This is a genomic window from Mesorhizobium sp. M0715 (assembly GCF_040320355.1).
In the GTDB taxonomy this organism is placed as follows: domain Bacteria; phylum Pseudomonadota; class Alphaproteobacteria; order Rhizobiales; family Rhizobiaceae; genus Mesorhizobium.
Map to the genome: position 1 here is coordinate 56,566 of NZ_JAMYPL010000006.1, position 57,671 is coordinate 114,236.

The window sequence follows — 57,671 nt, forward strand, 5'->3', positions numbered from 1 at the left end:
GCTTCCCGACCCGCCCTACCCACCACCAGGCGCAACGCTGCGATCCTGGAAGGTCGAGGTCGGTTTCGTCTGCCACCATGTGAAATTCGGCGGCGACGCCGCCGGCGTCTTCGCCTGGCCGGAAGAGCCGACCGACTGGGCGCTCAGAACCATGCAGTTCCTGCTGATGGCCGACACGATGGCGATGCGCGGCGATGGCCCCGACTGGGCCAACGACTGCGACGTGTTGTCGGTCAAGGTGACGGAGACCGATGCTGCTCCCGACTATCCGCTGGATTGAGTAAAGCTGAACCGCCCAACCCTGCAAAGGAGAGAGTGATGACAGGCCGGACAGCTCGCTGCACCTGCGGCCAATTGCAGATCCGATGCCCGCAAGAGTCGGCCAAGGTCTCGCTTTGCCATTGCCTGGACTGTCAGCGACGGACCGGCAGTCCGTTCGGGATCGCCGCCTTCTTCGATGCCGCCGCGATCGAGATCAGCGGCTCATTCCAGACATACCAACGTGATTCCGACAGCGGCTTTCCCGTCACCTTCCATTTCTGCGGAACGTGCGGCTCGACGGTTTTCTGGTATCCATCGCGGAGACCCGCAGCGGTGGCCGTTGCCGTCGGCTGTTTCGGCGACCCGTCATTCCCGGAGCCGACACAGTCTGTCTACGGCAAGAGTCGCCACGGCTGGGTCGCGGTGCCGGCCTGAAGGCAAGCCCACCCGCTATTCCGCCGCGACCCCCTTCACCTCGAGATAGCTCTCCATCGAATCGTCCAGTGCCTGCAGCCAGGGCGTATGATGCAGTGGCGCCATGGTGCCGGTCATCAGCGAGCGATAGGCGTGGTCGCGGAAGCTCATGATGTCTTCGCCCTTGTGGTGCTCCCACTCCATGAAGGTCTGGTTGACCGCCTCGACGTCGAAACCGGGATAGTCGGTCTGATCCATCAATTCCTTGGTGTAGTCGCCCTGGAACCAGATCATCTGCTCGGCGTCTTCGAGCGTTTCCTCACGCGCGCGCCACTTCGCGCCGTGCTCGGTCATCGCCTCGGCGGACGGCAGCTTGATGCGGCCCATGATGACGTCGCGCGCGAACCAGGCCTGCGCGTCGAACATGTTGAAGGTGTAGAACTGGTCCTGCATGCCTATGAAGGACAGTTTCGGGTTCTTCTCCCAGACGACGCCCTCATAGAGCCCGTCCGGCCACATGCGGTTGGCGGTCTTCAGCTTCAGTTCTTCGGTGAGGAACGGGAAGGAGTGCAAATAGCCGGTGCACAGGATGATGGCATCGACATCCCTAGTGGTGCCATCCTTGAAATGCGCGGTCTTGCCCACAACCTTCTGCAGCAGCGGCACCTCTTTCCAATTGTCCGGCCATTTGAAGCCCATCGGCTTCGAGCGGTAGCTGGAGGTGATGGATTTGGCGCCGTATTTGTAGCACTGCGAGCCGATGTCCTCGGCCGAATAGGAGCGGCCGATGATCAGGATATCCTTGCCCTTGAACTCCATCGCGTCGCGAAAATCATGGCTGTGCAGGATGCGGCCGTTGAAGGTGGAAAAGCCTTCGAAATAGGGCACGTTGGGCACCGAGAAATGCCCGGAAGCGACGACGACATTGTCGAACTCTTCGGAGTAGGTGACATCGTTGGTGCGGTCATGCGCGGTGACGGTGAATTTCTTCGTCTCGTCGGAAAACGTCACCATGCGCACCGGGCTGTTAAAGCGCACCCATTTGCGCAGGCCGGATTTTTCGACGCGGCCCTTGATGTAGTCCCACAGCACCGCGCGCGGCGGATAGGAGCCGATCGGCCGGCCGAAATGCTCCTCAAATGTGTAGTCAGCAAATTCCAGGCATTCCTTCGGTCCGTTCGACCAGAGGTAGCGGTACATCGAGCCGTGCACCGGGTCACCATGTTCGTCGAGACCTGTACGCCAGGTGTAATTCCACAGGCCGCCCCAGTCGGACTGCTTTTCGAAGCAGACGATCTCTGGAATATCGGCGCCCTTGTCGGCCGCCGATTTGAAGGCCCTGAGCTGTGCCAGGCCGGATGGTCCGGCTCCGATGACGGCAACGCGACTTTTCATTGCAGGCCTCCCGATCTGAATTCGACTTTTGTTTTGGCGCAACTCCGGACGGAAAACCGTTTCACACTTTTCCTGGAATTGCTCTTACGAAACAAATTTCACTCACAGGACAGTAATTGGCCCTTTCGTGCTGTCAACAGCCCGGTGTTGAAACAAGGTTCCGCGCGGGCGGATTTCCGCAAAAAACCGATTGTGGCCAAACGCCGGATCGTGCGCGGGCGCCTTCAGGCGACTTGCCGTCGCGGTTGCGCTGCTGTATCGGCACCTGACATGTTCACCTAGAGTGAAATAAATCTCAGGAGTGCCGGGGGCGACATGGCGAAGAAAACTTCCGATTCCAAGGCTGGTCCTGCAGCCGCAAAGGCCAAGCCGCTGCCAAAGGTCTCGGCCGACGGCAAAACCATCCGCGCGCCGCTGACGCAGAACCCGCATGCCATTCGCGACACCCGCGAAAAAGTGCTGGAGGTGGCGATCGGCCGCGAGGTGCGGGCCTTCCGCAAGAAGCTCGGTATCACCGTCGCCGATCTGGCGGTCGCCACCGACATTTCGCTGGGCATGCTGTCGAAGATCGAGAACGGCATCACCTCGCCGTCGCTGACCACTTTGCAGGCGCTGTCGCGCGCGCTCGGCGTCCCCGTCACAGCCTTCTTCCGCCGCTTCGAGGAAGAGCGCAGCGCCGTCTTCGTCAAGGCCGGCCAAGGCCTCGATGTCGAGCGCCGCGGCACCCGCGCCGGCCACCAGTACAATCTGCTCGGTCATATCGGCTCCAACACCAGCGGCGTCGTCGTCGAACCCTATCTGATCACGCTGACCGAGGATTCCGACGTGTTCCCCACCTTCCAGCATGAGGGCATGGAGTTCCTCTACATGCTCGAAGGCGAGGTCGTTTACCGGCACGGCAGCAACCTCTACCCGATGAAGCCCGGCGACAGCCTGTTCTTCGACGCCGATGCGCCGCACGGACCCGAGCAACTGACGAAGCTGCCGATGCGGTATTTGTCGATTATTTGCTATCCGCAGAGCGCGGGGTGAGACGCTTGGGTTCCTCGCCCCCACGACAGTGGGGGAGAGGAACCCAGGTCTTGAGAGGGCCGGCGCAAACAGGCGCGGGCGCTTCAATCCGGCCCAAACCCCGGTGATGTCGCACTGCCATCATCCAGCTTCGACAGCCACTCGACCAGCGTCGGGCGGAAGCGCGTCAGGCCCTTGTAGTTGGCGAGTTCGTCGGGCAGGTCGCGGATGACGCGGTGCAGGCGCCGGGCCCATTTCGGCTGCGTCACCAACTCGTCCATCTTGATCAGATAGCAACGGATCGGGAAGACGATGCCGTTCGAGCGCGGCAAGCGCCAAAAACTCTGCAGCTCGACCCGCAGATGCACCTTGTCGCCGACATTCTCCGGCGTCACCGTGGTGCGGTCCGGACCCCATTTGTGGTAGTTTTCGGGGCTGGTGTCGAGGCGCGGATTGATCGTCATCGTCCAGTTCAGGCGCCGCGCCGGCTTGCCTTGCTGGATGTTGGTGAGGAATTTCAGCGCCCTGACGAAAATCCCCTTCTCATGCGCCAGCGGCACCGGCGCGTGCCACTCGAAGAAGTTCATGCCGATGTCGAAATCGAGCGACCAGTCGGCCTGGGTGGTGACCATGCCGGCATCCATCCACAGATTGCCGTCGCGCTGGTCGAGGATGCAGAAATCGCCCTGGCTCTGCCGCGTGATGTACTCCATCGGCCCGTAAGGCAGCGTCGAGGTGTCGCCGAAGGTAAAGGTGTCGTCGATGCCGAGCGGCCGGTTGATCCAGCGCCAGCGGTCGCCGTCGCGGGTCAGCGTGAAATGCTCGGGATAACCCAGCGCCTGCTGTTCCATCAAAAGCTCGAGCAGGTCCCAGCCGGCCAGCGTCATATGCGGCAGCGACTGGCAGCGCAGCGGATCCTCGGCCAGCACCAGAGCGCGGTCCTGCATCTCGGCGACATAGTGCTCGTCGACGTCGATCAGGTTCTCCAGCACGCTGCCCCTGGGCCCGACGACATGCGGCTCGATGTTGACCGCATACATGTAGGCGTCTTCGTGGAATGGGAACGGGAAGCGCCTGATGTGCTCAGGGCTGTTCTTGAAGGTGAAGTCGTCGCGGAACGTTTCCTTGCGAAAGGTAATGCCCATGATCTTCTCCTACCGTTCCAGGACCAGCGACCGGCCTTCGAAGCGCGACACGCACGGCATGATCTTCTTGCCCGAACGGTGCTCTTCCTCGCTCAGCCAGTGGTCGTTGTGGATGAACCTGCCGTCGCAAGAGACGACGTTGGTCTCGCACTGGCCGCAGACGCCGCCGCGGCAGAGATAGGGCGGATCGACGCCGGCCGCCTCGATCGCCTCGAGCAGGCTCTGCTGTTCGTCGACGCGGATCGCCTTGCCGCTGACGGCAAGCGTCACGTCGAACGCCAGTCCGGGTTGAGGTGCCGCGAAATGCTCGAAATGCACGGTTTCCGCCGGCCAGCCGAGGCTTGCCGCACGATCGCGCACCCAGTTGATCATCCCGGCCGGACCGCAGACATAGAGATGCGTGCCGAGCGGCTGCGTCGACAGCAACCGGTCGAGTTCGATGCGCTCCTCAAGGTCGTCATGATAGAGCCTGACCCGGCGGTCGTAGCGCTCGCGCAGCACATCGGCATAGGTACCGAGCGATGCGGTGCGGCAGGTGTAGTGCAGTTCGAAATTGCCGCCTTCCGCCGCAAGCTGAGCGGTCTGCGCCATGAACGGCGTGATGCCGATGCCGCCGGCCAGCATCAGATGCTTTTTGGCGCGCAGGTCGAGCGAGAACAGGTTGACGGGGTAGCTGACCACCATCTCCATGCCGGGCTTGACGCTCCGGTGCATGAACAGCGAGCCGCCACGGCCGACATCGTCGCGGCGTACCGAGATCGTGTATTCGCGCGTGTCGAGCGGCGAGCCCATCAGCGAATAGGGATTGAGCCTGGTGCGTTCGCCGTCGCGCATCTCGACCACGACATGGGCGCCGCCGGAAAAGTCGGCAAAAGCTGCCCGTCGCGCCGGCGAAAATGGAAGCGGGTGACGAGGTCGTTGACCGGGACGACGTCGCTGACAACGACATCGAGTTTTGTTGTTCCGGTGCTCATCGAAAAATCTCCTCCATCGGAGGAATCTCCGAGCGATCTTCCGCATTGATGCAGACGCCCTGGAAGGCTGCGATGCGCCTGGAATAATGGTCGCGCACCAGAAGCAGCAGGCCGCAATGCGCGCAGGTCGCCGGCTGCGTCGTCACATTCTCCGTGATGCCCTTGCAATGGACGCATTGCATGCGGCGCGCCAGCGAGCCGCGGTGCTCGGTCTGGATCGAGGTGTGGTCGATGCCGGCTTCAAGCGCCACCTGCATTGCCTGGCCGATCAGGCCCTCGGTGCCCGAGAGATAGAGGCGCAGGCCCATATGCGCGTTGGCCAGTGTCTGCCGGAGCCGTGGCAGCAGGCTGGCAAAGGACGGCGCCTGGTGGAACTGTGCCGGCTTCAACGCTTCGAGCGCGACGGTGTGTTTGCCGTCCGGCCCAGGAATGAAGACGATTTCGGCGTCGTCGAAAAACGCGGGGGGCGCCCTCACGGCCATCTCCGCTATTGCCAGCGCCCCTTCCGCGTCCGCGATGAAAAGATGATGCTTGCCGGGTTGCGGAGACAAATTTCCGTAAACCGGCCGGCTGATGATGCTTTTGGCTGCCATTTATGCCTTCGTGCCTCGAACCCCTCGCCGTTGACTATGCCTCAACCTTTCGCGGTGCGCTTGGTCTTCTTGGGATCGTCGAATGGCAGTGGCTGCCCCGTCGCCTTGATGGCACCGCTCTTGTTGCGGATTTCGAGCTTGGTGTCCTTGACCGCGCAGTCGACGTCGAGCCGGGCGATGCCCATCGATTTCTCGACCAGCGGCGAATACATGGCGCAGGTCACCACGCCGACCTTTTTGCCGTCGCGATAGACCGGCGCGCCTTCATCGGCCGGCTCCTTACCGTCGAGCAGGACGCCATAGATCTTGAAGCGCTCCTTGCCCTTCAGACGATAGTGCTCCTCGGCACCGCGAAAGCCGGTCTTGCCAGGGCTGACGGTGAAGTCGAGGCCGAGTTCCCAAAGCGTGTCGCCTGGGCCTTCGTTCTCAAACGGATATTTTTGGGAGTTGTCATAGGGGTAGAAGAGCAGATAACTTTCGACGCGCAGCATGTCGAGCGTGGTGAAGCGGCACGGAATGATGCCGGCGCTCTTGCCCTCGTCGAGGATCCTGTCCCAGATCGTGCCGGCATCCTGGCCGCGGCAGAAGATCTCGTAGCCGCGCTCGCCGGTATAGCCGGTGCGCGAGATCATCACCGGAAGACCGAACAGCTGCGTCTGCATGTGATGGAAATAGTTGAGGTCGCGAATACCCGGCACGTGCTTGGCCAGATAGTCGACCGCTGTCGGACCCTGCAGCGACAGATCGTGCAGATTGTCGTCGAAGCGCAGCGAGACGTCGCGTCCTACCGAAGCACGCTGCAACTCCTCATGGCCGGTGCCCGAACCATGCACGACCATCCATGCATTGGGGCCGGTGCGGTAGAGGATGCAATCGTCGGTGAATTTCCCCGCCTCGTTCAGCATGCAGGCATAGGCCGACTTGCCGGGATAGATCTTTTCGACATCGCGCGTCGTCGCCAGGTCGATCAGGTGTGAGGCATGCGGCCCGGTGATATGGACTTTCTTGAGGCCGGAGACATCCATCAGACCAGCCTTGGTGCGGATGGCGATGTACTCCTCGTCGGCATCCTTGTCGTAGGTCCAGGCGGTTCCCATGCCGCTCCAGTCTTCGAGCTTCGAACCGAGCGCGCGATGGCGATCCGCCAGGGTCGAAAATCTCCAGGATGCCGTCATCCGCTCGTCCTCCGTTTCGATAATGCTCTGCTGTTCCCTGCCCCCTGCGCAGCGGCGGGAGCTTTGGCCGAATATTGATCGCAAACCTCCGGGCGCCGCAATACCCATAAGCAATTAATTTCATTCTCAGGCAAAATCCGTTGCGCCAAGCAAACGGTTAACCCCGCGTAAATCGCGCTTGACAATTGCGGGATTCAGACAGAACTTATGAAAAAAATTTCACTCTGTTGAAAGAGGACGGCGGACGGGAGATTCGGAACCGGACGGCGGAAAAGGGGAGAAACCGATGTCAGACATGCAGCAGCGCATCGAAGCGCTGTACCGTTCCGACCTGCGCGGAGCCGCGCTCCTGATCGTCTGCCTGTGGGCGACGATCCTCTTCGTCCTCCTCATGACATGGCCCTACATCCCGCACAGCGGCATCAAGGCCGTCGTCGCGATCGCCGCCGCCGCCGTGCTGATCTTCAACACCGCGGCCATCCTGGCGATGGTCAAGCACTACAAGGAAGACAAGGAATTCATTTACGGGCTCGACATCAAGAACGCCGACGCGTTCAGCAACCGCAAGTCCTGAGGGGTAGAAGAGATGTCCCGCTACACGCCGCCGGAGCAAAGCAAGGCCGGGCAGGTTTTCGACATCGCCGTCGTCGTCGTCGCCATTTTCGTGGCACTGTGGCTACCGCTCAAGCTGGGCCTCGCCGGCGCGGCGAAATCCATCGACGCGCTCGACGCCAAGACCTGGGAAGCGCTAGGCCAGAACCCGACCATGGCGTCTATCTGGGAAAAGCTCGGCTATACGCCCGAGACCGCGCACGACATCATCCAGAACCGCTTCCACTATGTCATCGACTGGCCGACGCTGATCATCATGGCGGCGGTGCTGATCGGTTATTTCATCTTCCTGTTTCGTGCATCAGACCGCGAATACCGCGACGTCATCAACGAAAAATTCGACGACAAGTAAGAGTTCTGAGGACGATCTAATTCGGGGGACACGATCATGTGGGTGGCACTCTCTTACGCATGCTGGGGCATCTCGATCGTGCTCGCTTTGTGGATGCTCTACGACTGGTTCAAGGTCGACACGACCTTCTCCGAAGAGGTGCTGACCTCCTCGCGCGAAGGCGAACTGGAAGCCACTTCCGAAAAACACCGGATCTGAGTGAGGATTGAACAATGACGATCGCACTTGAACCGGCTGCCCCGGCTGCCCAAGGGGACAGAGTTTCACTCCTGCGCGTGCTCGGACCGGCCCATGTCTGGGCGCTCGGCGTCGGCATCGTCCTGGTCGGCGAATTCACCGGCTGGAATTTCTCGGCCGACAAGGGTGGCGCACTGGCCGCGCTGATCGTCTGCTGGGTCGTGGGATTGCTCTACACCTCGGTCGCCATGATCGATTCCGAGGTGACATCGACCGTGGCCGCCGCCGGCGGCCAGTATGCGCAGGCAAAGCACATCGTCGGACCGCTGATGGCGTTCAACGTCGCGCTGTTCCTGGTCTTTGCCTACACCATGCTCGAAGTGTCCGACGCCATCCTGCTCGGCGACACCATCGTCGCCAAGGCCGGCGTCGAAGGGCTCACCCACAATTCCTTCATCGCCGCGACCATCGTCGTGCTGGCGTGGCTGAACTATCGCGGCGTGCTGATGACGCTCAACGTCAACTTCGTCATCACAGCAGTCGCCTATATCTCGATTGTCATCCTGTTCTTTTCGGTCAGCCCGTGGACGCAAGGCGCCGTGCTGAAGCTGAACGAGTTGGTCACTCCCGGCAATGCGCTCCCCTATGGCTGGATCGGCGTCATCGCCGCCTTCCAGTTCGGCATCTGGTACTATCTCGGCATCGAGGGCACCACACAGGCCGCCGAGGAAGTGCGCTCGCCGGCCCGCTCGCTGCCTTACGGCACCATGGCCGGCATGATCACGCTTTTGATCGCAGCCGCCATGACCTGGTATGTCTGCGCCTCGATGATGCCATGGGAATATCTCGGCATCACCTATTATCCGCTGTGGGACGCCGGCAAACTGACTGGCAGCCCGCTGCTCGAGAACCTGTTGTTCGTCGCCACGCTGCTTGCTGCAATGGCCTCCGCCAATGGCTGCATCAACGATGCGGCGCGCGCCTGGTTCTCGCTCGGCCGCGACCGCTATCTGCCGACATGGTTCTCGGCCGTGCATCCGAGATATCGCACGCCCTATCGTTCGATCCTGTTCCTGCTGCCGATCGCGCTGGCCTTCGCCTTCATCGCCGACCTCAACCAGGCGATCACCTTCTCGATCCTGTCGGGCGTGCTGCAATATACCTTCATGAGCATCAACATCATCATGTTCCGCAAGAAGTGGCCGCTGGGCTCGATCCGGCGCGGCTACACGCACCCCTTCCACCCGATCCCGGCCATCGTGCTGTTTTGCCTGTGCGTGGTGACCTTCTTCGCCATCTTCCTCGGCTTCGGCTCGCAGCTGATCGCCATGGTCGCCTTCTATTTCCTGATCTCGCTGTGGTTCCATTTCTATCGCTACAAATTCGTGCGGCGCGGCGACCAATTCACCATGCCGTGGCCAAAGCCGCAGGGTTATTGATGGGAGTAGGCCCGTCCGGATCCCGGGCGGGCCTGGCATGAGAAAATGTCCGAGGTGACATCAGCACTGCTGGCCGGGGCCATTGTCCTAGCTGTCGTCCTCCACCTTGCCTGGCAGGCGCGTGCCAGCCACAGCAGGGCGTCGATGGCGCTCGCCGTCGAGCAGGGCCGCATCCGCACAGTCATCGCCGACGCTGCCAATGTTTCGGATGGCACCGCCGGCGTCATCACCTGGGAAGGATCCTGGAACGGCAAACGTGTCCAGGTGCGCACCATCGTCGATACGCTGGCGACGCGAAAACTGCCGGCGCGCTGGCTCAGTGTTTCGATCACCGAAGAGGTCGCGGTGCCGGCGACGTTCGACATGATGATGCGGCCGGGATCGCCGACGACCTTCTCCAATTTCGATCATCTCGAGCACACGCTGCCGAAGAGCTCAGCATTTCCGGCTGAGGCCGTGTTGCGGACCGATCGCAGGGGCGTCCACTTCCCACTGGAGACCATCGCCGGCCACCTCGGGATTTTTTCCGAAGGGCGCGCCAAGGAACTGCTGATCACCCCGAAAGGGGTACGCATCGTGTGGCTGCTGGCCGAAGCCGAACGGGCGCGTTATGGCGTCTTTCGGCAGGCCGAATTCGGCGACGCCACACTCGATCCCGCGCTGATCGAAAGACTGCTGGTGTCGGTGTCGGCGCTTCGCGACGCCATCAACAAAAGCGAACGGCAGGCCGCATGACCATTCCCACCACTGCACCCACCAACCCCTATCTGGTTCTCGGCGCCGCAATCGTGTTGCCGGGAAGCGGGCATGTCATTCTCGGCGTGCCGGTGCGCGGCCTGCAGTTCCTTTTCTTCATGGTGATCCTGGCATGGGTGACGGCCAAGATCGCACCGTCGGATGCCAGCTTTGTCGGCCGTCACGCCGGCGGCTTCCTGATCTATGCCTTGTCGATTCTCGACGCCTACAAGATCGCTCGCATCCGCACCGCGAAATGGGTTCACAATGCCCGGCGAGACGGCGACAGTGCGCAGAGCGGCATTGAGCCGCATAGGTAACTAGAGGAATATTTTTTTCATACGATTGAATTTGTGCAACTCATTCGATACATCCTCTCTTAGCTACAAACGATCTCTTAGCTACAAACATCGGGAGGCTGACATGTGTGGAATTGTCGGACTGTTTTTGAAGGACAAGTCGCTGGAGCCCCAGCTTGGCGCGATGCTGTCGCAGATGCTGATCTCGCTCAGCGATCGCGGTCCCGACAGCGCCGGCATTGCCATCTATGGCGCGCCTTCCAAAAATGAGGCCAAGATCACCATTCAGTCGGCCAAGCCGGACCGCGATTTCCGCGGCCTCGAGGCGGAGCTCGCCAAGGCCATCGGCACCCCGGTGACGATCGCGGTGAAATCCACCCATGCGGTCGTCAGGACCACGCCCGCCAAGATCGATGAAGCGCGCGAAACCATCCAGACGCTGCGCCCCGACATCCGCATCATGGGCGCCGGCGACGTTGTCGAGATCTACAAGGAAGTTGGCCTGCCCGAGGCGGTCGTCGATCGCTTCGATGTCCGCAAGATGACCGGCACGCATGGCATTGGCCACACCCGGATGGCGACGGAATCGGCTGTGACGACAATGGGCGCGCATCCGTTCTCGACCGGCGCCGACCAGTGCCTTGTGCACAATGGCTCGCTGTCGAACCACAACAATGTCCGCCGCGAGTTGATCCGCGAAGGCATGAAATTCGAGACCGAGAACGACACTGAAGTGGCCGCCGCCTATCTCTCGTCGCAGATGGCGCATGGCAAGAATCTCGGCGAAGCGCTGGAAGGCACGCTCTCCGACCTCGACGGCTTCTTCACCTTCGTCGTCGGCACCAAGAACGGCTTTGGCGTGGTGCGCGATCCGATCGCCTGCAAGCCCGCCGTGATGGCCGAGACCGACCAGTATGTCGCCTTCGGCTCGGAATATCGCGCGCTGACCAAACTGCCTGGCATAGACAATGCGAGGGTCTGGGAACCCGAACCCGCAACCGTCTATTTCTGGGAGCATTGAATTCATGCCGGCAACCACGCTTTCAAAGACGGCAGCACACGACCCTCGGGTCTTCGATCTCGACCAATTGTCGCTGCGTGAACTCAACCAGGCGCTGCACAATCTGGCTCCCGGCTCGAACGAAACGGCATGGGAAGTGCTGAACCCGAAAGGCAGCCATTCGGTCGCCGTCGGCGTCGACCAGCCTGTTGCCATCAATGTGCGCGGCAGCGTCGGCTATTATTGCGGCGGCATGAATTCCGGCAGCACCATCACCGTGCACGGCTCGGCGGGTCCCGGCGTCGGCGAGAACATGATGTCGGGCTCGATCACCATCAAAGGCGACGCCAGCCAGTATGCCGGCGCCACCGGCAAGGGCGGCCTGCTGGTCATCGAAGGCAATGCGTCGTCGCGCTGCGGCATTTCGATGAAGGGCATCGACATCGTCGTGCACGGCAATATCGGCCACATGTCGGCCTTCATGGCGCAGTCGGGCAATCTGGTGGTGCTGGGCGATGCCGGCGACGCGCTGGGCGATTCCATCTACGAGGCGCGTCTCTTCGTGCGCGGCAAGGTCGACAGCCTGGGTGCCGACTGTATCGCCAAGGAGATGCGGGCCGAGCATCTGGAATTGCTGCAAGGCCTGCTCGACCGTGCCGGCGTCACCGGCGTCAAGCCGTCGGAGTTCAAGCGCTACGGCTCGGCGCGCACGCTCTACAATTTCAATATCGACAACGCCGACGCGTATTGAGGCAGCATGACCTATCGCAACCCGCCGACGACGCCGCGCAAATCCGCGACCTTCGACGACTATACGCTTTCCGAGATCCGCCGTGCGGCGGCGACCGGCATCTATGACATCCGTGGCGCCGGCGCCAAGCGCAAGCTGCCGCATTTCGACGACCTCCTGTTCCTCGGCGCCTCGATCTCGCGTTATCCGCTCGAAGGCTATCGCGAACGCTGCGACACATCGGTCGTGCTGGGTTCACGCCATGCCAAGAAGCCGATCGAGCTGAAGATCCCGATCACCATCGCCGGCATGAGCTTCGGTTCGCTGTCGGGGCCCGCCAAGGAAGCGCTCGGGCGCGGCGCCACACTGTCGGGCACCTCGACCACCACCGGCGATGGCGGCATGACCGAGGAAGAGCGCGGCCATTCCAAGCAGCTGGTCTATCAATACCTGCCGTCGCGCTATGGCATGAACCTGCGCGATCTGCGCCGTGCCGATGCGATCGAAGTCGTCGTCGGCCAGGGCGCCAAGCCGGGTGGCGGCGGCATGCTGCTTGGCCAGAAGATTTCCGACCGCGTCGCCGAAATGCGCACGCTGCCGAAGGGCATCGACCAGCGCTCGGCCTCGCGCCATCCGGACTGGACGGGTCCCGACGATCTCGAGATCAAGATCCTCGAATTGCGCGAAATCACAGACTGGGAAAAGCCGATCTACGTCAAGGTCGGCGGTGCCCGGCCCTACTATGACACGGCGCTTGCCGTGAAGGCCGGCGCCGATGTCGTCGTCGTCGACGGCATGCAGGGCGGCACCGCCGCGACACAGGAGGTGTTCATCGAAAATGTCGGCATGCCGACGCTTGCCTGCATCAGGCCGGCGGTGCAGGCGCTGCAGGATCTCGGCATGCACCGCAAGGTGCAGTTGATCGTCTCCGGCGGCATCCGCAACGGCGCCGATGTCGCCAAGGCGCTGGCGCTCGGCGTCGACGCGGTCTCGATCGGCACGGCCGCCCTTGTCGCGCTCGGCGACAACGATCCCCGCTGGGAGGCGGAGTATAACGAGCTCGGCACCACGGCCGGCGCCTATGACGACTGGCACGAGGGGCGCGACCCCGCAGGCATCACCACGCAGGACCCCGAACTGATGAAGCGGGTCGACCCGGTGGCCGCCGGACGCCGGCTGGCGAACTACCTCAAGGTGATGACGCTGGAAGCGCAGACCATCGCCCGTGCCTGCGGCAAGAACAGCCTGCACAATCTGGAACCCGAGGACCTCGTCGCGCTGACGATCGAGGCAGCCGCCATGGCCGGCGTACCGCTGGCCGGCACCAACTGGATACCGGGGAAGAACGGCTTCTAATCAATGAAGGGCCGAAGCCCACACGCTCTGGGGCCACAATCGACAAAAAATGGGGAACTTCCGTGACAGTTGATCTTGCTGAATTCGCAAGGGCGAAAAACGTCAAATATTTCATGATTTCCTACACTGACCTGTTCAGTGGCCAGCGTGCCAAGCTGGTGCCGGCGCAAGCCATCGCCGACATGCAGAAGGATGGCGCCGGCTTTGCCGGTTTCGCCACCTGGCTTGATCTGACGCCAGCGCATCCCGACATGCTGGCGGTTCCGGATCCGGATTCGGTGATCCAGCTGCCGTGGAAGCCTGAGGTCGCCTGGGTCGCGGCCAACTGCATCATGGACGACAAGGAGGTCGACCAGGCGCCGCGCAACACGCTGAAGCGGCTGATCGCGGAGGCCGCCAGCGACGGCATGCATGTCAAGACCGGCGTCGAGGCCGAGTTCTTCCTGATCTCGCCGGACGGCAAGACGATTTCCGACGAATACGACACGGCCTCAAAGCCCTGCTACGACCAGCAAGCTGTGATGCGCCGCTATGACGTCATCGCCGAGATCTGCGACCACATGCTGGCGCTCGGCTGGGGCGCCTACCAGAACGACCACGAGGATGCCAACGGCCAATTCGAGATGAACTGGGCCTTCGACGACGCGCTGGCGACCGCCGACAAGCACTCGTTCTTCAAATTCATGGTCAAGTCGATCGCCGAGAAGCACGGCCTGCGCGCGACGTTCATGCCCAAACCCTTCCAGGGCCTGACCGGCAATGGCTGCCATGCCCATATCTCGGTCTGGGACAAATCGGGCAAGACCAACGTCTTCGCCGACAATGCGATGGAGCTTGGCCTGTCGGCCAAGGGCCGGAATTTCCTCGGCGGCATCATGAAGCATGCTTCCGCGCTTGCCGCGATCACCAACCCGACGGTCAATTCCTACAAGCGCATCAATGCGCCGCGCACCATTTCGGGCGCCACCTGGGCGCCGAACACGGTGACCTGGACCGGCAACAACCGCACCCACATGGTGCGCGTGCCCGGCCCCGGCCGCTTCGAACTGCGGCTGCCGGATGGTGCTGCCAACCCTTATCTGCTGCAGGCGGTTATCATCGCCGCCGGCCTCGACGGCATCCGCTCGAAGGCAGATCCCGGCAAGCGCTACGACATCGACATGTACCAGCATGGGCACACGGTGAAGGGCGCGCCAAAACTGCCGCTCAATCTGCTCGACGCGCTGCGCGAGTTCGACAAGGACAAATCGCTCAAGGCGGCGCTGGGTGAGGAATTCTCGTCGGCCTACCTAAAGCTGAAGCACCAGGAATGGAATTCCTATGCTTCGCACTTCACGCAATGGGAGCGCGACCACACGCTGGATATCTGACCACCAGCGCGGTGCGAGCGACCTCGGAATGAACGTATGAAATATTCGATCTTTTCGCTCGCCCGTGCTGCCCTGTCCGGCCACAAGAATTGGCAACGCACCTGGCGCGACGCCACGCCGAAGGACCGCTACGATGTGGTGATCATCGGCGGTGGCGGCCATGGCCTTGCCACCGCCTGGTTTCTCGCCAGCGAGTACGGCATCAAGAATGTTGCCGTGCTCGAAAAAGGCTGGATCGGCTCCGGCAATGCCGGCCGCAACACCACCATCATCCGCTCCAATTACGGCCTGCCAGGCAATACCGGCTTTTACGAATTGTCGATGAAGCTGTGGGAGCGGATGGAGCAGGACCTCAACTACAATGCAATGGTCAGCCAGCGCGGCGTCATCAACCTCTACCACTCCGACGCACAGCGCGACGCTTATGCGCGGCGCGGCAACACCATGCGTATCAACGGCATCGACGCCGAACTGCTCGACCTCGCTGCCGTCAAGAAGATGATACCGTTCCTGAACTTCGACAATGCGCGCTTTCCCGTGCAAGGCGGGCTGTTGCAGCGACGCGGCGGCACGGCGCGGCACGATGCTGTTGTCTGGGGCTATGCGCATGCGGCGAGCGAACTCGGCGTCGACATCATCCAGAATTGCGAAGTCACCGGCTTCGTCAGGGACGCCAATGGCAAGGTGACCGGCGTCGAGACGTCGCGCGGCAAGATCGGCGCCGGCAAGGTCGGTATGGCTGTTGCCGGAAGTTCATCGCGCGTCGCGGCGATGGCCGGCCTGCGCCTGCCCATCGAAAGCCATGTGCTGCAGGCCTTCGTCTCCGAGGCGATCAAGCCGCTCATCCCTGGTGTCATGACCTTCGGCGCCGGCCATTTCTACGTCAGCCAGTCCGACAAGGGCGGGCTGGTGTTCGGCGGCGACATAGACGGCTACAATTCCTATGCCCAGCGCGGCAATATGCCTGTCATGGAGGACGTCTGCGAGGGCGGCATGGCGCTGATGCCGATGATCGGCCGCGTGCGCTTGCTGCGCCAGTGGGGCGGCATCATGGACATGTCGATGGACGGTTCGCCGATCATCGACAAGACGCCGGTCGACGGGCTCTATCTCAACGCCGGCTGGTGCTATGGCGGCTTCAAGGCGACGCCGGGCTCCGGCTTCGTCTTTGCCCATCTTCTTGCGCGCGACGAATCGCACGAAGAAGCCGCGCGGTTCCGCCTCGACCGGTTCCGGACTGGCGCCATGATCGACGAAAAGGGCCAGGGCGCCCAACCGAACCTGCATTGAAGGCGGTCTAGAACAGCATGCGCATTGTCTGTCCCTTCTGCGGTGAACGCGAACTCGGCGAGTTCACCTATCTCGGCGACGCCAAGCCTGTGCGGCCCGAAGCCGGCGCCTCGGAAGACGAGGTCTTCGACTATGTCTATCTGCGCGACAATGTCGCCGGACAGACCAGCGAACACTGGTACCATGGCGGGGGTTGCCGGGCCTGGCTGAAGGTCACCCGCAACACGCTGACGCACGAGATTTCCGCCGTTGAGCCGGCGGCGGGTGCCGGCGCCGCGAAAGTCGGTGCGTGATGGCCGGCGCGCAGACACACCGGCTCGGCAATGGCGGTCTCATCGACCGGTCGGCGCCGCTGAACTTCCGCTTCGACGGCAAGGCTTTCTCCGGCTTCCAGGGCGACACGCTGGCCTCGGCGCTGATCGCCAATGGCGTCAAGCTGGTCGGCCGCTCGTTCAAATACCATCGCCCGCGCGGTATTCTCACCGCCGGTTCGGAAGAACCCAACGCATTGGTCGAGTTGCGCACGGGTGCACGGCGCGAGCCGAACACCAAGGCCACCACGGCCGAGCTTTATGAAGGGCTTGAAGCCGCGAGCCAGAACCGCTGGCCATCGCTGCGCCACGATATGATGTCGGTCAACCAGTTGTTCGCGCCGATCTTCGTCGCCGGCTTCTACTACAAGACCTTCATGTGGCCGGCGAAATTCTGGGAAGCAATCTACGAGCCGGCGATCCGTCGCGCCGCCGGCCTTGGCCGCGCCGCAGGCGTCGCCGATCCGGACCACTACGACAAGGCATGGGCGCATTGCGATGTGCTGATCGCCGGTTCAGGCCCGGCCGGTTTGGCCGCGGCATTGGCAGCCGGCCGCGCTGGTGCCCGCGTCATCCTGTGCGAAGAGGATTTTGTCCCCGGCGGCCGCCTGCTGTCGGATGACGGCACGATCGATGGTGTGCCGGCAGCCGAATGGCTGTCGCGGACGCTGGCTGAACTGGCTGATATGCCGGACGTCCGCATCATGACCCGCACGGCACTATTCGGCGTCTACGATGGCGGTACCTATGGCGCGATCGAGCGAGTCAACGACCACCTGCCCTCGCCGCCCGAGCATCAGGTGCGCCAGCGGCTGTGGCGGATCGTGGCCAAGCGCTGCGTTGTCGCGGCCGGCGCCATCGAACGGCCGATCGTCTTTGCCGGCAACGACACGCCCGGTGTGATGATGGCGTCCGCCATGCGCACCTATGTCGCGCGCTATGCGGCGACACCGGCGAAGCGCCTCGCGCTGTTCACCAACAATGAGGATGGCTGGCGCACTGTCGAGACGGCACTCGGTGCCGGTCTGCAGATCGCGGCGGTCATCGATGCACGGTCCGAAGTATCGCCGGCGCATCGTTCGCTGGCCTCCAAGGGCGGCTTCCCGGTGCTGCACGGTTCCGTCAGTGGCGTCGATGGCGGCAAGGATGGGGTCAGGAAAATCGCGGTGTCGCTGACCGGCGGCGCGCGCGCCGAAGTCGAAGCCGACGGGCTCGCCGTCTCGGGCGGCTGGAACCCGGCGGTTGGGCTGACCTCCTATCATCGCGGCCGGCCGAAATGGCGTGACGACATTGCCGCCTTCGTGCCCGACGGCGCGCCCTCCGGCATGGTCGCCGCCGGCGCCGCCAATGGCGATTTCGGGCTCGGCGCCTGCCTGAGCCAGGGATTTGCCGCCGGCGCGGCAGCGGCGCGTGACACGGGACATAGCGGCACAGTGGGTACCGCGCCTTTCGCCGACGACGAGGCATTCTCGCTGACGCCGCTCTGGCACGTCGCCGGCAAGGGCAAGGCTTTTGTCGATTACCAGCACGACGTCACCGCCTCTGACATCGAACTGGCGCAACGCGAAGGCTTTGAATCCGTCGAACACCTGAAGCGCTACACGACGCTCGGCATGGCCACCGACCAGGGCAAGACCTCTAATGTCGCCGGCCTTGCCATCATGGCCGCGGTCAGCGGCCGTTCGATCCCCGAGACCGGCACGACGATCTACCGGCCGCCTTACGTGCCGGTCGCCATCGGCGCCTTCGCCGGCCATCACCGCGACGAGACGTTCCATGCGACGCGGCTGACGCCGTCGCACCACTGGGCCGTGGAACAAGGTGCTGTCTTCGTCGACACCGGCCTGTGGAAGCGGGCACAGTGGTACCCCCGCGCGGGCGAGAAGGACTGGCTGGAATCGGTGACCCGCGAGGTCAAGGCGGTGCGCGGTGGCGTCGGCTTCTGCGATGTCTCGACGCTCGGCAAGATCGACGTGCACGGCCCCGATGCCGGCGCCTTCCTGGATCGCGTCTACATCAACACCTTCTCCAGCCTCGCAGTTGGCAAGGCGCGCTATGGGCTGATGCTGCGCGAGGACGGCATCGTCTATGACGACGGCACGACGTCGCGGCTGGCCGAGGACCATTATTTCCTGACCACCACCACGGCCAAGGCCGGGCTGGTGATGCAGCATCTCGAATTCTGCCGCCAGGTGCTGTTCCCGGAGCTCGACGTGCAGCTCACTTCCGTCTCCGACCAGTGGGCGCAATTCTCGATCGCCGGGCCGAAGACACGCGACCTGCTGAGGGAAATCGTCGATCCGACCGAGGACCTTTCCAACGAAGGCTTTCCATTCATGGGCGCGCGCGAAGTAGCACTTCGCGGGGGCCTGAGGGCAAGGCTGTTCCGCATCTCGTTCTCAGGCGAGATGGCTTTCGAGATTTCGGTGCCGGCGCGCTTTGGCGATGCCATGGCGCGCAATTTGATGCTGGCCGGAGCGCCATTCGGCGTGACGCCTTACGGCACCGAGGCGCTCGGTGTCATGCGCGTTGAAAAGGGTCACGTCGCCGGACCGGAACTGAGCGGCACGACGACAGCCGCCGATCTTGGCCTCGGCAAAATGATGTCGACCAAGAAGGATTTCATCGGCCGCGTGATGGCCGGACGCGAGGCACTGATCGCCCCGGATCGCCAGGTCGTGGTCGGCATCAAGCCGACCGACAAGGGCCGCCGCTTGCGCTCTGGCGCGCACATCATCCCGAAGGGTCAGACGCCCGGCCCCGGCAACGACCAGGGCTATGTCACCTCGGTCTGCTTCTCGCCGACGTTGGATCAGTGGATCGGGCTCGCGCTTGTCGAACGCGGCCGCGAGCGCATCGGCGAGATCGTCCACGCGCATGATCCATTGCGCGGCGAAGACTACGATGTCGAACTCTGCAATCCCGTCTTCTACGATCCGGATGGAGGGCGTCAGCGTGGTTGATTTTTCCTGGACTCCCCGCAGTCCGCTTGAAAAAGCGCTTGTCACCGGTGCGCATGGTGCACGCGGTATCGAGGCTGGCGTCTCGCTGACCGAGGTTCGCAATTTTGATCCGATCCAGGTGATGGCGCGGCGCGGCAAAGGAGCCGAACTGGCAAAGGCGACTAGGACCCGCTTCGGCATCGCGGCACCGGATGCGCCGAAGGCGGTACAAACTCCGGATGCCACGCTGATCTGGTCGGGGCCGGATCAGTTCTTGATCCTGTCGAAAAGTGGCAAGCACACGATGTGGACGCTGGCGCCGGCATTCACCGGTCCCGCTTCGCTATCGGACCAGTCGCATGCACGCGCGTTGATCAGCGTTTCCGGAATCCAGGCGCGCGCCATGCTCGCCAAGCTGTCGTCGATCGACCTGCATGCCGCCTCGTTTCCGATTGGTGCCGCTGCTGCGACGTCGATGGACCACACCAGCGTCACGCTCTGGCGCGGGAATGATCGGCCGGATGGCCTGGCGGTGTTCAACCTCCTGGTGTTCGCGACCTTTGCCGAAAGCCTTTGGCATACGATGCTCGACTCGGCTGCGGAGTACGGCGTTACGGTCAGCCATTCCGAGGATTTCGAATAGCGTTTGCGCGCGCCCCACCTTCTCCCTTGGGGGAGAAGGGAAGAAGTGCGCTTCGCCTTGCCAAACGCACGCGCACTGCTATTCTTACCGCTAAAATAATTTCACACACAGGCAAACTTGTTTCTCGAACCGCAAGGCTGAGATGAGCCAGTCGCCCTACCCCGCAATTGCCGCCGGACCGCCGCGGCCGAGCCTCATCCTGAGGCCCGGCCAGATCGCGCTGCCGCCGGGCATGGAGCGTTATACGATCCATGGCAATGGCGCGGTGCTCATCGATATCATGGCCGGCGACACGATCACCGTGCGCAATGTCGAGGGTGGCCAGGCCTGCGAGTTGCTGGCCTGGGACAGGACCGGCGCGACCGATCCCGGCATTTTCGGTGAAGCATCGGACAGCAACGCTGCCGGCATCAAGGCGCTGCTCATAGAGGACGACGACAGCCTCGCATCGCTACGGAGCGGGCTCGCGCGCCGGCAGGTGCAGCTTGACCATGCCAAGGCGGTGCGGGTGTTCGGCGCCACTACGCCTGCCGGTACAGAACAAACATTCACGGTCACGCGTGACGGCTCGATGCTGATTGCGGCCCCCGGCGGGCCGATGCTGGTCGACGGTCACGACACGGCGACGCCGCTGACCGCCATCGTTCGCCGCGCCACGATCCGCCCGGCGGCGAAATCGCTGTTGGCGGACCCGCTGGCCGACCCGGTGCTCGATTTGCGTGTCCATTCGGCGACGGCGGAGGCCTATTTCGTCAAGGCCGGTGACTATCTGCAGATCATCGATGTCGACGGCCGCCAGTGCACCGACTTCCAGTGCTTTTCGGCGCGCAAGCTGGACAGGGGACTGGATCATCCGCTCGACGTGACGACAACGCGCACGCTGATGGGTGCGAGCTACCCGATGCCCGGCCTGCATTCCAAATACTATGACCAGGACATGGAGCCGCTGGTCGAGGTGGTGCAGGACACATGCGGTCGGCACGACGCCTTCGCGCTCGCCTGCGCCGCCAAATATTACGACGACATCGGCTATCCCGGCCACACCAACTGCTCTGAGAACTTTAATCGCGCGTTGTTGGACAAAGGCGTCACGCCCCGCGCCGGCTGGATGGCGATCAACTTCTTCTTCAACACCGCGATCGACGCGCATGGCGTCATGGTGTCCGACGAGCCGTGGTCGCGGGCGGGCGACTACGTGCTGCTGCGGGCGCTCACCGACATCGTCTGCGTTTCCTCCGCCTGCCCCGACGACACGACGCCGGCCAATGGCTGGAACCCGACCGACATCCATGTGCGGACCTATTCCGGCCAGCACAAATTCTCGCGAGCGATCGCCAGACGCATGACGCCCGATTCGGAACCGAAAATGACCCGCGAGACAGCTTTTCATTCGAGCTTTGCCAAGCACACCCGCAACTTCGGCGAGTACAGGGGCTATTGGCTGGCCAATTCCTTCGCCAAGGACGGGCCGATCGCCGAATACTGGGCCTGCCGGCAGGACGCGGTGATCATGGACCTGTCGCCGCTGCGCAAGTTCGAGGTTACCGGTCCGGATTCCGAAGCGCTGCTGCAATACACGCTGACCCGCGAGGTCAAGAAGCTGGGCGTCGGCCAGGTGGTCTACTCGGCGATGTGCTACGAGCATGGCGGCATGGTCGACGACGGCACCCTGCTGCGGCTCGGCAAGGACAATTTCCGCTGGGTCGGCGGCGACGATCTGTCCGGCGAATGGCTGCGCGAGACGGCCGCCAAGCTGGGTCTCAACGTGCTGGTGCGCTCGTCGACCGACCAGATGCACAATGTCGCCGTGCAGGGTCCGAAGAGCCGCGACATCCTGCGAGAAGTGATCTGGACTTCGCCATTGCAGCCATCGATCGACGAACTCGAATGGTTCCGCTTCGCCGTCGCCCGCATTGGTGGCGGCAACGGCATTCCGGTCGTGGTCTCGCGCACCGGCTATACCGGCGAGCTCGGCTACGAGATCTGGTGCCATCCGCGCGACGCCGAAAAAGTGTTCGACGCCATCTGGGAAGCCGGCCAGTCGCATGGACTGAAGCCGATGGGGCTGCAGGCGCTGGACATGGTGCGCATCGAGGCCGGGCTGATCTTCGCCGGCTACGAATTCTCCGACCAGACCGACCCGTTCGAGGCCGGCATCGGCTTCACCGTGCCGCTGAAGAGCAAGACCGACGATTTCATCGGCCGCGAAGCGCTGATCCGCCGCAAGGAGCACCCGCAGACGAAGCTGGTCGGCCTCGACATCGAGGCCAATATCGACGTCGGCCATGGCGACTGCGTGCATGTCGGCCGCGCCCAGATCGGCGTGGTCACGTCGGGCATGCGTTCTCCGATGCTGAACAAGACCATCGCGCTGGCCAGGCTCGACGTCACCCATTCAGCTGTCGGTACCGAGGTCGAGATCGGCAAGCTCGACGGCCATGCCAAGCGGCTGCCGGCGCGCGTCGTCGCCTTCGCCCACTACGATCCGCAAAAGACCAAACCACGCTCCTGACGGCCTTCCAAGACGGTGAGGCCGTGCTGGCAGTCGGTGATAGGAATTTTTTCTTGACCCGCTGAGGGCAGCTATGCTACATATTCGTCCATGGTGCTGATTTGCGCCGCGACCCGCCTCCGGCGGGTTTTTCGTTTCCAGACCCCTGGTCCTTTTCCGAACAATCCTGCCCGCCAGTGTGAAGCTGACATGTTTCGCAAGCGTGATGTGCACGGCGCGACAATTCGCTTGACGTGAAAGCGCGCCGGATCAATCTTCACTGTTAAGAAAAAAATACGACTGAGTGGAAACACCGGCAGTCGATCAATGCATGCGTCGATGGTGAAGCCTCGCTAAGCCGCGGCGGTCACGAACGGGGAACATCAAAATGGGGAACAAAGACATATGAGCACGATAACGACTGTCCTGGAGCCGCTTGCCGAAGGCAAATTGCACCGAAATATCGACTGGCGGGGCGCCTTCTGGGTGGCGAGCGGCGTGCCTGCCCTCGTCCTGTTCTCGATCGGCGGCATTGCCGGCACGACCGGCACGCTGGCCTTCGCGATCTGGATCTTCTCCATGATCATGGGCTTCCTGCAATCCTTCACCTATGCCGAAATCGCCGGCCTGTTTCCGAACAAGTCGGGCGGCGCGTCGATCTACGGCGCCACCGCATGGCTGCGCTATTCCAAGTTCATCGCGCCGCTGTCGGTGTGGTGCAACTGGTTCGCCTGGTCGCCGGTGCTGTCGCTCGGCTGCTCGATCGCCGCCGCCTATATCCTAAACGCGTTGGCGCCGGTGCCGCTGTTCACCGATGCCTCGCCCGAAGTCGTCGCCTATATCGCCGCGCATGCCGGGACGAGTGCCGCCGACGCCATCACCGCGGTGACCGCCGCGGCAACGCCGGTGATCCGCAACTGGACGCTCTACAGCCACACGCTGGGGCCGGTCTCGTTCACCCTCAACGCGACCTTCTTCATCGGTGCGGTGCTGATGCTGATCATCTTCGCCATCCAGCATCGCGGCATCCTCGGCACTGCCAACGTGCAGAAATATATCGGCCTGCTGGTCATCATCCCGATGCTGATCGTCGGCGTGGTGCCGATCGTCACCGGCCAGATCAACTGGGCGAATTTTTCGCCGCTGGTGCCGCTGGCGGCCGCCTATGCGCCCGAACCCGGCGCCTGGAACATTGCCGGCTGGACGCTGGTGCTTGGCGGCATGTTCATCGCCGCTTGGTCGACCTACGGTTTCGAGACCGCCGTCTGCTACACCTCGGAGTTCAAGAACCCGGGCACCGACACGTTCAAGGCGATCTTCTATTCCGGCCTTTTGTGCATGCTGCTGTTCATCCTGGTGCCGTTCACCTTCCAGGGCGTGCTTGGCCTCAACGGCATGCTGGCGACACCGATCGTCGACGGCTCCGGTGTCGCCGACGCGCTGGCCGGCATGGTCGGCGGCGGCGCACTGATCCACAGCCTCTTGGTGATGCTGATGATCCTGGCTCTGGTTCTGTGCATCATGACCGCCATGGCAGGCTCTTCGCGCACGCTCTACCAGGGCTCGGTCGATGGCTGGCTGCCGCGCTATCTCAGCCATGTCAACGAACATGGCGCGCCGACGCGGGCAATGTGGACCGATCTCGTCTTCAACCTGATCGTGCTGGCCATCGCCTCTGCCGACGCGACGAGCTTCTTCTTCATCCTCGCCGTATCGAACTGCGGCTATATCATCTTCAACTTCCTCAACCTCAACGCCGGCTGGATCCACCGCATCGACAACGGCCATATCGCCCGGCCCTGGAAAGCACCGAGCTGGTTGCTCGGCGTCGGCGCGATCTTCGCCTATGTCAACATGATCTTCATGGGCGCCGGCGCCAAGGTGTGGAACCCGATGGCGCTGTGGGCCGGCCTGATCACCGCGGCCCTGATCATCCCGGTGTTCTGCTTCCGCCACTATATCCAGGACAAGGGCAAGTTCCCCGACCACATGCTGGCCGATCTCGGCATGACGGGGGCCGACCTCTCGGTCAAAAAGGCGGGCATGCTGCCTTATCTGACGCTGGTCGCCGGCGTGGTGGTGATGCTGCTCGCCAACTGGTTCTTCGTCATCTGACCTCGTAAAAGTGAAAAGGATCGGGCGCGCATAGGCGCCCCCCCTGCCTTTAGACTGGCGTGATCGATCTATTCGGCGGCCAGCGCCAGTTGCGGCTTTTCGGCTTCCTGGCTCAGTTCCAGATCGTCCGTCCGCCCCTCCGCCCCGCGCTTCTTCGGCTCCCGGCCGAAGAACAGGGCGTAACCGGCCGGCAGGACCAGGATGGTCAGCACCGTGGCAACGAGGATGCCGCCCATCATGGCGTAGGCGAGCGGACCCCAGAAGACGCCGCGCGAGATCGGGATCAGCGCCAGCACCGCCGTCAGCGCCGTCAGCGTGATCGGCCGGAAACGGCGAACGGCCGAACCGATGATCGCCTCGTAGCGGTCCATGCCCGCGGCGATGTCCTGGTCGATCTGGTCGACCAGGATGATCGAGTTGCGCATAATGATGCCGAGCAGCGCGATGACGCCGAGAATGGCGACGAAGCCGAACGGCGCGCCGCTGATCAAGAGTGCCGCGGCAGCACCGATAATGCCAAGCGGACCGGTCGCCAGCACCAGCATCGCCTTGCCGAAGTTCTGCAGCTGGATCATCAAAAGCACGACGATGACGGCCAGCATGATCGGCGCCTTGGCGGCGATCGAAGCTTGGCTTTCCGCCGAATCCTCCGCACCGCCCTGGATCTCGACCTTGTAGCCGGGCGCCAATCCGTCACGCAGGCCCTGCATATCCTTGTACAGTTTGGTGACGACGTCATTGGACTGCACGCCGTCGGGCAGCGTTGCCCGCACACTGATGGTCGGCAGACGGTCGCGGCGCCACTCGATGCCTTGCTCCAGCACCGGCACCACCTTGGCAACCTGCGACAGCGGCACGAAGCCACCGAAGTCGGTCGGGATATAGACCGAGTCGACCGAGGACAGCAGGCTGCGGCTGGCATCCGGCTCGCGGGCGACGATGGACACCGTCTCCTCGCCGTCGCGGAAGTCGTCGAGCGGCGCGCCGGACATCGCCGCCTGCAGCATCTGGCGGATGCGCTGCGAGGTGACGCCGAGTGCGCGGGCACGATCCTGGTCGATGACCAGCTTCATCGCCGGAACCGGCTCCAGCCAGTCATCATGCACGGCGCCAAGCAGCGGATCCTCGCGGAACTTCGCCTTCACCTGGTCGGCGATGCGGCGCACCTCCTGGCGATCCGGCCCCATGACGCGCATCTGCACCGGCCAGCCGGTCGGCGGGCCGAGGAACAGACGATCGACTTTGGCACGGATGGATGGGAAGTCTTGCGCCAGGACGGTGCGCAACTTGACGATCAGCCGTTCGCGGGCCGGTTCGTCATTGGCCATGACGAGCAGCTGGGCGAAGTTGGGATTGCTCAGTTGCTGGTCGAGCGGCAGGAAGAAGCGTGGCGCGCCTTCGCCGATATAGGTGGCGATGAAACGCTTGTCCTTGTCGTCCATCATCTTGGTTTCGAGCGCCTTGGCCTGCGCCTCGACTTCCTTGATGCTGGTGCCTTCCGGCAGCCAAAGGTCGACAAGGATTTCCGGCCGCGACGATTGCGGGAAGAAGTTCTGCGGAATGAACTGGAAAGCCCACAGGCTGGTGCCGAAGGTGACCAGCGTCATCACCAGGACGATGATGCGATAGCGCACGGCCCAGCTGACGGTAGCACGAAGCCGGCGGTAGAAACGTGTGTCGAAGACATCGTGATGGCCGCCGGCATGCTTGCGCTGCTTGAGGATCATGTTGCCGAGCCATGGCGTGAAATAGACCGCGACGAACCAGGAGACGATCAGCGCGATGCCGACGACATAGAACAGGGTGCGGACATATTCGCCGGCGGTTGAGGCCGCGAAGCCGACCGGAATGAAGCCGGCCGTGGTGATCAGCGTGCCGGTCAGCATCGGGAAGGCGGTCGAGGAATAGGCGAAGCTCGCCGCCTCGACCTTGACCATCCCCTCCTCCAGCTTGCGCTCCATCATCTCGACGACGATCATCGCGTCATCCACCAGAAGACCGAGCGCGATGATCAGCGCGCCGAGCGAGATGCGCTGCAGGTCGATGCCGAGTTCGTACATGATGGCGAAGGTCGCAGCCAGCACCAGCGGGATGGCGATGGCGATGACCAGGCCGGAACGCCAGCCTATCGACAGGAACGAGACGACGAGCACGATCAGCAGCGCTTCGCCAAGCGCATGCATGAACTCGGCCACCGCATCGGTGACGACGCCCGGCTGGTCGGAGATCTGGTCGACCGCAACGCCGTAGGGCAGCGCCTCTTCGAAGCGCTTGTAGGTGGCCTCGACATCCTTGCCGACGTCGGTAACCTTGAAGCCCTTGGCCATGACGACGCCCAACTGCACGCTGTCGTGACCGTTGAAGCGGTATTTGCGCTGGAACGGATCTTCCAGCCCCGAGGTCACCGTGGCGATGTCGCCCAGCCTTGTGACCTGGCCGCCGGCGCGCAGGCGCAGGTTCCGGATATCCTCGACCTTGCCGACGTCGCCCTCGACGGAGATGCGTACCGAGTTGGTGCCGGTATCGACGGAGCCGGCCGGGTCGACATTGTTCTGTCCCTTGATCGCACTCTGCAGATCGGTCAGCGTCAGGCCGCGTTCGGCCAGGGCCTTGGAGGAGACGTCGATATAGAGCTTTTCCGGCTGGTCGCCGATGATGACGGCCTTCTCGACGCCGGGCGTCGTCAAAAGCATGTCGCGCGCCTGGATGGCGAACTTCTTCAGTTCGGGATAGCTGAAGCCGTCGCCGCTGATCGAATGCAGCGTGATGAAGGTGTCGCCGAACTCGTCGTTGAAATAGGGGCCGAGCAGACCTTGCGGCAAGTCACCGGCGATGTCACCGACCTTCTTGCGCACCTGGTAGAAGGCGTCGGTCACCTCGGCGGTGTTGGTGTCGCCCTTGATCTGCACAGTGATGATGGCGCTGCCGGCGCGGGTGAAGGAGCGCACGAAATCGAGATGCGGCGTTTCCTGCAGCTTGCGTTCGATCTTGTTGACGACTTGGTCTTCCATCTCCTTGATCGAGGAGCCCGGCCAGATCGCCTGGACGACCATGATCCGGAAGGTGAAATCGGGATCTTCCTTCTGGCCCATGCGCATCAGGCCGAGCGCGCCGGAAATGATGATCAGGCCGAACAGGAACCGCGCAATGGCGGGATGGCCGATTGCCCAGCGCGACAGGTTGAAGGGCCGCTTCTCTTCCGTGGAATTGGTCATCGACGCTGGTCCATCTATCTAGCGCAACAAAATCGAGGGTTCGTAGTGGCTTCCGGGCGGCAAGGCTCTCCGAGAGGAGAAACGCTCATCGCGGTGGGACGCGAAATCGATGTGGGGGTTACATCAATCGAGCGTCTCGGTCGGGCGCCTGCCGCCCGGAAACCAGCGACTGCGGGAACGCGCAGCCGGTTGTCTGTCGTCAGCGCACCTGCTTGGCGTCGCCGTCTGCCGCGGATGCCGATTGCAGCGCCGCATCACCGGCGAGCTTCACCTTCAGGTTTTCGGTCATGAATTGCGTGCCGGCGGCGACCACGACATCGCCGGGTTTCAAACCCTCTGCGACACGCACGCCATCGGCGGCGAACTCGGCAACCTTGATCGGACGGGCATGAACGGTGTCGGCGCCACGATCGACGGTCCAGACGATCGATTGGGTGCCTTGCTCGGCCAGTGCGCTCAGCGGAATCGAGACCAGCTGCCGCTCATTGGCCGCCGAGGCTTCGATGCTGGCGGTCATGCCGAGCAGCACACGCGGATCGTTGGGCAGGCTGACGCGGACGGCAAAGGTGCGTGACTGCGGATCGGCGCTGCCGGCGACTTCGCGGACCTTGCCATCGAGCGCCAGCGCATCGTCGGACCAGAAGCCCGCCTTGACGGCCTTGCCCGGCTTGAATTCGGCGATTTCCATTTCGGGAACGGCGATCAGCACTTCCTTTTCGCCGTCGACAGCGACAGTAACAACCGGCGTGCCGGAACCGACCACCTGGCCGACGTCGGCGCTGACCGTGGTGACGATGCCATCCCTGTCGGCCTTGAGATCGGTATAACCGACCTGGTTCTTCGCCTGAGCAAGTGTCGAAAGGGCGGAATCACGCGTGGCGACCGCTTGGTCATAGGTCAAGGTCGCCTGTTCGAGTTGTGATTTCGGGGCAAAATTCTTGGCAAAAAGCTGCTCGGCACGCTTGCGGGCAAGCTCCACGGTCTCGACCTGCCGCTCGGCGGCATCGAGCGCTGCCTGCGCGCTCTTGACCGAGAGGTCGTAGTCAATGGGATCGATGCGGGCGAGCACATCGCCCGAGGCCACATGCTGGCCGATATCGACGAGGCGCTCGGTGATCTTGCCATTGACGCGGAACGCCAGAGCGCTCTCGGTGCGGGCCCGCACCGACCCGGAATAGGAGAGCATGCGGGTGTCATGCACCTTCGCGATCTCGACAACCTTGACCGGACGGATGATATCCTTGACTTCGGCTTTTTCCTGGCTGCAGCCGGCAAGCCCGAGAGTGGCGGTGACAAGCAGCACCGGGCCCACAGCCGGCAGCCTGCTGATGATTGAACTGAACGAAGACACGCGCGTACTCCCGAAATGGAGATGAATCGTTGAACCGGCGCCCGGCGGGCGGCAGCTACTTCAAAGCCTTGATTGCATAATCGATGAGGTCGTCAGGCATTGCCCGGTTGGTCTTGGCAAGGCATTGCGCCACCATCTGCGGATGACACAGGATGACGGTCGCGGCGCCGAAACAGCGAGACGCGATCACCGGATCCTGTTTTCTGAACTCACCGGCCTCGATGCCGTCACGAATGATTTCCGCAAACAGGTCGTGAATGCTGTCGACATGCTTGTCGATCACACCCCAATCCCGTTCGAGGGCGACGATGACCATCTCGTGGACCTTTTGGTCGTCGAGCATGACCTCCATCGTCATCTTGTATTGCGCATGCACGTAACGCCGGAGCCGCTCCTCGGCGCTGATCGGCAGGCGCGAAATCTCGTAGGCCATCTTGTAGCTGGCACCGAGCATCCGGCCGCAGACGGCCTGGTGGATTTCGACCTTGGAGGCGAAGAAACGATAGATGTTGGCCGGCGACATGCCGAGCTCACGCGCGATGTCGGCGACATTGGTCTTGCCGTAGCCATAGTGCCGGAACAAGCGCTCGGCGCAATCGAGAATGCGCGTTACATTTTCCTGTCGGGCGGCTTCGGCGACTATGGTGGCGGCTTCGGACATGATCCTCTGTCAATTTACGAGTGACGAATTTCGATTTTCGTCACTCGTAAATTGAAAAGAGCGGCCTGTCAACGCGGATTCGATGTACGCGTACGAATGGTGACAGATGGTGACAGGGAGAAGGTGGAATCGACGATCGCTATTAGCGGCTGGCCCTGATGAATTCGTCATCCTAGGGCGAAGCAAGGAGCGAAGCGACGCGGCGCAGACCCTAGGATCCATGCCGCGACGTCTGCTGAAGAGTGTGGCGGATCAAGAAGTTACGCTGGTAAGCGCGCCCTGTCATCCTCGACGTTGGAGCATGGCTGAGAGGTCACGGCATGGATCCTAGGGTTTCCGCGACGTCGCTTCGCGACTGCTCCACCCTAGGATGACGAAGTCAGGTCCTTTGCCATCTCGCGCAACCGGAATTTCTGGATCTTGCCGGTCGAGGTCTTCGGGATTTCGGCGAAGATGACCGCCTTCGGCACCTTGAACCGGGCAAGCAGCGCGCGGCAGTGATCGATGATCTCGGCTTCGGTCGCGATCTTGCCGGGCTTCAGCTCGACATAGGCGACAGGCACCTCGCCCCATTTGTCGTCGGGCCTGGCGACGACGCCGCAAGAGGCAACCGACGGGTGCTTGTAGAGCGCGTCCTCGACCTCGATAGAGGAAATGTTCTCACCACCGGAGATGATGATGTCCTTGGAGCGGTCCTTGAGCTGGATGTAGCCATCGGGGTGCATGACGCCGAGATCGCCGGAATGGAACCAGCCGCCGGCGAAGGCTTCGTCGCTCGCCTTGCGGTTTTTCAGGTAGCCCTTCATGACGATGTTGCCGCGGAACATGACCTCGCCGATGGTCTCACCATCGGCCGGTGTCGTCCGCATCGTCTCGGGGTCCATGACCGTCAGGCCTTCGAGCGCTGCATAGCGCACGCCCTGCCGCGCCTTCCTGGCGCTGCGCTCACCCTTTTCGAGATCGTCCCAGGCGCCATGCCATTCGTTGACCACCGCCGGGCCATAGGTCTCGGTCAGGCCGTAGAGATGGGTGACGGCAAAGCCGGCATCCGCCATGCCGGACAGCACGGCTTCCGGTGGCGGAGCTGCCGCGGTGTTGAAGGTGACCGTTTGCGGGAATTCGCGCTTGTCCTCGTCTCTGGCATTGATCAGCACCGACATGACGACCGGGGCGCCGCAGAGATGGGTGACGCCGCGATCGGCAATCGCATCGTAGATCGGCTTCGGCCGCACCCAGCGCAGGCAGACATGGGTGCCGGCCTGAACAGCAAGCGTCCAGGGAAAGCACCAGCCATTGCAGTGGAACATCGGCAGCGTCCAGAGATAGACCGCGTGCTTGGCCATGCCGGCATGAATGGTGTTGGTGTAGGCCATCAGCGCGGCACCGCGATGGTGGTAGACGACGCCCTTCGGATTGCCTGTCGTTCCGGAAGTGTAGTTGAGCGAGATGGCGTCCCACTCGTCGTCGGGCATCGACCAGGCGAAATCCTCGGCGCCGCCTGCAACAAACGCCTCATAGTCCAGCGTGCCAACCCGCTCGCCCTTCGGATACGGCGCGTCATCGGCGTATTCGGGATCGTCATAGTCGATGACCAGCGGCTTGACCTTGGTCAGTTCCAGGGCCTGCTTGACGACACTGGAGAATTCGCGGTCGACGATCAGCACCTTGGTCTCGGCATGATCGAGCTGGAAGGCGACGACCGCGGCATCGAGGCGAGTGTTGAGCGAATGCAGCACCGCTTTGGTCATCGGCACTCCGAAATGCGCCTCCAGCATCGGCGGCGTGTTTGACAGCATGACGGTGACCGTGTCGCCCTTGCCGATGCCGCGCCTGTCGAGCGCCGAGGCAAGCTTCAACGACCGCTGCCAGAAAGTGCGATAGTCGATACGCTGGTGGCCGTGAATGATGGCGAGATGGTCGGGATAGGTCTTGGCCGCGCGCTCCAGATAGGTGAGCGGTGTCAGCGGTTGATGGTTGGCCGCGTTCTTGTCGAGATCCTGTTCGTAAGGACTGCCCATCCCATGCTCCCCGCGATTTTCTTTCAGACGTTCTAATCACAGGCTCGGGCCGCGTCACCACAAACGATGCCACGACAGAGCGCATTCGGCGCAATGATGAACCAGATTCGGCGTAAGCGGGAGTATCGCATACCTCCTGCCCAGTTTGACTTTTGTCGAGAGCCGTGAATAATGTCAGCCGAGGAGACGGCATGGCGATCCGACCGGCAGAACAACTCATCCACAAGGCCGCCTGGCTCTACTATGCCCATGGCCTGCGGCAGGACCAGGTGGCGAGCCAACTTAACATTTCCCGTGCCTCGGTCGCCATGTACCTGCGCAAGGCACGCGAGACCGGCATCGTCAACATCTCGACTTCGACCCAGCTTTTCACCGACGACGTGCTGGCGCGCAAGCTTGAGGATGCGTTGAGCCTCGACGCCGTCTGGATCGCACCGGAGAATGATCATATTGCCGACCCGTCGACGGAAATCGCCGTGCTGGCGGCGAGTGTCTTTCTCGAACTGGTCAAGAAGGGCGACCGCATCGGCGTTGCCTGGGGCCGAACCGTCTACATGATCGCCGACGTCATGTCCTATGCCGATCTGCAGGACGTCACTGTGGTGCAGCTCTGCGGCAATCTCGGCGCACCCTATTCCTATCGGCCCGACCAATGCACCATGGAGATCGCGCGGCGGCTCAACGCCAAGGGGCTCAATTTCTACGCGCCGCTGGTGCTGTCGACGGAAGAACTCGCGCGGGCGCTGCGTGCCGAGCCGGTGATCCGGGAACAATTGTCGGGTGTCAGCGAATGCGACCTGGCATTATACTCGGTCGGCGCGGTCGACGCCGACAGCCATCTGGTCAAATGCGGCGCGCTGACGCCCAGTGAAATGGCGGATCTGCGCAGCCAAGGCGCTGCCGGCGTGATTGCCGGGCAGATCATAGACGCCGAAGGCAAGGTGCTCGACTGCAGTTATAACAGGCGGGTGATCTCCGCCGAGCTTGCCTCGCTGCGCGCCATCGACAGGCGGTTGGTGGTGGTGCAGGAGGACAGCAAGTTCGAACCGCTGCTCGCGGCGATCGCCGGCGGCCTTTGCACGCATCTGGTGGTCGGCGCGCACATGGCGCAGCGGCTCCTGGATCATGCGGCTGCCACGACAGAAAAGACCTCCTAGGAAATCCCCTCTCCGTCGCCGGCGCATTGTCATCAAAGCGTCGCGGCATTCCTGTTTCACCAACAAAGACAGCAACCGGACGAAGCGAACATGAAGAACTTGTGGAATGACGAAGCAGCCGAAAAACTCGTCGCAGACTATGCGAAAAAGGGTATCGGCCGCGACCTGGCGCTGCGCGTCTACACGACCCGGCTGCTCGGCGGCGAACCACGGCTGGTCCTGCATGGCGGCGGCAACACTTCCTGCAAGACGACGGCAACCGACCTCGTCGGCGACCAGTGGGACGTGCTGTGCGTCAAGGGCAGCGGCTGGGATATGGGCGTCATCGAGCCGCAGGGCCTGCCGGCGGTCAAGCTCAAGCCGCTGCTCAAGGCGCGCGCGCTGAACAGGCTGGCCGACGAGGACATGGTTGCCCTGCAACGCGTCAACCTCATCGACCCGTCCTCGCCCAACCCGTCGGTCGAGACGCTGCTGCATGCCTTCCTGCCGCACAAATTCGTCGACCACACGCACTCGACCGCCATCCTCGCCATCGTCGACCAGGAGGACTCCAAGCCGCTGGTGAAGACGGTTTTCGGCAGCAAGATGGGTTACGTGCCTTATATCATGCCCGGCTTCGACCTCGCCAAGGCGGCGGCCGACATCTTCGATGCCGACCCTGATGTCGAAGGGTTGATCCTCGACAAGCACGGCATCTTCACCTTCGGCGACGACGCCAAACAGGCCTACGACCGGATGATCCACTATGTGAATGTCGCCGAGGACTTCATTGCCGCAAGCGGCAAGCCGAAGGCGGCAAAGGCAGCCTTGCCGGCAAAGCTCGCGACACCGGCGTCCATTGCGCCGATGCTGCGCGGAGCGGTGGCGGTAGCGCGCGGCGAAGGCCGCTTCGACCGCATGATCTCTGACTTCCGCACTTCGCCGGCAATCGTCGATTTCATCAATTCATCCGAGATTGCCGATTATGCCGGACGCGGCGTGTCGACACCCGATCTGTCGATCCGCATCAAGACCGGGCCGATGGCGCTGCCGGCGCCCGATGCGGACAAGGCCGGCGACTACAAGGCGGTGATCAAGAGCCATGTCGACGCGTTCGCCAACGATTATCGCGCCTATTTCGAAACCAATGATTCGCTCGACGACGTCAAGCGCACCATGCTCGACCAGATGCCGCGGCTGACGCTGGTGCCCGGCCTCGGCATGTTCGGCCACGGCCGCACGCTGAAGGACGCGAAGATCGCCTCGGATGTCGGCGAGATGTGGATCGAGGCGGTGCGCGGCGCCGAGGCGGTCGGCCGTTTCCACCCGCTCTCCAAGGCCGATCTGTTCCCGCTGGAATACTGGTCGCTGGAACAGGCCAAGCTCGCCTCCAACAAGCCGAAGCCACTGACTGGCCAGGTGGTGCTGATCACCGGCGGCGCCGGCGCGATCGGCGCAGCGACAGCCAAATTGTTCGCCGACAATGGCGCCCATGCCGTCGTCGTCGATCTCGACGCCGAAAAGGCTGCCGACGCGGCGAAGAAGGCCGGCAACAATTCGATCGGCGTCGCAGCCGACATCACCGACCCGGCGCAGGTGCGTGCCGCCTTCGACAGAGCCGTCGCCGTGTTCGGCGGTGTCGACATCCTGGTTTCCAATGCAGGGGCGGCCTGGGAAGGCCGCATCGGTGAGCTCGACGACGCACTCCTGCGCAAGAGTTTCGAGCTCAATTTCTTTGCCCATCAGTCGGTGGCGCAGAATGCCGTGCGCATCTTGCTCGAACAGGGCACCGGCGGCGTACTTTTGTTCAACACCTCCAAACAGGCGGTCAACCCCGGCCCGAAGTTCGGCGCCTATGGCGTGCCGAAAGCAGCGACGCTGTTCCTGTCCCGGCAATACGCGCTCGACTATGGCGCGCATGGCATCCGCTCGAACGCCGTCAACGCCGACCGCATCCGCTCGGGGCTTCTGACCGACGCCATGATTGCCAGCCGTTCGGGCGCGCGCGGCGTGTCGGAGAAGGACTACATGTCCGGCAATCTGCTCGGCCAGGAAGTGACGGCGCAGGACGTGGCGCAGGCCTTCCTGCATCATGCACTGGCCGACCGGACCACCGCCGATGTGACGACGGTCGATGGTGGCAATATCGCGGCAGCCCTGCGCTGACGTAGAGATCCGTCCAGACGAAAAGGTGCGGTGCAACTCCGAAACTTGAGCCTGTTGGCCGGAAACGCGCTGGAGAAAGGGCGGTTGGGAACTTTCGACCCGACCGGCCATTGAGATCGAGCAAGGTCAAGCAGCCAAATTGTTACGTTCTCGAGGAGTTCCCTCATGCCAGCCGATGACTGGTCCCTGCCCGAACGCTTCATTTTTTCGGGTCACCCGATCGCATGGGGAACGATCGGCGACGGCCCGCCGGTGGTCTTGCTTCATGGTACCCCGTTCTCGTCGGTGGAATGGCGGCGGATTGCAGCTTGGCTCGGGCAACGGCGCCGGATCTACTATTTCGACATGCTCGGCTACGGGCAATCCGCCAAGCCCGACGCGGACGTGTCGCGCGGTATTCAAAACCAGCTGTTCGCGGCGCTCTACGCTCACTGGGAGCTGGAGCGGCCCGACATTGTGGCGCATGACTTCGGCGGCTCCGTCGCGTTGCGTGGCCACCTGCTGAACGGGCTCGATTATCGCTCTCTGGTGCTGATCGATCCGGTCGCGATCAGCCCTCAGGGATCGCCCTTGATTCAAGCGGCAAAAGAAAACGAGAAAGCGTTTGCCAGTCTGCCGGCCTATATCCATGAAGCCATGCTTCGCGCCTATATCGGCGGCGCTGTCGCGAACGCATTGCGCGCGGACGAAATGCAGCTCTATCTGCAGCCATGGCTTGGAGACGAGGGACAAAAGGCCTTTTGGCGTCAGATCGCACAGATGGACGACAAGTACAGTCGAGAGGTCGAGTGGCGATACGACGAGATACGTTGCCCTGTGACGATCCTGTGGGGTGAAGACGACGAGTGGATTCCGCTCGACGACGGGCGAGAACTCGCGCGTCGCATCTCCGGTGCGCCGTTCATCACGGTTCCAAATGCCAAACATCTCGTTCAGGAAGACGCGCCAGAGGCAATAATCTCGACTGTGCTCGACTTCTGGAACGACCAACACCCTTCAGCCGCCGCCGCGAAACTAGTGCTACAGCAACTCTAGAATGTGTTTCCAGGCCCTGGTTCCCAGTCTTGGATCAGCCTCGTCACTGCCGCCATGCAGATGCGATGCCGAGTGTGGTGTGATTTCTCCCGGTAAGAGAATACGGTGCCCCGCATCCGGCGATGAAACGAGGCGGGTGACCTTGCCGGCTTTGCCGCGCCGCCGGACAATCTCTTCCGCAAACCATAGGGAGGGCCACAGCGCATCGTCGCCACCCGCGACAAGCACAATCTCGGCCGATATTTTTTCCACCGGGATGGTCGCGGCATTCGCTTCCCGCTTGAAGGTTTTCAAGCTGCCTTCGAACAACCCGCTGTAAGACACCAGACCATCCACCTGCTTGGGTGCCCAATCCGGATCTGTCGGCACGAATGGCAGGGGGATACCGTCGAGCGATCATGAGGACCGCTCAGGCCAGCTGACGCCATCCCGGCCCGCACCGATATTTCCCCAAACTACCGATGACGGGCTGATAGCGACCACAGCGTTGATGCGCTGGTCATGGACGGCCGCAAGGAGTGATGCCTCGGCACCCTTGGATGTGCCGACATAGACGATGCGGCGGCATCCCGTTCCAATGAGATAGTCGGTTGCCGCAAAGAAGGTTTCGAGGGGAATTTCGCATATTCCGGGAGCCTGGCCCTCACCGCCGAACCATTGCAGGGCAAGGGCCGACGAACCCTGGTTTGCAAAGAGCCGTGCGCGCCCGACATCGACGCGGCCACTCGATCCACCCAGCACCACCACGCCGGTGGTAGCGTGCGGGCATCGAAACAATGTTCCAGCGACGGCGCCGGACAGGTTTTTCTCGATTGCCGCCTGTGCTTCCATTTACGCACCGAACCTTGGCCCGGAACCTGCGAGCCGGCTGCAAATATTCGGCAAAAGGCCGCCTGCAGCAAGCGGCTGCAGGCGGCCTTCGCGCGAAAGTTACTTGGCGTTCGGGTTCGGCATCCAGGCCGGCATCGCGACATCGGCGTGGGCGAACTGCGGCAGCTTGGCCGACAGGTCCTCCATGTTCTTGATGTCCTTGTCGATGAGGTCCTTCTGGGTGATCAGCGTCGGCGGCACGACGACGTTGTGGCCGGGATCTTCGCCGGCCAGCAGCTGCGCCAGCGCACGCACCGAGACCTGGCCGACGACGGCCGGATTGGTCGCGGCGGTCGCTGCCCAGGCGCTGTCGGGCTCACGCATCGCAGCGATGTCGGACGTCGAGATATCGGCCGAATAGATCTTGATGCCCTTGTTCAAGCCTGCTTCATCGACAGCGATTTTCACGCCCTTGGCGAATTCGTCATAGGGAGCGAACATCACCTTGATGTCGGGATGCGCCGTCAGCACCGAACGCGCCTGGTTGGCGACGGAGTTGGCAATCGGATTGTCGAGCGTGCCGAACATCGCGACTTCCTTGATGCCGGCATACTTCTTCTTGACGTCGACCCAGGTCTCGTTGCGGCGGTCGAGCGGCGCGATGCCGGCGACATAGACATAGCCGGCATTCCAGCTTTCGCCATTGTCCTTGACCGCCTGCTCGAGCGCGAGGCGCGCCAGGTCGCGGTCGGACTGTTCGATCTGCGGGATCTTGGGATTTTCGACATTGACGTCGAACGCCACCACCTTGATGCCGGCGTCGACCGCACGCTGGGCGGCGTCCTTCATCGATTCCGTCAGGCCGTGCTGGATGATGATACCCTGCACGCCAAGCGCGATGGCCTGATCGACCATGTCGGACTGAAGGGCAGCATCCTGGCGGCTGTCGAGGACGCGCAGATCGATGCCGAGCGCCTTCGACTGTGCCTCGACGCCCGAGAGATAGGCCTGGAAGAAGTCACCGGTCGAGAGATAACGCACAAGCGCGATCTTGACGCCGGGCTTGTCGAAAGGCGCCGGCTTGTCCGCGGCAAAAGCCGGGACCTGCATCAGCATGGTTGCGCCGGCCAATCCGAGCGCCACCTTCCCCAGAAGTCTTCTTGTAATGCTCACTTTGTTTTCCTCCACTCTTGTTGAACTCGAAAAACCTGTTCCGGTCGAAAGCTACCTCCTGCCTCTGCCTGAAAGCGCAAAGGTGAAGACAAGGGCGACGACCAGAACCACGCCCTTGACGAAATCCTGCGTGTAGTAAGGCGCGTTCATCATCGTCAGGCCTTGCAGCAAGATACCGACGAACAGCGCACCGATGGCAGTGCCGAAGGCGTTCGGCTTGGCGGCACCTAGCACCGCGTAGCCGATCAGCGCCGCGGCGACCGCATCGAGCAGCAGATTATTACCCGAGGCGATGTCGCCGCGTCCAAGCCGGGCAGCGAGCAAAATACCGCCGATCGAGGCAAAAACTCCTGAAATAACGTAGGCCCAGATCTTGTATGCCTTGACAGGCGCACCGGCCAGTTCGGCGGCGCGCTCATTGCTGCCCACGGCATACATCATGCGGCCGAAGCGGGTGTATTCGAGAAAGAACCAGATCAGCACGGCGAGCACGAGCAGCACGACTACCGACACCGGAATGAGGTTCGGGATGAAGAAGTCGAAGCGGTGGCGGCCGAGCGCCAGGAAGGCGTCGGAGAATTTGCCGTTGGCGACCGAACCGTCGGGCATGGTCATGCCGGTGGCGATCGAGCGGCCTTCTGTCGGAATGCGCTGCAGGCCGACCAGCAGGAACATCATGCCGAGCGTCGCCAGCAGATCGGGCACGCGCATGTAGACGATCAACCAGCCATTGATCAGGCCGACAATGGCGCCGATGAGCAGGCAGACGACGACCGCGACAAGGGCGTTCTGCTCCAGCACCACCATGACATAGGCCGCCGCCATCATGGCTGAGGTGGCGACCGAGCCGATCGACAGATCAAAGCCGCCGACGACCAGCGTGGCGGTGACGCCGAGCGCCAGCACGCCGGTGATGGCGACCGACTGGAAGATGAAAACGGCACTTTGCGGCGAAACGAAACCGTCGGCGGCGTTCGAGAAATAGGCGACGAGCCCGAACAAGAGCACGATGAACCCGTAGCGGATGGCGTGGTCGCGCAATGTCATCCGGCGCTCCCGCGCGCTGCTGCCGTCTTTACCCAATCCGAACCCATGCTCTCTCCATTCCAATTCCTATCGCCCGCGCTCAGGCGGCACTGTGCAGCGGTCCGCCGGCGACCTCGGCCAGCAGGCGATCGAGATCGACATCGGCATTGCGGTGTTCGCCGACGATGGTCTGTTCCGACATGACCAGGATGCGATCGGCGGTCTCCAGCGCCTCGTCGAGTTCGGTGACGAACAGCAGCGTGGCGCGTCCGTTTGCACTGGCCCTGAGCTTGGCGGCAATGTCGCGCCGGGCCGAGATATCGACGCCCTGAAACGGCTCATCCAGAATGAACAGTCTTGCCTCCTGCGCCATCCAGCGGGCGACCATCACCTTCTGCTGGTTGCCGCCGGACAGCTCCGACATCTCGTCCTTCTCGGAACGGCAGACGATGCTCAGCTCCTCGATCTGCCGGCGTGCCGTGGTGCGTTCGAGGCGGCGCCTCAGGATGCCGAAGCGCGACATGCGCTTGTGAAACGGCAGGCTGATATTTTCCTGGATGTTGAAGCCTTGGACGATGCCATTCTCGCCGCGGTCCTTGGCGACGAGGAACACTCCGGCGGCGATCGCCTCGCCGGCTGTTTCAGGCGCATAAGGCCTGCCGTTCAGTGTCATTGTACCGGCGAGCGGCTGGCGCACGCCAAACAGCGTCTCGGCAAGCGCCGTCTTGCCGACGCCGACGAGGCCGGTGATGGCAACGACCTCGCCGTCGCCGAGCGTCAGCGAAATCGGCCGAGCGCCGTGTGCAATGCGCAGACCTTCTATCTTGAGGACGGCCTTGGCCGAATTCCTGACGACGATCTGCTCGAGATGGATCTTGCGGCCGAGCATGGCGTTGACCGCGCCTTCATAGTCGAGCGGCTTCTTGTCGAAAATGCCTGAGATGATCCCGTCACGCATCGAGACGATGCGATCGGCCAACCGCCTGATGTCCGACATGCGATGCGAGATGTAGAGGATCGCCACGCCCTGCTCGCGCAGCCTGTCGATCAGCGCGAACAGCCGGTCGGCCTCGGCGCTGGACAGCGATGAGGTCGGCTCGTCGAGGATCAGCACTTTCGGCTTGTGCGCCAGCGCGCGGGCAATCGCCACCATCTGGCGATCGGCCAGCGAAAGATCGCTCACCCGCGCCTTCAAATCGATGGTCAGCCCCATGCGGTCGGCAACCGCCTTGGCCTCCCGCCGCACGCGCATTGGATTGAACAGGGTCGGCGCACCGCTGCCGCTCAGTCGGTCGAGGGTCAGGTTGGTGGCGACGTCGAGATCGGCGACGACACCGTCGTTGATATTCTGGTGCACGGTGACGACGCCGGCGCGGATCGCTTCGGCCGGGGTTTTCGGTGCGAAATCCTGGTCGGCGAGCGCCATCGTGCCGCCGCCGCGTTCGTAGACACCGGAGATGATCTTGACGAGGGTGGATTTGCCGGCGCCGTTGGCGCCCATCAGCACGGTGACTTCGCCGGCATGCAATTCGACCGAGACGCCGCCAAGCACCTCGTTATGGCCAAAGGATTTCCTCAGTCCCTCTACGCGGAACACGGCATTACCGACCATGCGTTCCTCCCTGACATGACGCTATGGGCTGCATCGGCAATTGTCAACACGATTGACAATTGCCAGATCGCTTCCTAGCTTGGCCCAGCCGCCATGCGTCCGTTATGTTCGGAGCGCATAAGCGGGAGGATGACGATGACTGAAAAATTGCCGTTCGAAGCACTATCGGTCGAAACCCTGGCTGCACGCCTTGGCGGCAACGAGGCGCTGTGCGCGAAGATCGGCAAGGACACTGGCGCCTGGAAGGTCCGCGAGGTCGGCGACGGTAATCTCAACCTGGTGTTCATTGCCGAGGGCGCCAATGGTGCAGCCGTCGTCAAGCAGGCCCTGCCCTATGTTCGCCTGGTCGGCGACAGCTGGCCGCTGCCGTTGAAGCGCTCCTTCTTCGAATATCACGCGCTGACCAGGCAAGAGGCGCGCGCGCCAGGCTCGGTGCCGGCGATCCATTATTTCGATGAAGGCCAGGCGCTGATCATCATGGAATATCTTGCGCCGCCGCACATCATCCTGCGCCGCGCCCTGATCGACGGCCGCCAGCTGCCGAACATTGCCCGGGACATCGGCCTGTTCATGGCCCGCACGCTGTTTCGCGGCTCCGACCTGCACATGGCCGCCAAGGACCGCAAGGCCGATCTGGCGCTGTTCGCCGACAATGTCGAGCTCTGCGACATCACCGAAAGCCTGGTGTTTTCCGACCCCTATTTCGACGCCAAGATGAACCGGCACACCTCGCCGCAGCTCGACGGCCTGGTCGCCGAACTGCGCGCCGACCGTGACCTGAAGGTCGAGGCGCAGCGGCTGAAGCACATCTTCGCCGCCAATGCCGAAACGCTGCTGCATGGCGATCTGCATTCCGGCTCGATCATGGTCACCGACACCGAAACCCGGATGATCGATCCGGAGTTTGCCTTCTACGGCCCGATGGCCTTCGATGTCGGCATGCTGCTCGCCAATTTCTGGATGTCCTTCTTCTCGCAGCGCGGCCACGAGCAGGAGGGAAAGCGTGACGCCATGCGCGCCTATCTGCTCGGGGTGACGACCGAGACCTGGGCGGTGTTCCGCGCCGAGTTCTCGCATCTATGGCGGACCGAACGCACCGGCATGCTCTACCAGAGGAGCCTGTTCGAGGATCAGGGCGACAGGCTCGGTGCCGAGCAGGCGCTCGACCATGTTCTGCACCAGATGTGGACCGATTTGCTCGGCTTTGCCGGCATCGAGGTGCACAGGCGCATCCTCGGCCTCGCCCACAATGCCGATTTCGAGACCATTGCCGATGAGGATTTGCGCGCCAGTTGTGAGGCAAAGGCGCTGAAATTCGGCCGTCACCTCGCCGTCAACCGGCGCCAGATCCACAGCATCGACGAGGTCAACCAACTGGCCACGCTGATCGAACAGGAGAGCAGCCTTTGAACGTCGGCGACCGCCACTATCGCACCATCTGGCTGAGCGACGACGGCCGTTCGGTCGATATCATCGACCAGCGCTGGCTGCCGCATGATTTCCGCATCGAAACGATCGGCACGGTCGACGGCATCGCCACCGCCATCCGCGACATGTGGGTACGCGGCGCGCCGCTGATCGGCGTCACCGCTGCCTACGGCGTCGCCATGCAGATGGCCGACGATCCGTCGGATGCAGCGCTCGACGCCGTGTGGGAGACCCTGCACGAGACACGGCCGACGGCGATCAATCTGCGCTGGGCGCTGGACGAGATGCGGCGCTTCCTGCGGCCTTTGCCTCCCGAACAACGCGCGGCAGCCGCCTATCGGCGGGCCAGTGAGATCGCCGACGAGGATGTCGGCCTCAACCGCGCCATCGGCGAGAACGGTCTCGCCATCATCAAGGCGATCGCTGCGCGCAAGCAGAAGGGCGAGCCGGTCAACATCCTGACCCACTGCAATGCCGGCTGGCTGGCCACCGTCGACTACGGCACCGCCACGGCGCCGATCTACCTGGCCACGGAAGCCGGCATTCCGGTCCACGTCTATGTCGACGAGACACGGCCGCGCAACCAGGGCGCCCAGCTGACCGCCTGGGAGATGGCCGGCCACGGCGTGCCGCACACGCTGATCGTCGACAATGCCGGCGGCCATCTGATGCAGCGCGGCGAGATCGACATGGTCATCGTCGGCACCGACCGCACCACGGCCGACGGCGATGTCTGCAACAAGATCGGCACCTATCTGAAGGCACTCGCCGCCGCCGACAATGATGTGCCGTTCTATGTCGCGCTGCCGTCGCCGACCATCGACTGGACGGTGCATGACGGACTGGCCGAGATCCCGATCGAGCAGCGCTCGGCCGACGAGGTCTCGCTGGTCTGGGGCAAGACCGCTGCCGGCGAGATTGCCCAGGTGCGCATTTCGCCGGAGACGACGCCTGCGGCCAACCCGGCCTTCGACGTGACGCCGGCGCGGCTGGTCACCGGCCTGATCACCGAGCGCGGCGTTGCCAAGGCATCGCGCGAGGGATTGAAGGCGATGTTCCCCGAGCGGGCGTAGCCACGTCCCTAGTACAGAGGCTCGGCCATATGCTTCGGCGTCGGCCATGTCTCGGTAATGCCCGGCTGCACCGGCCGCTCCAGATAGGTCGATAAAACCACATAGCTGCGCGTCGAGGTGACGCCCGGCGTTTCGTACAGGCGCGCCAGAAGGCCTTCGAGTGCTCTGGTGTCTTCCGTGCGGACCTTCAGCAGCATGCAGGTATCGCCGGCGACGGTATGGATCTCCTCGACCTCGGGATATTGCGAGACCGCCATCAGTTCCGGCGTCTTTCCCCAGCCCCTGGTGTCGATATGGACAAAGGCAAGCAAAGGCTTTTTCACCGCCCGGGGATCGATGATGGCGACCGTGTTGCGGATGGCGCCGCTGCGACGGAGCCGTTTGACCCGCTCATGCGCTGCGGGTGGCGACAAGCCGACGCGATCGCCGAGTTCGGCGTAGCTGATCGTGGCGTCATCGACCAGGACGCCTAATATTCTTCGGTCAATCGCGTCGAGGTCGCGGGCCGTAGCCTTGTTCTGCGGAATACCATCTGTTTCTTCATCCATGGCGAAATTCCTGGTTCTCCACTGAATAGAATACGGCCATTATGCTGATATGTCGAACATTGATCAAGTTGCGCCATTGACTGCCCGAGCCCCGATCCCGGCGCTTGCCTATCTCTTGACGGGCTGCATCGCCGTCATCGGTTCGAACTCGCTAGTGCTGGGTCCGATCGCACCGGCTGTCGCCTCGTCGTTCAGAACCAGCGTGCCTGCCGTGATGATTGCGGCGGCCGCGTTCGGCCTCGGCACCTCGGCCAGCGCCCTGTTCCTGGCCCGCTACATCGACCGGCTCGGCGCACGCCGGATGCTGCAGGGCGCACTGTTGCTGCTGGCACTAGCGCTGGTGGCGAGTGCCGCCGCACCCACGGTGATCATGCTGGTCTCCGCACAGCTGCTGGCCGGCATCGCTGCCGGCATCGCCATGCCCGCGATCTATGCCAGCGCGGCGGCCATCGCCCCACCGGGCAGGGAGAGCGGCACGATCGGCGTCGTGCTGACCGGATGGACGCTCAGCATGGTCGCCGGCGTCTCGCTGTCGGCCGTGCTTGCCGATCTTGTGCATTGGCGCGCCGTTTTCGCAGCGGTCGCGGTGCTTGCGACCCTTGCATGGATGGGGCTGACAGTGACGTCGCTTAGCGACATCAGGAAGGCCGGACCGGCGCCCGCCCCGCTGGAAGCGCTCGGCATTCCCGGAATCCTGCCGCTGCTGGTCGCGTGCGCGGCCTTCATGACTTCGTTCTACGGCGTCTATGGCTATCTCGGCGACCATCTTCATGTCGGGCTTGGACAGCCGGTTAGCGCCAATGGGCTGGCGGCGCTTGCCTATGGTGTAGGCTTCGGCACCGCTGCTCTTCTTGACGGCGTCATCGACAGACTGGGTGCGCGGCGCGTCATGCCATTCGCCTATCTTCTGGTCGCCGTCGTCTACGTCGCCATGGCTGCGGCAAGCGGCAGTTTCGGGCTGACCTTGACCATGGTGGCAATCTGGGGACTGGCCAATCATTTCGGCCTGAATGTCCTGGTGATGCGCCTGTCTGCACTCGATCCGTCGCGGCGCGGCACGATCATGGGCCTGAACAGCGCGGTGACCTATCTGGCGGTTTTCGTCGGCACCACCAGCTTCGGGCCGCTTTATTCCAACTTCGGCTTTGCTGCCTGCGCGATGGTTGCAGCGCTGCTCATGCTGATCGCCGCATCGGCGGCGGCGTGGCGCACGCGGTAGTCGACGTGCTTGGCCCAACCTTCCCACGGTTGACAGCAGCGCCCTGCCCTTTCATACAAAGCCGTTAATGTTCTCAGGGCGGGGTGAAAGTCCCCACCGGCGGTAAGGGTTTTACCCAAGCCCGCGAGCGCCCTCCGATGGTCGGAGGGGTCAGCAGATCCGGTGTGATTCCGGAGCCGACGGTTACAGTCCGGATGGAAGAGAACGAAACGCAAAACGGACCGCCCCGGCGGGCCGGATTGCGTATCGTGCGTCCTGATTCTGGTTCGAAACGGAAGGATGGACCCATGAATCAGCATTCCCACAAAGACTATGAAACGACCCGCATCGCCGTTATCAGGGCGCGCTGGCATGCCGATATCGTCGACCAGTGCGTACAGGCCTTCGAGGCGGAACTGGCTAACATCGGAGGCGAGCGCTTCACCGTCGATGTCTTCGACGTGCCGGGCGCCTATGAGATTCCGCTGCATGCCAAGACCCTGGCCGGAACCGGCCGCTATGCCGCGATCCTCGGTACCGCCTTCGTCGTCAATGGCGGCATCTACCGGCATGAGTTCGTCGCCAGCGCGGTGATCGACGGCATGATGAACGTGCAGCTGTCGACCGGTGTACCGGTGCTGTCGGCGGTTCTCACGCCGCTCAACTACCATGACAGCGCCGAGCACCACCGCTTCTTCTTCGAGCACTTCACGGTCAAGGGCAAGGAAGCGGCGAACGCCTGCGTGCAACTCCTGGCGGCGCGGGAGTTGATCGCGGCTTAAGTCACCAAAACGGCCGGATTTCAACCCTGCAACAAGAATTGCGATCGAGAAGAGCTCTGAAGGTTGCGGTTCCGTTGAAATCCCGCCAGAAGCATCAAGGGCCGACCGGCAACCGGCCGGCCCGCGACGTTGCGCTTGAAACCAGATACGGGAGACTATTGGGTGGCTCGCATAACACTGAGACAATTGCTCGACCACGCTGCCGAATACGGCTACGGCGTGCCCGCTTTCAACATGAACAACATGGAACAGGGCCTTGCCATCATGGAGGCCGCCGAGGAGACCAAGTCACCGGTCATCCTGCAGGCAAGCCGCGGCGCCCGCGCCTATGCCAATGACGTGGTGCTGGCCAAGCTGATCGACGCGCTGGTCGAAATCCACCCCGACATTCCGGTCTGCATGCATCTCGACCATGGCAACAACGAAGCCACCTGCGTCACCGCTATACAGTACGGCTTCACCTCGGTCATGATGGACGGGTCGCTGAAGGAAGACGGCAAGACGCCGGCCGACTACGCCTACAATTCCGGCATCACCAAGCGCGTCGTCGACATGGCGCATTGGGGCGGCGTGTCCGTGGAAGGCGAGATTGGCGTGCTCGGCTCGCTGGAGAGCGGCGGCGGCGAGCAGGAAGACGGCCACGGCGTCGAAGGCGCGATCAGCCACGACCAGCTTTTGACCGATCCCGAACAAGCGGTCGAGTTCGTCAAGGACACCCATGTCGATGCGCTGGCGGTTGCCATGGGCACCAGCCATGGTGCCTACAAATTCTCGCGCAAGCCCGACGGCGCGGTGCTGGCCATGAACGTCATCGAGGAGATCCATCGCCGCCTGCCCAATATGCACCTGGTCATGCACGGCTCGTCCTCTGTGCCCGAGGACTTGCAGGAGATCATCAACAAGTATGGCGGCCAGATGAAGCCGACCTGGGGCGTGCCGGTCGAGGAAATCCAGCGCGGCATCAAGCACGGCGTGCGCAAGATCAACATCGACACCGACAACCGCATGGCGCTGACCGGCGCGATCCGCAAGGTGCTGACCGAGAACCCGAGCGAGTTCGATCCGCGCAAATATTTGACACCGGCCATGGCCGCCATGCGCAAGCTCTGCAAGGAGCGCTTCGAACAGTTCGGCACCGCCGGCAACGCGCAGAAGATCAAGCCGCTGCCGGTCGCCGAAATGGCCAAGCGCTATAAGTCGGGCAGCCTCGACCCGAAGTTCGGCTGAGTTCCAGCGATTTATCCCAGAGCTGCCAGAAGCAACCTGGCAGCTCTGGCGACGGCTGTTTTACTCCGGAGTCTCGGCCTCGGCACGAACCAGCTTGATATCTGCGCCAGCCGCCCATGCGCCGATATCTTCCCGACGCAATGCCGCCGCCATCATGTCTGGAAACAGATCCGGCGTGCAGGCAAAGACCGGAATGCCGAGGGCGGCCACCGAGCCTGCCATCTTCGGGTCATAACCCGGCCTGCCCTGGTCGGTCAGCGCCAGGAGCACCACGACGTTGACGCCGGAGCGAACGAGTGCAGCAAGCCGCTGCAGCAATTCCTGCCCGTTGCCGCCCTCATAAAGGTCAGTGATCAGCACCATATGCGACTTGGTCGGCCGTTCGATGCGGTCCGCGCAATAGGCCACGGCCTGGTTGATGTCGGTGCCGCCGCCCAGCTGCACGCCGAACAGGACTTCGACAGGATCGCTAAGCTCCTCGGTCAGATCGACGATTGCCGTGTCGAAGCAGACAAGCTTGGTCCGCACCACCGGCAGGGAGGCCATCACCGCCGCGAATATCGAGGCGTAGATTACCGAGCTTGCCATAGAGCCCGACTGGTCGACGCACAGCACCACCTCATCCAGGTCGACCAGCCTTCGCTGTTTGCGCATGAAGCCGACCAGCTTCTCCGGCACGATGGTCTTGTGCTCGGGCTGGTAATGGCGAAGGTTGGCTGAGATCGTACGCGGCCAGTCGATGTCGCGCTGGCGTGGGCGGTTGGTGCGCTGCGATCGGTCGACCGCGCCGCGTATCGCCTCGGCTGTCTTCTGTTCCAGCCGCTGCATCAGCTTGGCAACGATATCGGCGATGATCGTGCGCGCAATGTCCTTGGTCTTGGCCGGCATGACCGAGCGGAGCGAAATCAGGTCGGCGACGAGATTGACGTCGGCCTCGATCGCTTTGAGGAATTCCGGCTCCATCAGCATCTGCTTCAGGTTGAGCCGTTCGAAGGCATCCTTCTGGACGATCTGGACGACCTGTGCGGGAAAGAACGACCTGATATCGCCCATCCACTGTGCCACCCTTGGCGCCGAGCGGCCGAGGCCGCCGCGCCGCTTGCGCGGATCGGCAGCCGCATCGCCGGCACCATCGCCGTAAAGCGCATCGAGCGCCGCGGAAAGCCGCTTGTCGGTGTCGGACAGCGCTGACGAGGTTTCCTCATCGGCACCGATCGCCATGCGCCAGCGGCGCTCCCGTCCGTCGCCGGCTTGGATTGGCTCGCTGATTTCGGCCTCGTCATCCATTGCCGGCCTCGCTCATCAGCAGGGGTCCAAGCCGTTCCAGGTGCCGGCGCCACGCTTCGCCGCCATCCGGAGTCGGCGTCAGTCCGGCAGGCAGCCGTGCGGTGCGGCCGAGCACCGCTTCGATCAACCGTCGCCGCTCCATCGAGTCCAGATGCGAAAAGACCCGGCGCAGCAACGGCAGATGAGCAATGAAGGCCTCTTCGTCGAGGGATGCGAGCCAGGCATCCACCGCACCGCGCAGGCCCTCGTCGTAGATCAGCCGTTGGCCGGCAGTGCTGAAGAAACCCTCGAAGAACCCTGCAGCCTCGGTGACCGGCGTTCCTGGAGACAGACGTCGTGCGATCAGACCGGTTGCCGCGTCGGCTGACAAATGGCCGGCTTCGTAGAGCAGATGCGCGGCACAGCCTGCCACCAGCGCCGTCGAGCGCGATCCATCGAGCACCGCAGCCAGTCCATTGCGCCAGATGTCCAGCACGTCCTGTTCAGGCTCGACCAGACTGATCGCTTCGTCGGCCTTGCGCATGGCGCCGACCAGCGTCGTGGATGCCTGGGCATCGAGGTCGCGGGCGGCATAGGCAAGTGCGATCCCGCCTTCGACGATCAGCCGCTCCAGGAGGCCGGACAGACGGGCGGTTTCCGTCTTGCGAGCCTCGCCGTAGCGGATGATGTCGGCGAGCGGCGGCACCGATGTCAGGATTTCCAGGCATTCGCTGCTGCGCGCCGCCCGTTCCTCCAATGCCGCGAGACCGGCCGCCGACGCTTCCGACAGGTTTGCCGTGATGGCGCCCTGGACCAGTGCGGCCATCGCATCAAGAGACGTCGCCGCGCCGATCATCTGGATCAGCCGGCCATTGGCCGCCTTTTCGATGGTTGGTCCGTAGACCAGGTTCTCGACCAGTCGAACGGCATATTCAGGTTCCCACGACAGCATCCAGCGCTCGCGAAAGGTGCCGCGGCTGCGGCCGCTGTCGGTCAGCTTGCCCCAATGCACGCCAAGCACGGACAGCCGGTGCAGCAAGGTCGATCGAAACAGCCCGCTTTCGCTGCGCAGGTCGACCGACAATTCACGCTCCAGCGCTTCGGGCTTCAGCCGCGCCGCCTTCTGGCTGCGCTGCAGGTCCTCGATCAGCGGCGCCAGCGGCGTGTCCGGCGGAATTTCACCGACATCGGCGCCCAGCAGCAATTCGGCTTCGACCAGCGCCCACAGCAGCGCTTCCCCGTTGAACAGGGCGGCGATCGCGGCGTCACGCAATTCCTCGAACCCGGGCTTTGGCCGTTCACGGATCACAGCCAGCGTGCGGGCCAGCCGTTCGGCTTCGATCAGCGAGGCGGTCGAGACCATGTGCCCCTTGGCCCTCAGGACCGCCGCGATCTTCGCCAGCCACAGGACCGAGGAGTCCCCTTGCCCGCGCGTCTGCCACAGATGCTTGCACCAGCCGGGCGCGACAACGCCGGCGCCATAACCGAAGCCCAGCGCCAGGCGCGGCCCCGTCCACGGCGCCCAGGTCATCATGCTTTTGCGGCGGGCGAGCCCCTTGAGTAGCGCCTGGTCCTCCTTCAGCGGTCGCGTCGCCTGCAGTGCCGGCACATGGAAGGCACCGCAAACGATAGCGATCGGCCCATCGAATTCCTTTCGCGCGGCGGCGATTTCAAGTCGCATATGCGCTTCGCGCTTTGCCTCGAATTCGGCAAGCGGACCTTCGCCTTCGCGCAACGTCGTCATCGCGTCGGCTATTGCCGCGAAGATTGGGCCGGGCTCAGGGTTCTGCTCGATGATATCAGCCCACCAGCTTTCGCCATCTTCATAGCCGGCAGCTTGTGCCAGCGTTCCGATCGGGTCCCGCAGATGCGGCGCCAAGTCAGCCTCAACGCTGGCTTCCGTTCCATCGCTATCGGTTTCCCCCACGGCCTCAATCGGCGCAGTGCGGGCTGAAGACGGCAAATCGATGAAGCGCACTGCCGCATTGTTGGTGACGGCCCAGAGCGTCGCCTGGTACTCCGGCGAGAATTCGGCGAAGGGCCAGAAGCTTGTCGAGGCCGGATCGTCTTCGGGATAGCAGAGCAGCGCCACCGGCGGCTGCATTTCGGGGTGGGCCAGCAACGGCAGCAGCGGGCTGGCGTCGGCCGGTCCTTCGATCAGCACGGCGACCGGTTTCAACTCCTGCAACGCCTGCACCAGGCTGCCGGCGGAGCCTGGCCCGTGATGGCGTATGCCGAAATAGGAAACGTCGCTAAGCGCCATGGCGTCAGATCGCCGCGTTCAAGGCCGCGTAGTAGCCGGCATAGTCTGGCCGCTTCTTGAGCACGGTTTCCAGATACTCCTCCAGCACCAGTTTGTCCTGCACCGGATCCTTCACGATCGCACCGACGAGGCTGGCGGCAAGACCTTCGGCGCCGAGCTTGCCGCTGTCGAACCAGGCCGCCTGGCTGAGGCCGCCGACCATGGTGGCAATGGCTTCGGCCGTGGACAGCGAACCGGACGGCGTCTTCAACGTCACCTTGCCGTCGGCTGTAGCGCCGGAGCGCAACTCGCGAAAAATGGTCAGCACGCGCGAGATCTCCTCACCGACATTCTTCGGCACCGGCAGGTCAAGACCGCCGGCCATCTCGCCGACCCGCTTGGAGACGATCGCCACTTCCTCCGCCATGTCTTCGGGCAAGGGCAGTACGACGACGTTAAAGCGGCGCTTCAACGCCGAGGACAGCTCGTTGACGCCCTTGTCGCGGTTGTTGGCGGTGGCGATGATGTTGAAGCCGCGCTGCGCGTAGATCGAGGTGTTGAGTTCCGGGATCGGCATCATCTTTTCGGACAGCACGGTGATCAGCGTGTCCTGCACGTCGGAGCCCATGCGCGTCAGCTCCTCGAGGCGGCAAAGCTTGCCGTCCTGCATGGCGCGGTAGAGCGGCGTCGGCACCAGCGCGTCCTGGCTTGGGCCCTTTGCCAGAAGCTGTGCGTAGTTCCAGCCATAGCGGATCTGGTTCTCGTCGGTACCAGCCGTGCACTGCACGATCAGGGTCGAATCGCCCATGATGGCGGCGGCGAGATGTTCCGACACCCAGGATTTGGCCGTGCCGGGGACACCCAGCAGCAACAGCGCGCGATCGGTGGCGAGCGTCGCCACCGCGGTTTCCATCAGCCGGCGCCGGCCGACATATTTGGGCGTTATCACTGTCCCGTCGTCAGCCTTTCCGCCGAGCAGGTAGGTAAGGACCGCCTTTGGCGAAAGGCTCCATCCGGCAGGCCTTTGCCGGTCGTCATTGCGCGAGAGCGCCTGCAATTCGGCGGCATAGGCCTGCTCGACCGGAAGACGGATGGCTGCGTTCATTGGCTGTTCTCCGGATTGATCATGTGTCGGTTAAGGTTCGGCCAGCGCTGCGTTGAGGCGCAGAAGACCGAGTGAAGGCGCTGCCGGCGCCATACCGGCCGCAACGACGTCTCCGATCAATTTCTCCGCCGTCGCCGCCGTGGCGAGAAAGCCCATAGTTTCCAGGAGCTGGTCGACGCCTCGCTTCACAGCGTCATCGTTTCCTGCAACAGCGGAGCGAAGCGCCGGGAGCGTCTGGCCGTTTGTCAGGTCGGTCCATTCCAGCCAGCTTGCTTCGAGGCCCTCGGCCAGATTGAGCGCGCCGAGATGTTGCGTGTCCTTCAGGATCGACCTGACCAGGACGCGCTTCCTGCGGCTGTCCAGACGCGCCATGAGGTGGAGGACGAAGAGTGCGGGCTTGCCACCTTCGGCGACAAGCATATCCGCCATGTGCGTCACCGCGGCGTCGCCGCCCGACGCGGCGACCATTCGGGCAACAAGGATATCGGCATTGTTCTCAGCGCCGAATTGCCACGCCCCGATAAACTCGGATTCGGTGGTGCCGAAGCGCGTGGCGAGGTCGACCAGGTTGCAGGTCTCGAACAGTTCGGCGCGACGTCTTTCCTGCGCCGGCGATTTGAGTTTTGCCGGCGTGTAGGTGGTGCGGCGGCGGATGAAGCCGGATTTGCCTTCAGCGATGAAGGCAGCGAGTTCGGCCGTCGGATCTTCCGGCCCGCCATCGCCTGGCGAGCCGTGCTCTCCCAATCTTGCCAGCAACCGGCCAGCGAGCTCGCGCAGCTTGCCGGAACGATCGGCGGAGAGGCTCTTCAGGAACGGCACGTCATCGGCGCCCAGACCGAAGCGCAACAGGTCGACGAGTGCAATCCTGATCTCCGCCGGCTCGCCGGATGCCTTGGTTTCGATCAGCTGCCTAGCCGAAGCCGGTGCGGTGCGGCGCATATCGGCGAGCGCGGTGCGGCGTGCGGCGGGATAGAAGTCATCCCAGTTTTCCACCGTCAGATGCTCCTGGCTTGCAGGTTTTTCGCCGTCCGCGCCTGCCTGCCAGTCGATCCAAGGTGCATAGACGTCCGGACTGCTCTGATCCGACGCGGCTGGCATCCAGTCCATCGGATGCAGCACGAAGCCGCGGCTGGCGACGAGCGTGACCACACGCGACTTGCTTCTTGTGTCGGCGGCATGCTTTAGCGCGGCTCGCAATAGCGGCCGCAGCCGTTCCGGCAGCATCTGCAAGGCGAGTTCGGGCAATTGCGGGCGGCGTTTCAGCGTCTTTGGCGCGGCTGGCCGCAAGGCGATGTCGAGAGCTTGTGCGGCGATCGCCAGCAGCCGGCGTTCGCGCTCGTCGGGGCTGGCACCGCCCGCGATCTCCTTCCACGCGCCCGGAGCCAGGTCGAAGGTGATCCCGCCGGTGATCCAGCAGTCACGCATGGCCGCCAGGCCGGTCTGCTCGATCTCGTTCACGACAGGTCAAGCCTACCGAAACCGCTTTGCGCCGCCAGCAGGTTAAGCCGGCTGCCATTCCAAAGTGCTGCCGTTGCCATAAGGTCCAGCCCAAGCAGCGTTGGATTGACGGTGTCGGCAATCGGCAAGGCGATACCATGCGGATCGCCGGCGGCTTGCCACCAGGCGGCACCCCGATCGTCCAGCAGGATCGCGCCGGGCGGCAGCATGACAGGACAATCGGTGAGCCAAGGGGCTGTGTTCTGGTGAGCAGCATGCGCCGCGAGCGGATCGGCTGTGTGAAAGCCGAAATCGGGCCACTCACCTGTCGGGACGTCGCCCTTCCGGTCCGCCACCAAGGCCCGCAGCGGCTGGCGTGCCGGGTAAAAGACCAACCTGGCATCGAACCGGTCGCCCGGTGTGAAGGCGTTCGACCGGCGACCGGCCGAGGCCGGAAAATAGTCGAGCAAGAGAGCAAATTGCGGGCTCGCGCTCTTCAGGTCGAGGAGCCAGGTCGAATGGCTGACGAGACCGTCACGGCGCGACTCGATCTTCTCGCCAAGCACCTCCCAGACGCTTTCGACCTGTTTGGCATCGGGATTGGCCAGAACCTGCTCACGGCTTTCGGACGTCGATACGAGCCGCCTCAGTTCGGCGTCTCCTGGTGTCGATCGCCAGGCCTTGACCACCAGCACAAGCTTGCCGAGTTCGCGGAGCGCCGCGTCCGGGCGCTCCTCGCTGCGCAGCCCCATCAGCCGTGACGGAATCTCGTCGATGCGGCCGGCAAGCGCTGTCGCCTTCATGTCGACCAGCCGTGCCGCAATCCGGCGGCAACGGTCACTGCTGTTGTCGACAAAACCGGCCAGGCCAAGCCGCAACTGGTCAGCGATCCATTGATCCAGCTCATCCAACGCCGCCGACACCGCGGATTGCGTATCCAGCGTCCGCTTGCGCTGCGCTGCCTCGCGGCGCTCGACCGCAGCGGCGTCCTCGATGTCTGCGCTTTCGTCGTCGCGCGAGGCCTCGCCAATGCTCTTGCCTCCCGCACCGGGCGCTGGCGCCGCCGGCTGTGGCGAGGCCTTCCTGCGGCGGCCGAGCCAATCATTCACCCATTCCGGGGTCGAGCCTGCGGGGGTAAAACTGGCCGGCGTGGTGGCTGCAATCCACATCAGCGCCAAAGTGTGCTTGCAGGGAAATTTCCGCGACGGACAGGTGCATTTGTAGCCATGGTCGCCGGTGTCGACGACCACACGATACGGATTGGAGCCGGAACCCTGGCATTCCCCCCAGAGGAGCCCCAGCTGATCGCTCTTCTCGAGCCGTGGCCAGTTCGATTGCCTGGTCAACCTGGAAGCGGCGCTCAACGACGCCTGATCGGGCGCAAGCGCTTCGATGGTTTTCAAGTCGAATTCCAAGCCGCGCCTCTCGTCGCTCGAACGATACGGGTAGCCAGTATAGATGGCCGTCCATGACGGATTCTTGTAGCAGCAACCGTACAGAGATCGATACAGCTGAACACAATAGTTGCGCCAGTCAATCTGATCCGTCGGCAATGCCATTGCTATCAGCGATGTCTCCCCCGAGAAATTATCTCTTGGCGAGGATAAACGCGCGATATGACTTATTGAAGCGTCCGCGCCGGCTGACCGGCGTGGTCGCGTGCGATGCCGGCTTCGGCATCCTCGGCGCCAAAAGCACGGTCGAGGCCCGTCGCCACGACCGAGACCCTGAAGCGGCCTTCCATGCCCTTGTCGAAGATGGCGCCAACGATGATGTCGGCATCCTCGTAGACCTCTTCGCGGATGCGGGTGGCGGCCTCGTCGACCTCGAACAGGGTCATGTCCCTGCCGCCCGATATCGAGACCAGCACGCCCTTGGCGCCTTTCATCGACACTTCGTCGAGCAGCGGGTTGGCGATCGCGGCTTCGGCCGCCTTCATCGCCCGACCCTCGCCGGAGGCCTCACCGGTGCCCATCATGGCGCGGCCCATGTCGCGCATCACCGATTTGACATCGGCGAAGTCGAGATTGATCAGGCCTTCCTTGACGATGAGGTCGGTGATGCAGCTGACGCCGGCATAGAGCACCCGATCGGCAATGACGAACGCATCGGCGAAGGTGGTCTTGGCATCGGCGATCCGAAACAGGTTCTGGTTCGGGATGACGATCACCGTGTCGGCGCTCTCGCGGAGCCGCTCGATGCCCTCTTCGGCCATCTGCATGCGGCGCCGGCCTTCAAAGGCGAACGGCTTGGTGACGACACCAACCGTCAGGATGCCGGCCTTGCGTGCCGCCTGGGCGATGATTGGAGCCGCACCGGTTCCCGTGCCGCCGCCCATTCCGGCGGTGACGAAACACATATGCGTACCGGCCAGATGGTCCATGATCTCGTCGAGCGATTCCTCGGCCGCGGCGCGGCCGATCTCGGGAAGCGATCCGGCGCCCAATCCTTCGGTGACGTGGGCGCCAAGCTGGATCAGCCTGGACGCCTTCGACATGGTCAGCGCCTGGGCGTCCGTGTTGGCGGCGATGAATTCAGTACCCTGAAGCTGCTCCGCGATCATGTTGTTGACGGCATTGCCACCGCCGCCACCAACGCCGATCACGGTGATCTTGGGTCTCATCTCGGAGATTTCGGGCTTCTTGAACTCGGCCATGCCTGTGTCTCCTTCGCCAATTGCGCGCGCTTCACGACCCACCCGCAGACTGCCTTGAAACCTTGCAATCGAGCGGCATGATGCGAATCACTCCGTTGCGATGGGTAGCCCAAAAAGCCAGACAGCGGCCAGAGGTGCAAGTGCATGCGAGGTCAAGATTTGTGATGACCGTTTTGCACAGCGTGGCAGAGACGCCATATGCCTGACAATCAAGCCGTCGGCCTTGGTGCGACGCGTCGGCTTGCCGCGCAACGATCGAAGCGTCTATCATGTGCTTGATAAGTCGCTGACTTCGGCGTTCTCGCCGGGCTCGGCCACGCAGAATCCCCAGCGGCGAAACCAGCCGGCCGCACAGATTTCTGAACCGATGAAGCAGCGCCCCGCCAATGGCCGACAAAACACAATTCGGGTTGACCGCCGTCGACACCGTTCCCTTGCATGAAAAAGTCTATCTGGAACTTGTGCGGGCGCTGATGTCCGGCCAGTTCACGCCGGGCCAGAAGCTGACGTCGCGAAAACTCGCAAGGGAACTCGGCACCAGCGACATGCCGGTGCGCAGCGCCTTCATGCGGCTGCAGGCGCTGCGGGCGCTCAGCCCGATGCCGAACGGCAGCGTCGAAGTGCCGGCGATATCGGCCGAGCGGTTTTCGCAATTGACCGCGGTGCGGACTATCCTCGAAGGCTCGGCGACCGAACTGGCGACAAAACGCATCAATGGCAACAATCTGCGCACGATCCGACGCCACGCCACCGACCTGACTTTGGCGGCCCGCAAAGGCGATATCGATGATTACCTGCGCAAGAACCACGACTTCAAATTCTCGATCTATCGCCATTGCGGCAACGAGCAGATGATCTTCCTGATCGAAACCGTATGGATGCAGGTCGGCCCTTTCCTCAGGAACCTTGCCATGGGTTTCGAGGATAACCTCGCCTCCATCCTCGACATCGACTTTCACGAGGAAGTCGTCGCTGCGATCGAGGCCCAGGATGGCGAGCGCGCCCGCGCTGCCATCGTGCGCGACATCGACGAAGGGGCCTCGCACATACTGCAGCAGGCGAGATTTCCGAAGGCGAGAAACTGATGCGCGTCGCGTTTGTGCGGATTCGGGCGACGCCACTTGGCTTTCCGGCCTCTTGCCTCTATGTTGCGATCGCAGATCGCGCAATTGGTTTTGAAATGCCTCCCGACATCCCGGCTAGTGACTTGAAAAAATAAGGAAAAGCGCTTGGCGACAGCCAAGTCTGTTTTCCTAAAACTCACAAGCTATTTTTATCAGGGACAGTGCAGCCGGTCAGGTTGCGGCACCTTCGAAAACCAGAGGTCATAAATTGAGCGATGCAATTGCGGACGTTTTGAACTGGCTTGATAGCAGGACCGACATCCAGAGCCTGAGAGCCGCGGTGTGCGACCTCAACGGCATCATGCGCGGCAAGCGCATTCCCGTCGAGCAGGCAAGAAAGGCGCTGGAAGGCAAGCTGCGCATGCCTTTTTCGCTGATCGGGCTCGATGTCTGGGGCGAGGACATCGAAGGCAACACACTGGTATTCTCGACCGGCGATGCCGACGGACTGTGCCAGTGGACGGGGCGCGGCATTCTGCCGGTGGCCTGGACGGCGCATCCGACGGCGCTTGTCCCCCTCTGGCTCGCCGACGAAAGCGGCGCGCCTTATCT

Annotated in this window: 47 protein-coding genes, 2 pseudogenes and 1 riboswitch (2 of these 50 only partly in view); of the genes and pseudogenes, 29 read left to right on the forward strand and 20 right to left on the reverse strand. The window is 63.0% G+C overall.

All coding sequences use genetic code 11. From position 1 onward, the window contains the following. Together NKI21_RS09450 and NKI21_RS09455 are read left to right on the forward strand one after the other, a co-directional pair. Positions 1 to 280 carry the final stretch of a hypothetical protein gene (locus NKI21_RS09450; protein WP_352440027.1) on the forward strand. The gene continues 521 nt to the left of window position 1, outside the view, so the window shows 280 of its 801 coding nt (coding positions 522–801); the start codon falls outside the window, past its left edge; its stop codon occupies positions 278 to 280. Between the two features lie 38 nt (positions 281 to 318). After that, positions 319 to 696 (forward strand): GFA family protein, encoded by a 378-nt coding sequence (locus tag NKI21_RS09455; RefSeq protein ID WP_352772238.1) that lies wholly within the window; start codon positions 319 to 321, stop codon positions 694 to 696. A 15-nt stretch (positions 697 to 711) separates the two neighbouring features. Here the strand turns inward: NKI21_RS09455 and NKI21_RS09460 are convergent, their stop codons facing one another. Beyond that, positions 712 to 2,070: a trimethylamine monooxygenase gene (locus NKI21_RS09460; RefSeq protein WP_352440028.1), complete on the reverse strand. Its 1,359-nt coding sequence runs from the start codon at positions 2,068 to 2,070 to the stop codon at positions 712 to 714. Between the two features lie 315 nt (positions 2,071 to 2,385). Between NKI21_RS09460 and NKI21_RS09465 the strand changes: the two genes are divergently transcribed. Then, positions 2,386 to 3,102, forward strand: a complete 717-nt coding sequence (locus NKI21_RS09465) for a helix-turn-helix domain-containing protein (protein WP_183444659.1) — start codon at positions 2,386 to 2,388, stop codon at positions 3,100 to 3,102. 83 nt (positions 3,103 to 3,185) lie between these two features. On the opposite strand, the gene NKI21_RS09470 is transcribed toward NKI21_RS09465, so the two are convergent. From NKI21_RS09470 to NKI21_RS09485, 4 genes and pseudogenes are all read right to left on the reverse strand, one after another. Continuing rightward, complete coding sequence (locus tag NKI21_RS09470) at positions 3,186 to 4,226, reverse strand: heme-dependent oxidative N-demethylase family protein (protein ID WP_352440029.1); 1,041 nt, start codon at positions 4,224 to 4,226, stop codon at positions 3,186 to 3,188. Between the two features lie 9 nt (positions 4,227 to 4,235). Further along, positions 4,236 to 5,200: pseudogene (locus tag NKI21_RS09475) on the reverse strand (PDR/VanB family oxidoreductase). Then, positions 5,197 to 5,793, reverse strand: coding sequence for a dimethylamine monooxygenase subunit DmmA family protein (locus NKI21_RS09480; protein WP_352440031.1), 597 nt, complete (start codon positions 5,791 to 5,793; stop codon positions 5,197 to 5,199). Before NKI21_RS09480 ends, NKI21_RS09475 begins: the two are co-directional and overlap by 4 nt. Before the next feature lie 41 nt (positions 5,794 to 5,834). After that, positions 5,835 to 6,968 (reverse strand): aminomethyl transferase family protein, encoded by a 1,134-nt coding sequence (locus tag NKI21_RS09485; protein ID WP_352440032.1) that lies wholly within the window; start codon positions 6,966 to 6,968, stop codon positions 5,835 to 5,837. 286 nt (positions 6,969 to 7,254) lie between these two features. On the opposite strand from NKI21_RS09485, the gene NKI21_RS09490 reads away from it, so the two are divergent. The 16 genes from NKI21_RS09490 (at position 7,255) to NKI21_RS09565 (ending at position 24,830) form a co-directional block, all read left to right on the forward strand. After that, positions 7,255 to 7,542 carry a hypothetical protein gene (locus NKI21_RS09490; protein WP_023808733.1) on the forward strand — a complete coding sequence of 96 codons (288 nt, stop codon included), beginning with the start codon at positions 7,255 to 7,257 and terminating at the stop codon, positions 7,540 to 7,542. Positions 7,543 to 7,554: 12 nt separating this feature from the next. Further along, complete coding sequence (locus NKI21_RS09495; RefSeq protein ID WP_023808734.1) at positions 7,555 to 7,932, forward strand: hypothetical protein; 378 nt, start codon at positions 7,555 to 7,557, stop codon at positions 7,930 to 7,932. 36 nt (positions 7,933 to 7,968) lie between these two features. Continuing rightward, positions 7,969 to 8,130 (forward strand): hypothetical protein, encoded by a 162-nt coding sequence (locus tag NKI21_RS09500; RefSeq protein ID WP_013532900.1) that lies wholly within the window; start codon positions 7,969 to 7,971, stop codon positions 8,128 to 8,130. 14 nt (positions 8,131 to 8,144) lie between these two features. Then, positions 8,145 to 9,548: an APC family permease gene (locus NKI21_RS09505; RefSeq protein WP_023808735.1), complete on the forward strand. Its 1,404-nt coding sequence runs from the start codon at positions 8,145 to 8,147 to the stop codon at positions 9,546 to 9,548. A 45-nt stretch (positions 9,549 to 9,593) separates the two neighbouring features. Next, complete coding sequence (locus tag NKI21_RS09510) at positions 9,594 to 10,283, forward strand: hypothetical protein (protein WP_023808736.1); 690 nt, start codon at positions 9,594 to 9,596, stop codon at positions 10,281 to 10,283. Then, the gene (locus NKI21_RS09515; protein WP_352440033.1) at positions 10,280 to 10,603 is read left to right on the forward strand and encodes a hypothetical protein; all 324 of its coding nucleotides are present in this window, start codon (positions 10,280 to 10,282) and stop codon (positions 10,601 to 10,603) included. Before NKI21_RS09510 ends, NKI21_RS09515 begins: the two co-directional genes overlap by 4 nt. A 103-nt stretch (positions 10,604 to 10,706) precedes the next feature. Continuing rightward, on the forward strand, positions 10,707 to 11,603 hold the full coding sequence (locus tag NKI21_RS09520; RefSeq protein ID WP_023808738.1) for a class II glutamine amidotransferase: 897 nt from the start codon (positions 10,707 to 10,709) through the stop codon (positions 11,601 to 11,603). A gap of 4 nt (positions 11,604 to 11,607) precedes the next feature. After that, on the forward strand, positions 11,608 to 12,333 hold the full coding sequence (locus NKI21_RS09525) for a GltB/FmdC/FwdC-like GXGXG domain-containing protein (RefSeq protein ID WP_352865366.1): 726 nt from the start codon (positions 11,608 to 11,610) through the stop codon (positions 12,331 to 12,333). 6 nt (positions 12,334 to 12,339) lie between these two features. Beyond that, the gene (locus NKI21_RS09530; RefSeq protein ID WP_023808740.1) at positions 12,340 to 13,668 is read left to right on the forward strand and encodes an FMN-binding glutamate synthase family protein; all 1,329 of its coding nucleotides are present in this window, start codon (positions 12,340 to 12,342) and stop codon (positions 13,666 to 13,668) included. Positions 13,669 to 13,730: 62 nt separating this feature from the next. Next, positions 13,731 to 15,038 carry a type III glutamate--ammonia ligase gene (gene glnT / locus NKI21_RS09535; protein ID WP_352440034.1) on the forward strand — a complete coding sequence of 436 codons (1,308 nt, stop codon included), beginning with the start codon at positions 13,731 to 13,733 and terminating at the stop codon, positions 15,036 to 15,038. Positions 15,039 to 15,074: 36 nt separating this feature from the next. Beyond that, entirely contained in the window at positions 15,075 to 16,328 is a 1,254-nt protein-coding gene (locus NKI21_RS09540) for a sarcosine oxidase subunit beta family protein (protein WP_127270293.1), read from the forward strand. A gap of 17 nt (positions 16,329 to 16,345) precedes the next feature. Continuing rightward, positions 16,346 to 16,621 (forward strand): sarcosine oxidase subunit delta, encoded by a 276-nt coding sequence (locus NKI21_RS09545; RefSeq protein ID WP_352440035.1) that lies wholly within the window; start codon positions 16,346 to 16,348, stop codon positions 16,619 to 16,621. Beyond that, positions 16,621 to 19,602 (forward strand): sarcosine oxidase subunit alpha, encoded by a 2,982-nt coding sequence (locus tag NKI21_RS09550; RefSeq protein ID WP_352440036.1) that lies wholly within the window; start codon positions 16,621 to 16,623, stop codon positions 19,600 to 19,602. Before NKI21_RS09545 ends, NKI21_RS09550 begins: the two co-directional genes overlap by 1 nt. Next, the gene (locus tag NKI21_RS09555) at positions 19,595 to 20,224 is read left to right on the forward strand and encodes a sarcosine oxidase subunit gamma (protein ID WP_023808744.1); all 630 of its coding nucleotides are present in this window, start codon (positions 19,595 to 19,597) and stop codon (positions 20,222 to 20,224) included. Before NKI21_RS09550 ends, NKI21_RS09555 begins: the two co-directional genes overlap by 8 nt. A 142-nt stretch (positions 20,225 to 20,366) precedes the next feature. Continuing rightward, positions 20,367 to 22,736 carry a trimethylamine N-oxide demethylase gene (locus NKI21_RS09560; RefSeq protein ID WP_352865370.1) on the forward strand — a complete coding sequence of 790 codons (2,370 nt, stop codon included), beginning with the start codon at positions 20,367 to 20,369 and terminating at the stop codon, positions 22,734 to 22,736. A gap of 384 nt (positions 22,737 to 23,120) precedes the next feature. Further along, positions 23,121 to 24,830: a trimethylamine N-oxide permease gene (locus NKI21_RS09565; RefSeq protein WP_352865372.1), complete on the forward strand. Its 1,710-nt coding sequence runs from the start codon at positions 23,121 to 23,123 to the stop codon at positions 24,828 to 24,830. Positions 24,831 to 24,898: 68 nt separating this feature from the next. Here the strand turns inward: NKI21_RS09565 and NKI21_RS09570 are convergent, their stop codons facing one another. From NKI21_RS09570 to NKI21_RS09585, 4 genes are all read right to left on the reverse strand, one after another. Continuing rightward, positions 24,899 to 28,045 (reverse strand): efflux RND transporter permease subunit, encoded by a 3,147-nt coding sequence (locus tag NKI21_RS09570; protein WP_352865375.1) that lies wholly within the window; start codon positions 28,043 to 28,045, stop codon positions 24,899 to 24,901. A gap of 199 nt (positions 28,046 to 28,244) precedes the next feature. Continuing rightward, positions 28,245 to 29,396: an efflux RND transporter periplasmic adaptor subunit gene (locus tag NKI21_RS09575; RefSeq protein ID WP_352865378.1), complete on the reverse strand. Its 1,152-nt coding sequence runs from the start codon at positions 29,394 to 29,396 to the stop codon at positions 28,245 to 28,247. A gap of 55 nt (positions 29,397 to 29,451) precedes the next feature. Next, entirely contained in the window at positions 29,452 to 30,057 is a 606-nt protein-coding gene (locus NKI21_RS09580) for a TetR/AcrR family transcriptional regulator (protein ID WP_023808749.1), read from the reverse strand. A gap of 365 nt (positions 30,058 to 30,422) precedes the next feature. Continuing rightward, positions 30,423 to 32,075, reverse strand: a complete 1,653-nt coding sequence (locus tag NKI21_RS09585) for an acyl-CoA synthetase (RefSeq protein ID WP_352865381.1) — start codon at positions 32,073 to 32,075, stop codon at positions 30,423 to 30,425. 191 nt (positions 32,076 to 32,266) lie between these two features. On the opposite strand from NKI21_RS09585, the gene NKI21_RS09590 reads away from it, so the two are divergent. From NKI21_RS09590 to NKI21_RS09600, 3 genes are all read left to right on the forward strand, one after another. Next, positions 32,267 to 33,232, forward strand: coding sequence for a sugar-binding transcriptional regulator (locus tag NKI21_RS09590; RefSeq protein WP_352865384.1), 966 nt, complete (start codon positions 32,267 to 32,269; stop codon positions 33,230 to 33,232). Positions 33,233 to 33,322: 90 nt separating this feature from the next. After that, a complete protein-coding gene (locus tag NKI21_RS09595; protein WP_352865387.1) occupies positions 33,323 to 35,377 on the forward strand; it encodes a bifunctional aldolase/short-chain dehydrogenase in 2,055 nt (684 codons plus the stop codon). Between the two features lie 165 nt (positions 35,378 to 35,542). Beyond that, entirely contained in the window at positions 35,543 to 36,412 is an 870-nt protein-coding gene (locus NKI21_RS09600) for an alpha/beta fold hydrolase (RefSeq protein WP_352865390.1), read from the forward strand. On the opposite strand, the pseudogene NKI21_RS09605 reads toward NKI21_RS09600, so the two are convergent. From NKI21_RS09605 to NKI21_RS09620, 4 genes and pseudogenes are all read right to left on the reverse strand, one after another. Then, a pseudogene (locus NKI21_RS09605) lies at positions 36,398 to 37,243 on the reverse strand (acyl-CoA thioester hydrolase/BAAT C-terminal domain-containing protein). The gene NKI21_RS09600 and the pseudogene NKI21_RS09605 sit on opposite strands and share 15 nt — an antisense overlap. Before the next feature lie 99 nt (positions 37,244 to 37,342). Then, complete coding sequence (locus NKI21_RS09610; protein ID WP_023808755.1) at positions 37,343 to 38,395, reverse strand: substrate-binding domain-containing protein; 1,053 nt, start codon at positions 38,393 to 38,395, stop codon at positions 37,343 to 37,345. 51 nt (positions 38,396 to 38,446) lie between these two features. After that, the gene (locus NKI21_RS09615) at positions 38,447 to 39,442 is read right to left on the reverse strand and encodes an ABC transporter permease (RefSeq protein ID WP_352865393.1); all 996 of its coding nucleotides are present in this window, start codon (positions 39,440 to 39,442) and stop codon (positions 38,447 to 38,449) included. Between the two features lie 79 nt (positions 39,443 to 39,521). Beyond that, positions 39,522 to 41,033, reverse strand: a complete 1,512-nt coding sequence (locus NKI21_RS09620; protein WP_352865396.1) for a sugar ABC transporter ATP-binding protein — start codon at positions 41,031 to 41,033, stop codon at positions 39,522 to 39,524. A gap of 135 nt (positions 41,034 to 41,168) precedes the next feature. Here NKI21_RS09620 and mtnK point away from each other — a divergent pair, with 135 nt between their 5' ends. Beyond that, entirely contained in the window at positions 41,169 to 42,443 is a 1,275-nt protein-coding gene (gene mtnK / locus NKI21_RS09625; RefSeq protein ID WP_352609363.1) for an S-methyl-5-thioribose kinase, read from the forward strand. Continuing rightward, complete coding sequence (mtnA, locus tag NKI21_RS09630) at positions 42,440 to 43,534, forward strand: S-methyl-5-thioribose-1-phosphate isomerase (RefSeq protein ID WP_352609362.1); 1,095 nt, start codon at positions 42,440 to 42,442, stop codon at positions 43,532 to 43,534. Before mtnK ends, mtnA begins: the two co-directional genes overlap by 4 nt. Positions 43,535 to 43,542: 8 nt before the next feature. Here the strand turns inward: mtnA and NKI21_RS09635 are convergent, their stop codons facing one another. After that, a complete protein-coding gene (locus tag NKI21_RS09635) occupies positions 43,543 to 44,082 on the reverse strand; it encodes an Lrp/AsnC family transcriptional regulator (protein ID WP_023808760.1) in 540 nt (179 codons plus the stop codon). Positions 44,083 to 44,131: 49 nt separating this feature from the next. Between NKI21_RS09635 and NKI21_RS09640 the strand changes: the two genes are divergently transcribed. The 3 genes from NKI21_RS09640 (at position 44,132) to fba (ending at position 47,289) form a co-directional block, all read left to right on the forward strand. Further along, positions 44,132 to 45,301 (forward strand): MFS transporter, encoded by a 1,170-nt coding sequence (locus NKI21_RS09640; RefSeq protein ID WP_352440046.1) that lies wholly within the window; start codon positions 44,132 to 44,134, stop codon positions 45,299 to 45,301. A gap of 65 nt (positions 45,302 to 45,366) precedes the next feature. Further along, positions 45,367 to 45,511, forward strand: a riboswitch (FMN riboswitch). Positions 45,512 to 45,588: 77 nt separating this feature from the next. Beyond that, positions 45,589 to 46,062, forward strand: a complete 474-nt coding sequence (locus tag NKI21_RS09645; protein ID WP_352440047.1) for a 6,7-dimethyl-8-ribityllumazine synthase — start codon at positions 45,589 to 45,591, stop codon at positions 46,060 to 46,062. 162 nt (positions 46,063 to 46,224) lie between these two features. Continuing rightward, complete coding sequence (gene fba, locus NKI21_RS09650; protein WP_013532928.1) at positions 46,225 to 47,289, forward strand: class II fructose-bisphosphate aldolase; 1,065 nt, start codon at positions 46,225 to 46,227, stop codon at positions 47,287 to 47,289. 60 nt (positions 47,290 to 47,349) lie between these two features. On the opposite strand, the gene NKI21_RS09655 is transcribed toward fba, so the two are convergent. The 6 genes from NKI21_RS09655 to ftsZ form a co-directional block, all read right to left on the reverse strand. After that, the gene (locus NKI21_RS09655) at positions 47,350 to 48,576 is read right to left on the reverse strand and encodes a VWA domain-containing protein (RefSeq protein ID WP_128302412.1); all 1,227 of its coding nucleotides are present in this window, start codon (positions 48,574 to 48,576) and stop codon (positions 47,350 to 47,352) included. Continuing rightward, on the reverse strand, positions 48,569 to 50,818 hold the full coding sequence (locus NKI21_RS09660; RefSeq protein ID WP_023808765.1) for a DUF5682 family protein: 2,250 nt from the start codon (positions 50,816 to 50,818) through the stop codon (positions 48,569 to 48,571). Before NKI21_RS09660 ends, NKI21_RS09655 begins: the two co-directional genes overlap by 8 nt. A gap of 4 nt (positions 50,819 to 50,822) precedes the next feature. Continuing rightward, complete coding sequence (locus tag NKI21_RS09665) at positions 50,823 to 51,902, reverse strand: ATP-binding protein (RefSeq protein WP_352772212.1); 1,080 nt, start codon at positions 51,900 to 51,902, stop codon at positions 50,823 to 50,825. Between the two features lie 30 nt (positions 51,903 to 51,932). Continuing rightward, positions 51,933 to 53,360, reverse strand: coding sequence for a DUF5691 domain-containing protein (locus tag NKI21_RS09670; protein WP_352751201.1), 1,428 nt, complete (start codon positions 53,358 to 53,360; stop codon positions 51,933 to 51,935). After that, positions 53,357 to 54,742, reverse strand: a complete 1,386-nt coding sequence (locus NKI21_RS09675; protein WP_352865404.1) for an SWIM zinc finger family protein — start codon at positions 54,740 to 54,742, stop codon at positions 53,357 to 53,359. Before NKI21_RS09675 ends, NKI21_RS09670 begins: the two co-directional genes overlap by 4 nt. A 218-nt stretch (positions 54,743 to 54,960) precedes the next feature. Continuing rightward, positions 54,961 to 55,995, reverse strand: a complete 1,035-nt coding sequence (gene ftsZ / locus NKI21_RS09680) for a cell division protein FtsZ (protein WP_023808769.1) — start codon at positions 55,993 to 55,995, stop codon at positions 54,961 to 54,963. A 386-nt stretch (positions 55,996 to 56,381) separates the two neighbouring features. Here ftsZ and NKI21_RS09685 point away from each other — a divergent pair, with 386 nt between their 5' ends. Together NKI21_RS09685 and NKI21_RS09690 are read left to right on the forward strand one after the other, a co-directional pair. Next, positions 56,382 to 57,080, forward strand: a complete 699-nt coding sequence (locus NKI21_RS09685; protein WP_023808770.1) for a GntR family transcriptional regulator — start codon at positions 56,382 to 56,384, stop codon at positions 57,078 to 57,080. 247 nt (positions 57,081 to 57,327) lie between these two features. After that, on the forward strand, positions 57,328 to 57,671 hold the 5' portion of the coding sequence (locus tag NKI21_RS09690; RefSeq protein ID WP_127268594.1) for a glutamine synthetase family protein. Its footprint extends 1,012 nt past the window's final position; only the first 344 of its 1,356 coding nucleotides appear in the window; its start codon is at positions 57,328 to 57,330; its stop codon lies beyond the right edge, outside the window.

Bases quoted from the DNA above. Each gene is read 5' to 3' on its own strand.
- NKI21_RS09455 (WP_352772238.1), top strand. From the start codon at position 319: ATGACAGGCCGGACAGCTCGCTGCACCTGCGGCCAATTGCAGATCCGA.
- NKI21_RS09460 (WP_352440028.1), bottom strand. From the start codon at position 2,070: ATGAAAAGTCGCGTTGCCGTCATCGGAGCCGGACCATCCGGCCTGGCA.
- NKI21_RS09465 (WP_183444659.1), top strand. From the start codon at position 2,386: ATGGCGAAGAAAACTTCCGATTCCAAGGCTGGTCCTGCAGCCGCAAAG.
- NKI21_RS09470 (WP_352440029.1), bottom strand. From the start codon at position 4,226: ATGGGCATTACCTTTCGCAAGGAAACGTTCCGCGACGACTTCACCTTC.
- NKI21_RS09480 (WP_352440031.1), bottom strand. From the start codon at position 5,793: ATGGCAGCCAAAAGCATCATCAGCCGGCCGGTTTACGGAAATTTGTCT.
- NKI21_RS09485 (WP_352440032.1), bottom strand. From the start codon at position 6,968: ATGACGGCATCCTGGAGATTTTCGACCCTGGCGGATCGCCATCGCGCG.
- NKI21_RS09490 (WP_023808733.1), top strand. From the start codon at position 7,255: ATGTCAGACATGCAGCAGCGCATCGAAGCGCTGTACCGTTCCGACCTG.
- NKI21_RS09495 (WP_023808734.1), top strand. From the start codon at position 7,555: ATGTCCCGCTACACGCCGCCGGAGCAAAGCAAGGCCGGGCAGGTTTTC.
- NKI21_RS09500 (WP_013532900.1), top strand. From the start codon at position 7,969: ATGTGGGTGGCACTCTCTTACGCATGCTGGGGCATCTCGATCGTGCTC.
- NKI21_RS09505 (WP_023808735.1), top strand. From the start codon at position 8,145: ATGACGATCGCACTTGAACCGGCTGCCCCGGCTGCCCAAGGGGACAGA.
- NKI21_RS09510 (WP_023808736.1), top strand. From the start codon at position 9,594: ATGTCCGAGGTGACATCAGCACTGCTGGCCGGGGCCATTGTCCTAGCT.
- NKI21_RS09515 (WP_352440033.1), top strand. From the start codon at position 10,280: ATGACCATTCCCACCACTGCACCCACCAACCCCTATCTGGTTCTCGGC.
- NKI21_RS09520 (WP_023808738.1), top strand. From the start codon at position 10,707: ATGTGTGGAATTGTCGGACTGTTTTTGAAGGACAAGTCGCTGGAGCCC.
- NKI21_RS09525 (WP_352865366.1), top strand. From the start codon at position 11,608: ATGCCGGCAACCACGCTTTCAAAGACGGCAGCACACGACCCTCGGGTC.
- NKI21_RS09530 (WP_023808740.1), top strand. From the start codon at position 12,340: ATGACCTATCGCAACCCGCCGACGACGCCGCGCAAATCCGCGACCTTC.
- NKI21_RS09540 (WP_127270293.1), top strand. From the start codon at position 15,075: ATGAAATATTCGATCTTTTCGCTCGCCCGTGCTGCCCTGTCCGGCCAC.
- NKI21_RS09545 (WP_352440035.1), top strand. From the start codon at position 16,346: ATGCGCATTGTCTGTCCCTTCTGCGGTGAACGCGAACTCGGCGAGTTC.
- NKI21_RS09550 (WP_352440036.1), top strand. From the start codon at position 16,621: ATGGCCGGCGCGCAGACACACCGGCTCGGCAATGGCGGTCTCATCGAC.
- NKI21_RS09560 (WP_352865370.1), top strand. From the start codon at position 20,367: ATGAGCCAGTCGCCCTACCCCGCAATTGCCGCCGGACCGCCGCGGCCG.
- NKI21_RS09565 (WP_352865372.1), top strand. From the start codon at position 23,121: ATGAGCACGATAACGACTGTCCTGGAGCCGCTTGCCGAAGGCAAATTG.
- NKI21_RS09570 (WP_352865375.1), bottom strand. From the start codon at position 28,045: ATGACCAATTCCACGGAAGAGAAGCGGCCCTTCAACCTGTCGCGCTGG.
- NKI21_RS09580 (WP_023808749.1), bottom strand. From the start codon at position 30,057: ATGTCCGAAGCCGCCACCATAGTCGCCGAAGCCGCCCGACAGGAAAAT.
- NKI21_RS09585 (WP_352865381.1), bottom strand. From the start codon at position 32,075: ATGGGCAGTCCTTACGAACAGGATCTCGACAAGAACGCGGCCAACCAT.
- NKI21_RS09590 (WP_352865384.1), top strand. From the start codon at position 32,267: ATGGCGATCCGACCGGCAGAACAACTCATCCACAAGGCCGCCTGGCTC.
- NKI21_RS09595 (WP_352865387.1), top strand. From the start codon at position 33,323: ATGAAGAACTTGTGGAATGACGAAGCAGCCGAAAAACTCGTCGCAGAC.
- NKI21_RS09600 (WP_352865390.1), top strand. From the start codon at position 35,543: ATGCCAGCCGATGACTGGTCCCTGCCCGAACGCTTCATTTTTTCGGGT.
- NKI21_RS09615 (WP_352865393.1), bottom strand. From the start codon at position 39,442: ATGACATTGCGCGACCACGCCATCCGCTACGGGTTCATCGTGCTCTTG.
- NKI21_RS09620 (WP_352865396.1), bottom strand. From the start codon at position 41,033: ATGGTCGGTAATGCCGTGTTCCGCGTAGAGGGACTGAGGAAATCCTTT.
- mtnK (WP_352609363.1), top strand. From the start codon at position 41,169: ATGACTGAAAAATTGCCGTTCGAAGCACTATCGGTCGAAACCCTGGCT.
- NKI21_RS09635 (WP_023808760.1), bottom strand. From the start codon at position 44,082: ATGGATGAAGAAACAGATGGTATTCCGCAGAACAAGGCTACGGCCCGC.
- NKI21_RS09640 (WP_352440046.1), top strand. From the start codon at position 44,132: ATGTCGAACATTGATCAAGTTGCGCCATTGACTGCCCGAGCCCCGATC.
- NKI21_RS09645 (WP_352440047.1), top strand. From the start codon at position 45,589: ATGAATCAGCATTCCCACAAAGACTATGAAACGACCCGCATCGCCGTT.
- NKI21_RS09655 (WP_128302412.1), bottom strand. From the start codon at position 48,576: ATGGATGACGAGGCCGAAATCAGCGAGCCAATCCAAGCCGGCGACGGA.
- NKI21_RS09660 (WP_023808765.1), bottom strand. From the start codon at position 50,818: ATGGCGCTTAGCGACGTTTCCTATTTCGGCATACGCCATCACGGGCCA.
- NKI21_RS09665 (WP_352772212.1), bottom strand. From the start codon at position 51,902: ATGAACGCAGCCATCCGTCTTCCGGTCGAGCAGGCCTATGCCGCCGAA.
- ftsZ (WP_023808769.1), bottom strand. From the start codon at position 55,995: ATGGCCGAGTTCAAGAAGCCCGAAATCTCCGAGATGAGACCCAAGATC.
- NKI21_RS09685 (WP_023808770.1), top strand. From the start codon at position 56,382: ATGGCCGACAAAACACAATTCGGGTTGACCGCCGTCGACACCGTTCCC.